The 57,671-nt window shown below is 67.4% G+C and carries 46 protein-coding genes and 3 tRNA genes (2 of these 49 cut by a window edge); 39 read left to right on the top strand and 10 right to left on the bottom strand.

All coding sequences use genetic code 11. From position 1 onward, the window contains the following. The 4 genes from GDJ97_RS06175 to ndk form a co-directional block, all read left to right on the top strand. Positions 1 to 139: the end of an argininosuccinate synthase gene (locus GDJ97_RS06175; protein ID WP_152070425.1), read on the top strand. 1,193 nt of this gene lie to the left of the window's left edge; only the last 139 of its 1,332 coding nucleotides appear in the window; its start codon lies off the left edge, out of view; the stop codon is at positions 137 to 139. Between the two features lie 75 nt (positions 140 to 214). Beyond that, positions 215 to 388 carry a hypothetical protein gene (locus GDJ97_RS09385; protein WP_193221337.1) on the top strand — a complete coding sequence of 58 codons (174 nt, stop codon included), beginning with the start codon at positions 215 to 217 and terminating at the stop codon, positions 386 to 388. Between the two features lie 74 nt (positions 389 to 462). Next, positions 463 to 1,884 carry an argininosuccinate lyase gene (argH, locus tag GDJ97_RS06180; protein WP_152070426.1) on the top strand — a complete coding sequence of 474 codons (1,422 nt, stop codon included), beginning with the start codon at positions 463 to 465 and terminating at the stop codon, positions 1,882 to 1,884. A gap of 254 nt (positions 1,885 to 2,138) precedes the next feature. Beyond that, complete coding sequence (ndk, locus tag GDJ97_RS06185) at positions 2,139 to 2,549, top strand: nucleoside-diphosphate kinase (RefSeq protein WP_152070427.1); 411 nt, start codon at positions 2,139 to 2,141, stop codon at positions 2,547 to 2,549. Positions 2,550 to 2,625: 76 nt separating this feature from the next. Here ndk and GDJ97_RS06190 read toward each other — a convergent pair whose 3' ends face one another. Further along, positions 2,626 to 3,363, bottom strand: a complete 738-nt coding sequence (locus tag GDJ97_RS06190) for an HAD family hydrolase (RefSeq protein ID WP_152070428.1) — start codon at positions 3,361 to 3,363, stop codon at positions 2,626 to 2,628. Between the two features lie 271 nt (positions 3,364 to 3,634). Here GDJ97_RS06190 and rpsA point away from each other — a divergent pair, with 271 nt between their 5' ends. The 4 genes from rpsA (at position 3,635) to GDJ97_RS06210 (ending at position 8,352) form a co-directional block, all read left to right on the top strand. Then, positions 3,635 to 4,810, top strand: coding sequence for a 30S ribosomal protein S1 (gene rpsA, locus GDJ97_RS06195; RefSeq protein WP_152070429.1), 1,176 nt, complete (start codon positions 3,635 to 3,637; stop codon positions 4,808 to 4,810). Positions 4,811 to 4,943: 133 nt separating this feature from the next. Next, complete coding sequence (locus GDJ97_RS06200; RefSeq protein ID WP_226808870.1) at positions 4,944 to 5,633, top strand: HAD hydrolase-like protein; 690 nt, start codon at positions 4,944 to 4,946, stop codon at positions 5,631 to 5,633. 30 nt (positions 5,634 to 5,663) lie between these two features. Next, the gene (locus GDJ97_RS06205; protein WP_152070431.1) at positions 5,664 to 7,094 is read left to right on the top strand and encodes a Sapep family Mn(2+)-dependent dipeptidase; all 1,431 of its coding nucleotides are present in this window, start codon (positions 5,664 to 5,666) and stop codon (positions 7,092 to 7,094) included. A 73-nt stretch (positions 7,095 to 7,167) separates the two neighbouring features. Beyond that, complete coding sequence (locus GDJ97_RS06210; protein ID WP_152070432.1) at positions 7,168 to 8,352, top strand: aldo/keto reductase; 1,185 nt, start codon at positions 7,168 to 7,170, stop codon at positions 8,350 to 8,352. Positions 8,353 to 8,370: 18 nt separating this feature from the next. On the opposite strand, the gene GDJ97_RS06215 is transcribed toward GDJ97_RS06210, so the two are convergent. After that, positions 8,371 to 9,348, bottom strand: coding sequence for an EamA family transporter (locus tag GDJ97_RS06215; RefSeq protein WP_226808871.1), 978 nt, complete (start codon positions 9,346 to 9,348; stop codon positions 8,371 to 8,373). Between the two features lie 260 nt (positions 9,349 to 9,608). Between GDJ97_RS06215 and GDJ97_RS06220 the strand changes: the two genes are divergently transcribed. Both GDJ97_RS06220 and GDJ97_RS06225 read left to right on the top strand, forming a co-directional pair. Continuing rightward, positions 9,609 to 9,687 (top strand) — tRNA-His (locus GDJ97_RS06220). Positions 9,688 to 9,712: 25 nt separating this feature from the next. Next, positions 9,713 to 9,789, top strand: a tRNA-Lys gene (locus tag GDJ97_RS06225). A 383-nt stretch (positions 9,790 to 10,172) separates the two neighbouring features. Here GDJ97_RS06225 and GDJ97_RS06230 read toward each other — a convergent pair. Beyond that, positions 10,173 to 11,597 carry a glutamate-cysteine ligase family protein gene (locus GDJ97_RS06230; protein WP_152070433.1) on the bottom strand — a complete coding sequence of 475 codons (1,425 nt, stop codon included), beginning with the start codon at positions 11,595 to 11,597 and terminating at the stop codon, positions 10,173 to 10,175. Between the two features lie 180 nt (positions 11,598 to 11,777). On the opposite strand from GDJ97_RS06230, the gene GDJ97_RS06235 reads away from it, so the two are divergent. Next, positions 11,778 to 13,100, top strand: coding sequence for a lysylphosphatidylglycerol synthase transmembrane domain-containing protein (locus tag GDJ97_RS06235; protein WP_152070434.1), 1,323 nt, complete (start codon positions 11,778 to 11,780; stop codon positions 13,098 to 13,100). A 139-nt stretch (positions 13,101 to 13,239) separates the two neighbouring features. Here the strand turns inward: GDJ97_RS06235 and GDJ97_RS06240 are convergent, their stop codons facing one another. The 3 genes from GDJ97_RS06240 to GDJ97_RS06250 are packed head-to-tail and all read right to left on the bottom strand — an operon-like array spanning position 13,240 to position 16,605. Then, complete coding sequence (locus GDJ97_RS06240; RefSeq protein WP_152070435.1) at positions 13,240 to 14,475, bottom strand: ABC transporter permease; 1,236 nt, start codon at positions 14,473 to 14,475, stop codon at positions 13,240 to 13,242. Then, the gene (locus tag GDJ97_RS06245) at positions 14,472 to 15,230 is read right to left on the bottom strand and encodes an ABC transporter ATP-binding protein (RefSeq protein ID WP_152070436.1); all 759 of its coding nucleotides are present in this window, start codon (positions 15,228 to 15,230) and stop codon (positions 14,472 to 14,474) included. Before GDJ97_RS06245 ends, GDJ97_RS06240 begins: the two co-directional genes overlap by 4 nt. Positions 15,231 to 15,234: 4 nt before the next feature. Next, positions 15,235 to 16,605: an efflux RND transporter periplasmic adaptor subunit gene (locus tag GDJ97_RS06250; protein ID WP_152070437.1), complete on the bottom strand. Its 1,371-nt coding sequence runs from the start codon at positions 16,603 to 16,605 to the stop codon at positions 15,235 to 15,237. A 528-nt stretch (positions 16,606 to 17,133) separates the two neighbouring features. Between GDJ97_RS06250 and GDJ97_RS06255 the strand changes: the two genes are divergently transcribed. The 8 genes from GDJ97_RS06255 to GDJ97_RS06290 all read left to right on the top strand — a co-directional run bounded on the left by GDJ97_RS06255 (position 17,134) and on the right by GDJ97_RS06290 (position 27,013). Beyond that, entirely contained in the window at positions 17,134 to 18,792 is a 1,659-nt protein-coding gene (locus tag GDJ97_RS06255) for an ABC transporter substrate-binding protein (protein ID WP_152070438.1), read from the top strand. 189 nt (positions 18,793 to 18,981) lie between these two features. Then, entirely contained in the window at positions 18,982 to 20,022 is a 1,041-nt protein-coding gene (locus GDJ97_RS06260; protein WP_152070439.1) for an ABC transporter permease, read from the top strand. Between the two features lie 15 nt (positions 20,023 to 20,037). After that, positions 20,038 to 20,994, top strand: coding sequence for an ABC transporter permease (locus tag GDJ97_RS06265; protein ID WP_152070440.1), 957 nt, complete (start codon positions 20,038 to 20,040; stop codon positions 20,992 to 20,994). Positions 20,995 to 20,998: 4 nt separating this feature from the next. Next, a complete protein-coding gene (locus GDJ97_RS06270; protein ID WP_152070441.1) occupies positions 20,999 to 22,129 on the top strand; it encodes an ABC transporter ATP-binding protein in 1,131 nt (376 codons plus the stop codon). A 1-nt stretch (position 22,130) separates the two neighbouring features. After that, positions 22,131 to 23,159, top strand: a complete 1,029-nt coding sequence (locus GDJ97_RS06275; RefSeq protein WP_152070442.1) for an ABC transporter ATP-binding protein — start codon at positions 22,131 to 22,133, stop codon at positions 23,157 to 23,159. 561 nt (positions 23,160 to 23,720) lie between these two features. Continuing rightward, positions 23,721 to 23,810, top strand: a tRNA-Leu gene (locus GDJ97_RS06280). Positions 23,811 to 23,903: 93 nt separating this feature from the next. Next, on the top strand, positions 23,904 to 26,264 hold the full coding sequence (locus GDJ97_RS06285; RefSeq protein WP_152070443.1) for a SpoIIE family protein phosphatase: 2,361 nt from the start codon (positions 23,904 to 23,906) through the stop codon (positions 26,262 to 26,264). Between the two features lie 29 nt (positions 26,265 to 26,293). Then, on the top strand, positions 26,294 to 27,013 hold the full coding sequence (locus GDJ97_RS06290) for an anti-sigma factor antagonist (protein WP_152070444.1): 720 nt from the start codon (positions 26,294 to 26,296) through the stop codon (positions 27,011 to 27,013). A 249-nt stretch (positions 27,014 to 27,262) separates the two neighbouring features. On the opposite strand, the gene GDJ97_RS06295 is transcribed toward GDJ97_RS06290, so the two are convergent. Further along, positions 27,263 to 28,522, bottom strand: a complete 1,260-nt coding sequence (locus GDJ97_RS06295; RefSeq protein WP_152070445.1) for a M20 family metallopeptidase — start codon at positions 28,520 to 28,522, stop codon at positions 27,263 to 27,265. A 211-nt stretch (positions 28,523 to 28,733) separates the two neighbouring features. Here GDJ97_RS06295 and GDJ97_RS06300 point away from each other — a divergent pair, with 211 nt between their 5' ends. The 6 genes from GDJ97_RS06300 (at position 28,734) to GDJ97_RS06325 (ending at position 36,408) form a co-directional block, all read left to right on the top strand. Next, on the top strand, positions 28,734 to 31,226 hold the full coding sequence (locus GDJ97_RS06300) for a U32 family peptidase (RefSeq protein ID WP_152070446.1): 2,493 nt from the start codon (positions 28,734 to 28,736) through the stop codon (positions 31,224 to 31,226). Then, positions 31,226 to 31,966, top strand: a complete 741-nt coding sequence (locus GDJ97_RS06305) for an RluA family pseudouridine synthase (RefSeq protein ID WP_152070447.1) — start codon at positions 31,226 to 31,228, stop codon at positions 31,964 to 31,966. The genes GDJ97_RS06300 and GDJ97_RS06305 overlap by 1 nt, the downstream gene beginning before the upstream one ends. 80 nt (positions 31,967 to 32,046) lie before the next feature. After that, positions 32,047 to 32,760 (top strand): DUF554 domain-containing protein, encoded by a 714-nt coding sequence (locus GDJ97_RS06310; RefSeq protein ID WP_152070448.1) that lies wholly within the window; start codon positions 32,047 to 32,049, stop codon positions 32,758 to 32,760. A gap of 42 nt (positions 32,761 to 32,802) precedes the next feature. Continuing rightward, positions 32,803 to 34,419: an FAD-binding oxidoreductase gene (locus GDJ97_RS06315; protein ID WP_193221338.1), complete on the top strand. Its 1,617-nt coding sequence runs from the start codon at positions 32,803 to 32,805 to the stop codon at positions 34,417 to 34,419. Continuing rightward, positions 34,412 to 35,218: an electron transfer flavoprotein subunit beta/FixA family protein gene (locus GDJ97_RS06320; protein WP_226808872.1), complete on the top strand. Its 807-nt coding sequence runs from the start codon at positions 34,412 to 34,414 to the stop codon at positions 35,216 to 35,218. Before GDJ97_RS06315 ends, GDJ97_RS06320 begins: the two co-directional genes overlap by 8 nt. Beyond that, a complete protein-coding gene (locus tag GDJ97_RS06325) occupies positions 35,215 to 36,408 on the top strand; it encodes an FAD-binding protein (RefSeq protein WP_152070450.1) in 1,194 nt (397 codons plus the stop codon). The genes GDJ97_RS06320 and GDJ97_RS06325 overlap by 4 nt, the downstream gene beginning before the upstream one ends. An 80-nt stretch (positions 36,409 to 36,488) precedes the next feature. Here GDJ97_RS06325 and GDJ97_RS06330 read toward each other — a convergent pair whose 3' ends face one another. Further along, positions 36,489 to 36,851, bottom strand: coding sequence for a branched-chain amino acid transporter permease (locus tag GDJ97_RS06330; protein WP_226808873.1), 363 nt, complete (start codon positions 36,849 to 36,851; stop codon positions 36,489 to 36,491). A gap of 158 nt (positions 36,852 to 37,009) precedes the next feature. Between GDJ97_RS06330 and GDJ97_RS06335 the strand changes: the two genes are divergently transcribed. Beyond that, positions 37,010 to 37,765 carry a cyclase family protein gene (locus tag GDJ97_RS06335; RefSeq protein ID WP_152070451.1) on the top strand — a complete coding sequence of 252 codons (756 nt, stop codon included), beginning with the start codon at positions 37,010 to 37,012 and terminating at the stop codon, positions 37,763 to 37,765. 30 nt (positions 37,766 to 37,795) lie between these two features. On the opposite strand, the gene GDJ97_RS06340 is transcribed toward GDJ97_RS06335, so the two are convergent. Continuing rightward, the gene (locus tag GDJ97_RS06340; RefSeq protein WP_152070452.1) at positions 37,796 to 38,725 is read right to left on the bottom strand and encodes an HD domain-containing protein; all 930 of its coding nucleotides are present in this window, start codon (positions 38,723 to 38,725) and stop codon (positions 37,796 to 37,798) included. A 148-nt stretch (positions 38,726 to 38,873) separates the two neighbouring features. On the opposite strand from GDJ97_RS06340, the gene GDJ97_RS06345 reads away from it, so the two are divergent. The 4 genes from GDJ97_RS06345 to GDJ97_RS06360 all read left to right on the top strand — a co-directional run bounded on the left by GDJ97_RS06345 (position 38,874) and on the right by GDJ97_RS06360 (position 44,975). Continuing rightward, positions 38,874 to 42,620, top strand: a complete 3,747-nt coding sequence (locus tag GDJ97_RS06345; RefSeq protein WP_152070453.1) for a phosphoribosylformylglycinamidine synthase — start codon at positions 38,874 to 38,876, stop codon at positions 42,618 to 42,620. A gap of 67 nt (positions 42,621 to 42,687) precedes the next feature. Continuing rightward, positions 42,688 to 43,308, top strand: coding sequence for a hypothetical protein (locus tag GDJ97_RS06350; protein WP_152070454.1), 621 nt, complete (start codon positions 42,688 to 42,690; stop codon positions 43,306 to 43,308). 204 nt (positions 43,309 to 43,512) lie between these two features. After that, a complete protein-coding gene (locus tag GDJ97_RS06355; RefSeq protein ID WP_152070455.1) occupies positions 43,513 to 44,136 on the top strand; it encodes a helix-turn-helix transcriptional regulator in 624 nt (207 codons plus the stop codon). A gap of 2 nt (positions 44,137 to 44,138) precedes the next feature. Then, complete coding sequence (locus GDJ97_RS06360) at positions 44,139 to 44,975, top strand: DUF4097 family beta strand repeat-containing protein (RefSeq protein ID WP_152070456.1); 837 nt, start codon at positions 44,139 to 44,141, stop codon at positions 44,973 to 44,975. A gap of 18 nt (positions 44,976 to 44,993) precedes the next feature. On the opposite strand, the gene GDJ97_RS06365 is transcribed toward GDJ97_RS06360, so the two are convergent. After that, a complete protein-coding gene (locus tag GDJ97_RS06365) occupies positions 44,994 to 45,215 on the bottom strand; it encodes a hypothetical protein (protein ID WP_152070457.1) in 222 nt (73 codons plus the stop codon). 131 nt (positions 45,216 to 45,346) lie between these two features. On the opposite strand from GDJ97_RS06365, the gene GDJ97_RS06370 reads away from it, so the two are divergent. The 9 genes from GDJ97_RS06370 to GDJ97_RS06410 all read left to right on the top strand — a co-directional run. Further along, positions 45,347 to 45,910 carry a pyridoxamine 5'-phosphate oxidase family protein gene (locus GDJ97_RS06370; protein ID WP_152070458.1) on the top strand — a complete coding sequence of 188 codons (564 nt, stop codon included), beginning with the start codon at positions 45,347 to 45,349 and terminating at the stop codon, positions 45,908 to 45,910. Positions 45,911 to 46,247: 337 nt separating this feature from the next. Continuing rightward, a complete protein-coding gene (locus GDJ97_RS06375; RefSeq protein WP_152070459.1) occupies positions 46,248 to 46,469 on the top strand; it encodes a helix-turn-helix domain-containing protein in 222 nt (73 codons plus the stop codon). Positions 46,470 to 46,595: 126 nt separating this feature from the next. Next, entirely contained in the window at positions 46,596 to 47,309 is a 714-nt protein-coding gene (locus GDJ97_RS06380; RefSeq protein WP_152070460.1) for a Bax inhibitor-1 family protein, read from the top strand. Between the two features lie 287 nt (positions 47,310 to 47,596). Continuing rightward, a complete protein-coding gene (gene gltB / locus GDJ97_RS06385; protein WP_152070461.1) occupies positions 47,597 to 52,174 on the top strand; it encodes a glutamate synthase large subunit in 4,578 nt (1,525 codons plus the stop codon). Between the two features lies 1 nt (position 52,175). Next, positions 52,176 to 53,678, top strand: a complete 1,503-nt coding sequence (locus GDJ97_RS06390) for a glutamate synthase subunit beta (protein ID WP_152070462.1) — start codon at positions 52,176 to 52,178, stop codon at positions 53,676 to 53,678. A gap of 373 nt (positions 53,679 to 54,051) precedes the next feature. After that, positions 54,052 to 54,762 carry a hypothetical protein gene (locus GDJ97_RS06395; protein ID WP_152070463.1) on the top strand — a complete coding sequence of 237 codons (711 nt, stop codon included), beginning with the start codon at positions 54,052 to 54,054 and terminating at the stop codon, positions 54,760 to 54,762. 183 nt (positions 54,763 to 54,945) lie between these two features. Then, positions 54,946 to 56,085 (top strand): tRNA guanosine(34) transglycosylase Tgt, encoded by a 1,140-nt coding sequence (gene tgt, locus GDJ97_RS06400; RefSeq protein WP_152070464.1) that lies wholly within the window; start codon positions 54,946 to 54,948, stop codon positions 56,083 to 56,085. A gap of 168 nt (positions 56,086 to 56,253) precedes the next feature. Beyond that, positions 56,254 to 56,661 carry a helix-turn-helix domain-containing protein gene (locus GDJ97_RS06405; RefSeq protein WP_226808874.1) on the top strand — a complete coding sequence of 136 codons (408 nt, stop codon included), beginning with the start codon at positions 56,254 to 56,256 and terminating at the stop codon, positions 56,659 to 56,661. Further along, positions 56,658 to 57,671: the 5' portion of a HipA domain-containing protein gene (locus GDJ97_RS06410; RefSeq protein WP_152070465.1), read on the top strand. It continues 282 nt past the right edge of the window; the window shows 1,014 of its 1,296 coding nt (coding positions 1–1,014); the start codon lies at positions 56,658 to 56,660; its stop codon lies beyond the right edge, outside the window. The genes GDJ97_RS06405 and GDJ97_RS06410 overlap by 4 nt, the downstream gene beginning before the upstream one ends.

A 57,671-nucleotide genomic window follows, 5' to 3' on the forward strand; every position in this document is an offset into this window, starting at 1 on the left:
CCAGGCGCTTTCGCTCAAGACCTGGGCGATGAAGAAGGCGGAGCTGCAGAAGGCTGCCGTGGCGGCGGCCTGCGCCTGCACGCCCCAGCCCGCGTACGCCCAGCTGGGCGGCACCGGCGCTGCCACCGGCACCAACTAGGTGATCGGGCGAACCAGACCGTTCCTTCATCCGTCAGCCGTCCCGGATCCATCGCTAACACCAAAGGAGATACCCATGTTCGCCACACCCATCGACACCAAGAAGATCACCCAGGTCTCCGCCACGATGAAGGAGTGGCACGACGCCACGGGCAAGGGCCCGAAGCAGCTGGTGTCCGAGCTCTCTGGCACGGTGTGCCCGCTCGGTTGCCGTGGTAAGCTGATGCAGCAGGGCTACTGCTGCGCATAACGCACCGTATTCCCTCCCGCGCAGGAACCAGAAGCGTTCCTGCGCGGGAGGGGGAGTGAGAAGGGATTTCGTCCATGGCACTTTGGGGAGGCCGGTTCGAGGTCGGCGTGGCAACCTCGACGCAGGAGTTCGGGGCATCGCTCCCGGTTGACAAGCATCTCTACCGCGAGGACATCGCCGGTTCCAAGGCGCACGCGGCCATGCTGGCGTGCCAGGGCATCATCAGCGATGCGGATGCCCTGGCCATTCGCGACGGCCTGGACGCCATCAAGGAGGATATCGAGGCCGGCGCGTTCACGTTCAGCGTGGACGATGAGGATATCCACATGGCCATCGAGAGCGAGCTCACCCGACGGATCGGCGAGGCGGGCAAGCGCCTCCATACCGGGCGCAGCCGTAACGACCAGGTGGCGACCGATACGCGGCTCGCTGCAAAGCACCTGGCCGGCCAGCTCATGGAGGCCACCCTCAAGCTCGGCCGCGTGCTGGTGGAGACGGCCGAGTCCCATTCAGGCGCGATCCTTCCCGGCTACACGCATCTGCAGCATGCGCAGCCGGTGCTGCTGGCGCATCATCTGCTCGCCTATTCGTGGATGTTCAAGCGCGATTTCGATCGCCAGAAGAACGCCTTCGACGCGGCCGATGCCTGTCCGCTGGGCGCCGCGGCCCTGGCCGGCACGAGCTATCCGCTCGACCGTCGCATGACCGCCTTCGAGCTCGGGTTCACAGGTGTCATCCCCAACTCGCTCGATGCGGTGTCCGACCGCGACTTCCTGCTCGACCTGCAGTACGCCTGCTCGGTATGCGCCATGCACCTCTCGCGCCTGGCCGAGGAGATCGTCTTGTGGTCGAGCTCGGAGTTCGGCTTCATCACGCTCTCCGATGCCTACTCAACGGGCTCCTCCATCATGCCGCAGAAGAAGAACCCCGACTTCGCCGAGCTCATCCGCGGTAAGACCGGCCGCGTGTACGGCAACCTGATGCAGCTTCTGGTGACGATGAAGGGCCTGCCGCTCGCCTACAACAAGGACCTGCAGGAGGACAAGGAGGGCATGCTGGATTCCACCCACACGCTGCTCCAGTGCCTCGACGTGATGGCGGGCATGATTTCTACCGCGACCTTCAACGAGGACGTGATGCGTCGGGCATGCGACCGCGGCTACCTGGCCGCCACGGACGTGGCCGACTACCTGGCCAAGCGCGGTATGCCCTTCCGCGAGGCCCACGCCGTGGTGGGGCATCTGGTGCTCGTCTGCGAGAAGCGCGGCTGCGACCTCGTGGATCTCACCTCCGAGGATTTCAAGCAGGCGAGCAATCTCTTCGGCGACGATATCGCCGGGGCGCTCGACATCGAGAGCATCGTGGCGGCGCGCACCACCGAGGGCGGCACCTCGCCCAAGGCGGTGGCGCAGCAGCTCAAGCTCTGCCGCACCGCGATCGTGGCCGCCGAGGCCATGCTGGAGCTGGTGCACACGCACGACGCGATGAACCGCTAGGGACTCACGCACGCGCCCGCATCGTGTTGAACGGTACGGGCGCGAATGTTTCTCCTGATAATGAAACGCTTCAAAACAGGTGAGATGGTGCGAGACTTGTTAATAGATTCGGCGGGTAGTTATTCCAATAGAGCATCTACGTGCAGAAATGATGATAAAATCCATACCGACCGCTAACCGATATACAATAAATGGAACGCTTCAATCTGTTAGCATCAGCTTCAGCGATACGCCAACCCGTGAAAGGACGTCCCATGGCAGCTATCGAGAAAACCTATTCCATGATCAAACCCGACGCCGTGCGCGACCGCAAGGTGGGCGAGATCATCTCCCGCATCGAGCGCAGCGGCCTCACCATCGAGCGCATGGAGCTTGCCTACGTGACGGTCGAGCAGGCTGACGAGAACTACAAGCACCTGAAGGACAAGCCCTTCTATCCCAACCTCATCGCGTTCATGACGGGCGGTCCCGTGGTGAAGATGGTCATCTCCGGTTTGGGCGCCGTGGCCAAGATGCGTTCCCTCATGGGTGCCACCAACCCGCTCGAGGCGGCGCCCGGCACCATTCGCGGCGACTTCGCCATCGACGTGAACTCCAACGTCATCCACGGCAGCGACTCCGTGGAGAACGCCGAGCGCGAGATCAAGCTCTTCTTCGGGGAGTAGGGCGAGCGCCAGCCGGTAGCAGGCGGGCATCACCGGGGTTTCCGGTGGCGCCCGCTTTCGTTTCGCAGGTTGCTTCCTACGCGGTCTGCCCCGCAAAGCCGGCTGCGATGTCGTCCAGCTGTGCGGCGAAGTCGCCCATCCTGCCGCACCAGATGGCGCGCGCGGGCCGGCCGGAGCCAACGTAGGCGGTGGCGAGCCCGATATCGGGCTTGGGGAAGTCGCGCTTGGGATCGTTACCGACCATGAGGGTCTCCTCCGGCGCCGCGCCCATCGCCGCGAGCGCCTCGCGGTAGTAGGCGGCGTCGGGCTTGCAGTGGTGGCTGTTCTCCATATAGGTGACGTGGGAGAAGGGAAGCGCGTCGATGCCGGCCCAGCGCATGCGGCACTCGATGCACGCTTTCGAGAAGCTGGGGTTCGTGAAGAGGCCCACGGCGAGTCCGCGGTCCAGGCACGCCTCCACGGCCTCGATGCCGCCGGGCATGGGGCCCGCCTGGATGACGCGGTCGTTTCTGCCCGGCAGCACCTCGCGCTCATAATAGGTGAGGACGTCGGCGATGACGGGATCCGAGAGCATCACGCCGCAGCGGCGCTCGATGCCCTCGTCGAAAATCTGGCGGTTGGTGCGCTCGCCGTCGCGCCCGCCCGCCTGCAGGTCGAGCATCCCGCGCAGGTACGCGGCGAACACGGTGAAGGGGTCGCGCCGGCCGATCTGGGCGAGCAGCGAGGACTCGTCGCGGGCGAGCACGGCGATGAACGCGGAGAGGTTGATCTGCAGCAGGGTCTCGTCCATATCGAAGACGACGGCTTTGAGCATGGACCCTCCTCATTTTCGCAGTTTGCCGGTACGGATGGGGCGCGCTGGGACATCGGGGGCTCCCGCGCGCATCGCCCCCCCATTGTACCCAGCGGGTACCGGTGCACGCGGGAACCTATGCCGCTCGCGTAAAACTTGGAGTTGAATCTTGAAATCCCGTGCAATTCCACGTAATCTTACGAATCGTGACTGTACGAGTGGTCACACCAAGTATCTGTCGGCCCCCGAGAGTATCGCAATCGGGGCCCCGTAGTTCGAAAGGGGTCCACCTTTGAGTGAGATTCAGAACTCGTCCATCTTCTCCCTTGACGATGTCAACGAGGAGGAGATGAACAACCTGATCGATGGCACCATCACCGATTTCGATGAAGGCGACCTGGTTGAAGGCAAGGTCGTTAACATCGGTCACGACGAGGTTCTCGTCGATGTCGGATACAAGTCCGAGGGTGTCATTCCTCTGCGCGAGCTCTCGATCCGCAAGGACGTCGATCCGTCCGATATCGTCAAGCTTGGCGATCCCATCGAGGTCATGGTCCTTCAGAAAGAGGACAAGGACGGCCGCCTGGTGCTCTCCAAGCGTCGCGCCGAGTACGAGAACGCCTGGAAGCGCATCGAGGAGAAGTTCCAGAAGGGCGAGAACGTCGAGGGCGAGGTCATCGAGGTCGTCAAGGGCGGCCTGATCCTCGACATCGGTCTGCGCGGCTTCCTGCCCGCCTCCCTCGTGGACCTTCGCCGTGTCAAGGACCTCACCTCCTATCTCGGCACCTCCATCGAGGCCCGCGTCATCGAGATGGACCGCAACCGCAACAACGTCGTGCTCTCCCGCCGCGTGGTGCTCGAGGAGTCCCGCAAGGCCGAGCGCTCCGAGGTCCTGCACAAGCTCAAGCCCGGTATGCGCCTCAAGGGCACCGTGTCCTCCATCGTGGACTTCGGCGCCTTCGTCAACCTGGGCGGCATCGACGGCCTCATCCACATCTCCGAGCTCTCCTGGAACCACGTCAACCATCCCTCCGAGGTCGTCAAGCTCGACCAGGAGGTCGAGGTCGAGGTGCTCGACGTGGACCTCAACCGCGAGCGCATCTCCCTGGGTCTCAAGCAGACCACCGAGGATCCGTGGCGCGCGCTGGTGAAGAAGTACCCCGTCGGCGCGATCGTCGAGGGCACCGTCACCAAGCTCGTCCCGTTCGGCGCGTTCGTCGACCTGGGCGATGGCATCGAGGGCCTGGTGCACATCTCCGAGATGGCCAAGCAGCATGTTGACCAGCCCAGCCAGGTCACTCACGTGGGCGACAAGGTGCAGGTCAAGGTCATGGAGATCGACCTCGATCGTCGTCGCATCTCCCTGTCCATGAAGGCCGCTGCCGAGACCCTCGGCATCGAGGTCGAGGTTGCCCCGCTGCCGTCCGAGAAGAAGGACGACGAGGCCGAGGCTGCCGACGCCGAGTAACCTTCGGTTCAAGCCCCTTCAAGAAACCCCGTGCCCCCGCAAGGGACGCGGGGTTTCTTCTTACCAGTTCGATTGCGCCGTCCGTTCGCCGACCAGCAGGCTGCGCTTGGCGGTGCAGATGAGAGGAATCGCCATGATGCAAGAGGGATGGGCGGAACGCCCCGTGGTGCTCTTTGACTTTGACGGCACCGTCGCCGATACCGCTCCCGGTGTGCTGCGCATCGCGCGCCTGGCGCTCGAGCGCGCCGGCAAGGCCGTACCGGACGAGCGAACGATGCTCCTGATGGTGGGCCCGCCGCTCGAGGAGGGCTTCAGGCTCGTCGGCGCGCGCGACGCCGCGGAAGCCGCCGCGCTCACCGCGGACTACCGCGTGCTCTTCGATGAGCTGCTCACCGTGGACGACTATCCGGTGTTTCCGGGCATGCGCGCGCTGCTTGCCGGCCTGCGCGCGCAGGGTCGCCGGCTCGCCATCGCCACCTCGCGCATGGAGGATACCGCCACGCGCATGGTGGGCGAGCTCGGCTTGCTCGACACCTTCGAGGCCGTGTGCGGACGGGTGCCGGGTGTGCGCTACTCCAAGGCCGAGTCCATCGCCGCAGCGCTCGGGGCGCTGGGAGCCGCGCCTTCCGAGGCCGTGATGGTGGGGGACCGCCATCATGATGTGGAAGGTGCCCGCGAACTCGGCATTCCCTGCATCGGTATCTACTCGGGCGGCGCCAGGGCGGGCGAGCACGAGGCCGCGGGCGCCGTGGCGGCGGCCCATGACGTAAGCGAGCTCGCTGCGCTCCTCGGTTGCCCGACGGACTCGGCTGCGGTACGGTGACGCGCGAGCATAACGGATAAGGAGGCTCTTATGGCTGAGAATCTGGAAACGGGCATCGACGCATACATCGACGAGGTGTGGGACGACGTGCTGGACGACATCGCCGCGCTCGTCGCCCATCCGTCCGTGGCGAATACGAGCCCGGTGGAGCCCGGTGCTCCCTATGGTCGCGATGTGCGCGCGGCGCTCGATTGCGCGCTGGGCATCGCGGCGCGGTTGGGCTACGAGGTCTCGGACGACGAGGGATACGTCGGCATCTGCGACATTCCCGGTGAGCGCGAGGAACAGGTTGCGACCATCGCCCACGTGGACGTGGTTCCCGCTGGTCCTGGCTGGGACGGCGACCCCTGGACCATGAGCCGCCGCGACGGCTGGCTCGTGGGCCGCGGTGTCATCGACGACAAAGGCCCTGCGGTGCTCGGTCTCTACGCGGGCGCGTACCTGCTGCGCCACGGCGTCACGCCGCGCTACACCGTCCGGGCGCTCTTGGGGTGCGACGAAGAGGTGGGCATGACGGACGTCCATCACTATCTGGAGGGACATCCCCAGCCGGCGTTCCTGTTCACGCCCGATGCGGAGTTCCCGGTCTGCAACGCGGAGAAGGGTTGCTTCGGTGCCACGTTCCTGAGCGCGCCCGTGTGCGACGGACGGATCGTCTCGTGGAGCGGGGCGGCGGCGACGAACGCCATCCCCGGTCAGTCCGAGCTGGTGCTCGCCGTCGACGCGTCCCGGTTGCCGGCGCCGCGCGCGCATGCCGACCGCATCTCGATCGAGGGCGGGGAGCCCGGGCGTGCCCGCGTCTTCGCCCAGGGCATCGGCGGCCATGCGTCGCTGCCTGCGGGCACGCTGAACGCCGTGGGGCTTCTGGTGGGCTATCTGACCGAGGCGACCGAGGCCGATCCCGAGCTGCTGGCGCCCGAGGAGCGGGAATTCCTCGGCCTGCTGACGCTGCTCCACGCTGATACCGCGGGAACCGCTGCGGGCATCGCGGCCGAGAGCGAGCATTTCAGCCCGCTCACCGTGAACGCGGGCACCATCGCCGTGCGCGCGGATGGTCGCCTGGAGCAGACCATCGACGTGCGCTTTCCCGACACGACGAGCGGCGAGGCCATCGAGGCGGCGCTGGCGCCCCTGGCGTCGGCGCATGGCGCCTCGATGGAGGTCACGCGCGTGAAGCCGCCGTTCCTCACCTCGGCCGACAGCCCCGCCGTGCAGACGCTGCTCTCGACCTACAATGAGGTGACCGGTGCCGATGCCCGCCCGTTCTCCATGGGTGGCGGGACGTACGCCCGCAACTTCGCGTGCGCGGTGTCGTTTGGCCCCGAGGTGCCCGGTACGGTGCTTCCCGCCTGGGGCGGCGCCATGCACGGCCCCAACGAGGTGGCGAACGAGGCTCAGCTCCGCGAGGCGCTGAAGATTTACATTCTGGCGATGCTGCGCCTGCAACAGGTCGAGCTGTAGGAATAGAGCGGCGGCGGGCAAGCGGGTTCTGCCTGTTGCCTCGCTGCCCCGTCGGCGCCAGGGGAGGGTGGACGTGCAGTATCGAGTGAATCCGAAGAACGGGGACCGTATCTCCGCCCTGGGTCTGGGTTGCATGCGGTTTCCCGGCTACGAACTGGGGCGGCCGAGCCAGCGCGCGGCGGAGGAGATCATTTCGCGCGCCGTCGAGCGGGGCGTGAACTATCTGGATACCGCGTATCTCTACCCCGGCAACGAGGCGTGCGTGGGCGAAGCGCTGCAGAAGCTGGGGCTGCGCGACCGCGTGCTCCTGGCGACCAAGCTGCCCCACGCGAGCTGCAAGAGGCCCGGGGATTTCGACCGTTTCTTCGAGGAGCAGCTCAAGCGCCTCAAGACCGATCGCGTCGACTACTATCTGATCCACAACGTGACGTCGCCGGCGCAGTGGGAGCGCCTCTGTCGTTTGGGCATCGAGGATTGGATTCGCCGGCAAAAGACCGCGGGACGCATTCGGCAGATCGGGTTCTCCTTCCATGGGAACGCGGGGGACTTTCCGGTCCTCTTGGATGCCTTCTCCTGGGATTTCTGTCAGATTCAGTACAACTACGCGAACGAGCGCTACCAGGCGGGAACGGCCGGGCTGCTGGCTGCCGCCGAGCGCGGCCTTGCGGTGTTCGTGATGGAGCCGCTGCTGGGCGGACGTCTTGCAGGCAGGTTGCCGAATGCTGCCAAGCGTGTGCTGCAAGATGCCGCCGATGCGCGGCTCAGGACGCCCGCCGACTGGGCGCTCGCCTGGGTCTGGAACCATCCGCAGGTGACGATGCTGCTTTCGGGTATGGGGTCTCCCGCCGAGGTGGATGCCAACGCCGCGCTGGCCGACGATGCGGTGCCGGGAAGCCTGAGCGCGGAACAGCTTGCCGCGATCTCGCGCGTGGTGGGGATCTTCCAGGCGGCGAACCGCGTTCCCTGCACGGGATGCGGCTACTGCATGCCGTGTCCGCGCGGCGTGCCGATCCCCAGTGCGTTTGCCGCGTACAACGCGAGCTACGCCCATGGCTGGATGACGGGCCTGCAGCAGTACTTCACCGCGAGCGCCGTGCGGACCGCGGAGCCGCGTCTGGTCTCCAACTGCACCAAGTGCGGCAAGTGCAAGCGTCATTGTCCGCAGGGCATCGACATCCCCGCTTGCTTGGACGACGTGCGCCACCGCTTTCAGCCCGGACCCGTCGATTGGGTGCTCACGCGCATGGCCCGCAGCTGAGAGGTTGCCTCTGAGAGCCTAGCTCCAGGCCGTCATCGCGAGCGTGCCCGCCACGATGAGGGCGAGGCCGATTGCCGCCATCTTGCTCAGGCGTTCGCCAAAGGCGAGGCGCGAGAACGCGATGGAGACGAGAATCGAGAGCTTGTCGATCTGCACGACCACGCTGACCTGCCCGATTTGCACCGCGTAGTAGTAGCACAGCCAGGATGCGCCGGTAGCGAGGCCGGAGACCACGAGGAAGCCGACCTCGTTCGCGGCGATGTGCCGCAGCCCCGCGAGCTTGCCGCGACAGGCGGCGATTCCCCATGCCAAGGCGAGGACCACGCAGGTGCGAAGCGCCGTTGCCAAGTTGGAGTCCACACCCTGGATGCCGACTTTCGCCAAGACGGAGGTCAGCGCAGCGAAGATGGCGGAGAGGACGGCGTAGACGAGCCAGGTACGCGATGTGGTCGCCGCAGCCGCGTCATCATGTCGCCGCTCGACCATGAGGAGCGTGCCGGCAAAGATGACCGCGATGCCCGCCAGTTTCACGCCCAGATAGCCCGTCTCGCCAAAGAGCGCGATGGCGAGGAGCGCCGAGAGCGCGCTGGAGCTCTTGTCGATGGGCACGATCTTGTTGACGTCGCCTTCGGCGAGCGCCTTGAAGTAGCAGATCCACGAGGCACCGGTCGCCGCCCCCGAGAGCGCGAGGAACAGATAGGACCGAGGGCTGATAGCCGCCAGCGCACTCGGCAGGTGGGGCACGGTGATCCCGGCCATGAGCCAGGCAAAGACGAGCACCACCGTGGTGCGCAGCGCCGTGGCCAGGTCCGAGTCAACGGTGCGCATGCCGCATTTGGCGAGAATCGATGTCAGGCCCGCGAAGAGCGCGGAGCCGGCCGCGGCGATGATCCAGATATCCAACGTCTCCTCCTCGGGACGGGGCACGGCTGGCCTCTCCGTCCGCGTGCCGTTGCCATGATAGTGCTCGGGCAGGCGGGTGGCGCCCAAGTTCATGTTGGGTTCATCTGGGGGCAAGCTGGCGTTTCGGTGCAGCCCGTATGGTGAGGGGCGTACGGTCGATCATCGAAAGGAACGCCCCATGGAAGCCGTCTTCCTCTCATTCATGGATCGGTTTGGGTACCTCGCCGTGGCAGGTAGGGGAAAACGGTGGCAGTCGCACCGCTGCGATGGCTCGGAAAAAAACTTGAAATTGGGGCTTGCGTCGCGTGAGACGAGAGTGCATAATAACCAAGCGCTGCGCGAGAGGCACACACGGTGGGTGTAGCTCAGTTGGCTAGAGCGACGGGTTGTGGTCCCGTAGGTCGAGGGTTCGAGTCCCTTTACCCACCCCCAGCAACTCTCAGCAGCAGACATAGTTGGACCGTTAGCTCAGCTGGCTAGAGCAGGGGACTCTTAATCCCAAGGTCCAGGGTTCGAATCCCTGACGGTCCACCACGAAATCCAAGGTAGCGGCTCTGAGAAAGGGCCGCTATTGTTGTTTAGCACGTTTGTTTGACGGGATCCGCTCCGCTCTATCACAAGGCGATCGAGAGGGCGCGATGGCTCAAGATACGGACAGTGGCTTCGAGACGGTTGAGTGGCTTATGGTCCATGACGATTCTGTGCTGACGAGTGCTGACCGTGCCGTTCCAGAGCGGCTGCGGTCCTCCGAGGATTACCGAGAATTCTCCGATGGGCTTGACCGGGAACTCGCAGAATTGATGGGAAGCCGGGTCCGCCTCGCCCACGAGAGACCGAGCAGCAGTCCGGGGAACGGCTCCATAGCTTTTCAAGGCCCTCCGAGGCTGCCCAGAACCGCTTCCGGGGCCCGTCCGACCTTACCAGTCATCGCGCGGCAAGCGGCGCTTCTTCCACATATCGCGCAGCAGCTCGATGCCCTCCAAGTCGAAGTCGTTCGCGGCGCCGGCGCCCTCGCGCACCACGGGCACGGTCACGCTCGCGGGGGCGTCCGAGCCCACGCCCGTGCAGCCATGGCCGCCGAAGACGTTCTCGAGCGCGATGTCTGCCAGCGCGTCCACGAAATCCGTGGCGAGCACGCCGTACACGCGGGCCGACCAGCCGCGCTCGTGCAGCGCCAGGCGCGCGGCCACGCAATCGTTCTCGTCCATGCCCGCAAAGCCCTGGGGCATCCAGGCGGAAAGCCGGTCCGCCAGCTTGGCCTCGAGGCACCGGTCGTAGAGCAGCGCGCCGGTAAAGCTCGTGCACGCGGCAGCAAGGCGCGGGGAGAGCGAGTCCATCTCGCGCAGCTCCACGAAACCCTTCAGGCGCACGTTGGGGAACACCATCGAGAGCAGGTGCTGCAGCTCTGACTTCTCAAGCGGCCGCTCGGACATGATGTCGCGCGTGTAGAGGTTGCCGGTCGAGGTGGTCGTGTGCGCGGCATCGGTGAAGAGGATGGGCTTCACGCTTGACACCCAGAGCACATAGTCCTCGAACGAGAGACCCTCGAGCGAACCCGGCACGATGCCGCAGCGGTCAACATCCACGTGGCGCCAGATGCGCGAGCGCGCCATGCCCCGGCCCTGCTCGCCGCGAAACACCGGCGAGTTGTCGAACAGGAAGGCGAAGAGCGGGCCCAGGTAGGTCGCCATGCGATAGATGCGCTGGCAATCCTCCTCGCTCTCGTAGTCGAGCGAGACCTGCGTGGACGCCGTGCAGCGCATCATGTCGCGCGCGTAGCGGCCGCGGCGGCTGAGGTAGGCGTCCATGTCCGCGTAGCGCTCCTTGGGGATGAGCATCAGCTCCTCCGGCGCGCTCACGGCCGGGTCGTAGCCGATAGCGACCAGGTGCGCGCCCGCGAGCCCCGCGGCGGGGAGCGTCGTCTCGATCCACTCGTCCACTGCGTGGACGGCGTCGTAGAGTGCCTTCACGGTATGTGCGGGACCAGCGGAAACCTCGAGCTGCGCGGCCGGTTCGAGCGAGATGGCCACCGTCACATCCTCGCCGTCGGTCGGCACGTCGAAGGTCATGCCGAGCAGGTGGCCGTCGATGTAGACGAGTTCGTCTTCCGCACGGTCCTCGGCGAGCTTCTCGAGCAGCGCGGAGACGCCATGCTCCCCGGCGAAGGGAACGGGCTCGCCCTCGGCGGTGAGCAGGATGCGCTCGAGCTCGAAACCGATGCGCTTGCCCGCCGGGTCTTTCTCGCCGCGGGCGAGGATGCCGACCATGGCGTCTAGGTTCTGGCGGAACGCCCCGGTAAAGGTGGGGATACGGGTCTGATCGCTGCGCGTTGACGCTGGCATGGGACCTCCTTGCGGATGGATATGCGGTCCGCTGCATCATACCCCGCCCGGGCGAGCTCATGCGGCCGCGCTCGCGCCTTCTGGGCATCGCCTGTGGCTTTGCGTCCGACGCCCGCGCGACCTTGCCGCCGCGGCTACAATAGACAGGTTGAGGCAACGAGTGACCGTAAGGGAAGCCCCATGGCCTATTCTCATTCCAAATCTGCGCCCAAGCCCCAGGTGGACGCCCAGCCCGCGGGCGACGACCGCAAGGGCGCCCGCCGCGGTGCCATCTTCATCGTGCTGGCGCTCGCCGCGTTCTGCGTCTACCTGGTGGTGACGGGCCAGGTGGCCCAGTTCATGGCCGCGCTCGCCACCGTGCAGGTGCCCTGGCTCCTCGTGGCGTGCCTGTGCATGCTCCTCTACCTGGTGTTCGGTATCATCGCCTACGCCATCGCTGTGTGGCTGGACCCGGTGTCGCCGGTGGGCATCCGCGACCTCGTCTCCGTTGAGGCGAGCGGCATCTTCTTCGGCAACCTGACGCCCATGATGATGGGGTCCACACCCGCCCAGATCTACCGGCTCACCAAGGCCGGGCAGGACGTGGGCGAGGCCGGCGCCACGCAGTTCACGCGCTTCATCGTGTACCAGTTCGGTCTGGTGGCATGGGGTGCCATCCTGCTCGCCGCGCGTCTGCCCTTCTTCGTTGACCGCTATCCGGATGTGCAGGCGCTCACCATCCTCTGCGTGTTCAGCTTTGGCGGGCACGTGTGCATCCTGCTCGGCATCTTCGCCGTGGCGCTGCTGCCGGGTCCCGTCTCCAAGCTCGCCCACTGGATCATCTCGCTGCTGGGCCGCCTGGGCTTCGCGCGCGACAAGGTGGAGGCTTGGCATGAGTTCGTGGACGGCGAGGTGCACTCCTTCTCCGAGAAGTTCCGCCTCTCGGCGGGGCACACCTCCTCCATGGCGCTCACCGTGGTGATCACCATGATGCAGCTCGCGTTCTTCTACCTGGTGCCGTACTTCCTCATGCTCGCGTTCGGCCACCACGACGTCGACTTCCTGTCCGTCATGGCGGCGAGCGCGTTCGTGCAGCTGCTCTCCTCGGCCGTGCCGCTGCCGGGCGGCACGGGTGGCGCCGAGGGCGGTTTCGCGCTGTTCCTGGGGCACTTCTACGGCAGCGCCGCCACGGCGGGCTACCTGCTCTGGCGCCTCATCAGCTTCATCGCTCCCACCATCCTGGCGGCTCCGCTCCTGGGTCTGCGCAGCGCGCACAACGAGAGTATCCACCAGCGCTGGGACCGCCTGATGGTTCGCCTGGGCCGTGAGCCCTCCCGTCCCGCGCCAACGGTTCAAGCGTCTCGTCCCCACGGGCAGCACCGCCATCATTCCACGCCCGTTCACCATGGCGATGTGGTGGTGGAACCCAAACCCGCGCGCGAGGCAAAGCCTAAGGCCCGCCCGCTCGTTCGCCAGACCGCGGACGGCATCACCGTGTCGCCCAAGGCGCTACGACGGAAGTAGCCGGCACGCCCGCGCGGCCCGCTCCCGTGGCTTGCGGCCCGCGCGGCCCGCTCCCAAAACAGGCCCGTACACGAAGACGGCCTGCTGGCATCGCAGCCAGCGGGCCGTCCGTTGTTTCGATTCCCTCGCGGTTGCGTGCCTACTGGTACCGCAGGCACTCCACCGGGTCGAGCCGCGACGCGCGCCGGGCAGGGTAGTAACCGAAGACAAGGCCGATGCCCACGGAGATGCCCACTGCCACGACCACGGTGACGAGCGAGATGCTCGGCGCCAGGCTCGTCTCGGTGCCGCCGGTGAGCGAGCCGATGAGCCCCAGCTGGCCCGCGGCGACGCAGAGGCCCCAGCTCGCCAGGTAGCCGAGCACGATCCCGATGACGCCGCCGGCAACGGTGAGCGCTGCGGACTCCGCCAGGAACTGCCGGGTGATGTCGCCGCGCGTGGCGCCGAGCGCCCGGCGCACGCCGATCTCGCGGATGCGCTCCGTCACGTTGGTGAGCATCATGTTCATGATGCCGATGCCGCCCACGAGCAGTGAGATGCCCGCCACCGAGCCGGCGATGAGCTGGAACGAGCCCATGTACTGGTTGAAGTTGTCGATCTGTGACTTCATGGTGTAGGTCCAGATCGTGTCGTCTACCTGGTCCTCGGGCACGCCCTTGATGCTCGCGAGCGCGTTCCTGATGGTGCCGGCGGCCTCGTCCACGTCCACGCCCTCGCGGACCAGGCCGAAGACCGGGCCCAGGTGCTCGTGTCCGCCGTTGAAGTCGTCCGTCACCGTCTGCGCGGGCATGAAGACGTTGACGTAGTCATCCGAGCCACCGCCGTACATGCCGTCCTCGGTCACGCCGATGATCTGGTAGCTCTTGCCGTTCAGCTCGAGGGACTTGCCCACGGCTTCCACGTCGGGGCTGCCGAAGAGTACCTTCAGCCCGGAGCGCGAGAGCACGGCCACGCGGGCGCCGGCATCCTCCTCCGCGGGCGTGAACAGGCGGCCTTGGATGAGGTCGATGGCGCCCGTCATCTCAAAATACCGCTTGGAGCCGCCCGTGAGGCCCACGTAGACGTTCTTGCCGTCGACTTTCATCTGCGTGCCGCCGGAGGTGCTGCCCTCGATCGCCTCGAGCCCGGGCACCATGGAGGCGAGCTTGTCCAGGTCCTTCTGCCTGAGCTCGCCTCCGCCGTAGCCGATGTTCACGAGCCGGGCGGCGTTCAGGCCGAGACTGCTCACCAGGCTTTGCTGCACGCCGCCGATGAGCGAGGTCATGGCGATCACGGCGGAGATGCCGATCACGATGCCCAGGATGGTGAGCGTGGAGCGGCCGCGGTTGGCCTCGAGGGCGCGCGCCGCCTCGCGGATCAGGTCGCGGATGCTCATGCGGAGACTCCCTTCGCGGGGGCGGGGGCGGGCGTAGAGACGGGCGCGACGGCCGGGGCCGACGTCGCCGCCTCTGCCGGGTGGTGCAGCCGCCCGTCCCGGATCTCGACCACGCGGTCGGCCGCGGCGGCCACGCTCGGGTCGTGGGTGATGAGCACGATGGTCTTGCCCGCGGCGTTCAGCCGATGGAAGGTCTCGAGCACCATGCGGCCGGTGGCGGTGTCCAGGTTGCCCGTGGGCTCGTCGGCGAGGATGATCGCCGGGTCGTTCACGAGCGCGCGGGCGATGGCCACGCGCTGCATCTGGCCGCCGGAGAGCTCGTTGGTGCGGTGGTCGTAGTGGTCCGCGGGCAGGCCCGCCGCCGCGAGGGCCGCCACGGCCCGCTGCTCGCGCTCGCGACGCGGGCAGTCGGTGTAGACGAGCGGGAGCTCCACGTTGTCGAGCACGCTCATGCGCGGGAGCAGGTTGAAGCTCTGGAACACGAAGCCGATTCGCTCGGCGCGGACCTCGGCGAGCTCGTCGTCGTCGAGCTCGGCCACGTTCAGTCCCTCGAGCAGGTAGGTTCCCGAGGTCGGTGTGTCCAGGCACCCCAGGATGTTCATGAGGGTGGACTTGCCGGAACCGGAGGGGCCGGTGATGGCCAGGAACTCGCCGGCGGCCACGGTGAGCGAGATATCGTGCAGCACGTGCGCGAGACCGGCTTCCGTCTCGAAGATGCGGTGCACGTGCCGGATGTCGATGATGGGGGCTGCCACGGCGCTACTCCGCGTTCGCGCTGGCGGGCCTGTCGGTGCTAGCGACGACCTCGCCGCCCGCCGCGGCGGCGCCCGTGGAACCGGAGCCGTCGTCCGCGCTCATGCCGCCCGAGATGACGAGCACGTCGCCCTCGTCCACGGAGCCGGGCTCCACCACGGCGAGGTCGTCGTTCCTGGTCTTCACCGTCACGTCGCGCTGCTCGTAGGCATGCGTAGACGCGTCAGTCTCGACGTTCACGTAGTAGTGCTCGCCGTCATCGCTCTGGAGCGCCATCACGGGCACCATCAGGGCGTCGTCGATCTTCTCGATAGTGAGCGAGACCTGCGCCGTCATGCCGGACTTCAGGCGCGGGTCGGGCTGGGGGATCAGCACGTCCACGGCGTAGGTGACGCCGGAGCCGCCGCCGTCGTAGGAGCCGGCGTCCGTGGCCGTGGACGAGATGGAGGCGATGTTCGTCACCGTGCCCGCGAGCGAGACCCCCTCGAGCGCGGGGAAGGTGATCGTGGCCGCCTGGTCGCGCGCCACCTTCTCGATGCTCTTCTCGTCTACCTGGATACGGACCTTCATCTGCGAGAGGTCGGCCACCTGCACGAGCGGGTCGGTGCCCGTCTGGGCGCGCGGGCCCACCATGGCGCCCACCTTGGCGTTCATGGTGATAACGGTGCCGTCGGACTGCGCGCGCACCTGGCGCTTGGCGTCGGCGTCGGCCACCACCTGGTTGTAGTCCTCCTGGGCCTGGGCCACGGCGCTGTCCGCGGCGGAGAGCGTGGACTTGTCGGGGAGGGACGCCATGCCGGAATCGTCCGCGTTGTAGGCGTCGACCTGCTGGTTGTAGGCGTTATAGGCATCCTTCTGGCTCGCCTTGGCGCTGTTCAGAGCCTTCGCCGCCGCGTCCACCGACTGGTCCACAGCATCGCTCTTCACGGTGAAGAGCACGTCGCCCTTCTTGACCGCCTGGCCCTCGGCCACGCGCACCTCGGCGATGGTCCCGTCCACCTCGGAGGTCGCCACGGTGGAGGAGAGCGGCTGGAGGGAGCCCTTGGCGTCCACCTCGGTGGTGAAGGTGCCGCGCGTGACCGCATCGGTCACCGGCTCCATGTTCTGCTCGGGCTGGCGGGAGAGGAGCATGGTGGCGCCCACCGCCAGGAGCACCACGGCGAGGACGACGACGCCGGCGATCACGCGCCGGCGGATCTTCTTCCGCCGGCGCTCGGCGCGACGCTCCTTCAGTTTGGCGTAGGCCTCGTCGGCCGTGGGGTCGGCACCGGCGGCGCTCACCGCCCCGATGACGTCGAGCGCGTTCGTGCTCGACGCCCCAAGCTGCTTGTCCGCGCTGGGTTCGAGCTCGTTGTTCCCGTTGGTCTGGTCCGTCATGGGCTGCTCCTCAGGTTAGGGGGTGGCGGGAAGATGGTTCGGGCCCGGGCGGGTGCGGACCGCGACCGGTCGCGATGAACGCGTATCTCCTCCATGCTACCGTATTCAGGGGCGGCGGCCTCTGCCTTTCGACAGATGACAAAACCGTAAGATTGAACGTAAAATCCCATAAGCCTGCGCGGCGCAACGGCCTCCGGGCACCGGTCCCGCGGACACTCTGGTATGTGGAACCAAGGCCACGGGGAAATGATTCTGTAACGAACATGCATGAGATTGCGGTGATGGTGCATAATACCCAGCAAATACTGCAGCTAGATAAAGTGCCAAAGGAAGACTTGCCGAAATAAAGCTGACGTGATTCTTTTTTACGCTAAAGTATGACAAACGTATACGCCGTGTAAGCTCCCAGAACAGCCAGGGTACACGGCGATGCGCATCGACGCGCCAGGCATAGTGCAGGCGGAGGCGGGGAAGGGCCCACGCCACCGTCAGGCGCCTCGGGAAGGCATTCATCTTAAGGAGGATGGCATGGCTGAAACCAAGATCACCCGTCGTGCGTTCGTGGGCGGCTCCCTCGCCGCGAGCGCGCTGGCCGCGCTTGCCGCGTGCGGCCAGAAGAAGGCCGCTACCACCGGTTCCGGTAGCGCCGCTGCCGACAACCCCACCGCCACCGGCAACACCCTGGTGTTCTACATCAACGACCCTGTTGCCATCGACCCCTACAACCTGCAGGAGTCCGAGGGCGCCCAGGTCGGCCAGATCCTCTTCGACTCCCTGGTCGACTGGGACTTCGAGAAGAACGAGTGGGCCTACGCCGCGGCCGAGAGCCACACGGTTTCCGAGGACGGTCTGACCTACACCTTCACCCTGAAGGACGCCACCTTCCACAACGGTGACAAGGTCGACGCCGCTTCCTTCAAGCGCGGCTGGGAGCGCCTGCTCGATTCCAAGATGAAGACCCCGGGCGAGATCGGCTACCACCTGGCCCCCGTCGCCGGCTACCAGGACATGGTCGACGGCAAGGCCACGGAGCTCTCCGGCGTGAAGGCTGTGGACGAGAAGACCCTCGAGGTCACCCTCTCCGCCCCGATGGGCGACTTCATGGCTGTGCTCTGCCACCCGGGTCTGGCCCCGGTGCCCAAGGCCGCCGTGGACGACCCCGACAGCTTCCTGCTCGCCCCGATCGGCAACGGCCCCTTCAAGATGGACGGCAAGTGGGAGTCCGGCCAGTACATCGACGTCGTGAAGTTCGACGACTACTACGGCGACGCGCCCAAGATCGACGGCGTGCACTTCTCCATCCAGAAGGACCCGGACACCGCGTTCCGTGAGTTCGAGGCTGGCAACATCGACTTCTGCCAGATTCCGACCGGCCGCCTGAAGGAGAATGCCAAGAAGTACGGCGAGGCCGAGGACGGCTACACCGTCACCCCGAAGCACCAGGCGCTCTTCGGTTCCGAGATGTCCACCTACTACCTGGCCTGCAACCTTAAGGACGAGACGATCGCCAACAAGGACCTGCGTCATGCCATCTCCCTGGCCATCAACCGCCAGAACATCGTGGACACCCTCTTCGAGGGCAAGCGCACCCCGGCCACCTGCATCTTCCCGCCGCTGATCGACTCCGATTCCTCCAACGCCTGGAAGTATTGCCCCGCCGAGCCCGATGTGGAGCAGGCCAAGAAGATCATCGCCGACGCCGGCCTCGAAGGCACCGAGGTCACCCTCAACTACAACTCCGGCGGCGGCCACGAGGATATCATGTCCATCGTGCAGTCCGACCTGGAGGCCGTGGGCCTGAAAGTCACCCAGTCCGCGCAGGAGTGGGCCGCCTACCTGGACAGTCTGACCAACGGTAACTTCCAGCTGGGCCGTCTGGGCTGGATCGCCGACTATCCCACCATGGATAACTTCATCTACCCCAACTTCTTCTCCACGGCCGACAACAACTACTCCAAGTACAACAACCCGGAGCTGGACGCCGCCACGGAAGCGGCCCGTCAGATTCAGGACGAGACCGAGCGCAAGGCCAAGTACCGCGAGATCAACCAGATGGCCGGCGAGGACCTGCCCATCATCCCCATCATGTGGTACTCGCACGTGCACATCGGCTCCGAGCGCGTCAAGACCCTGTTCTACGATCCGCAGGGCAAGGCCGACCTCGACAAGGCCGAGCTGAACGCCTAATATTTCTCCGCTGTTGAAAAGCCGCTAGGCACTTTTTCGCGGGACGTCGGCCTGAACAACCGACGTCCCGCTTGGCGGTTTCTCACGCCGGCTGCGTCATCATCGCCTCTCCCCTGAGGTCCACCTGGCCCGAGGAGATGCGACGATGACGTAGCGTGCGGACCTATTGGACACGACAGAGGGGTGCAGATGCTCAAGTACATCCTCAAACGAGTTCTCCAGTTCATACCGGTTTTCCTCGGTGTGACGATCATCCTCTTCGCCATGGAGAACATCGTCCCGGGCGATCCGATTAAGCTCATGGCGGGCGAGAAGAAACTCGACCCCCAGACCGAGATCAACCTCCGTGCCTCCTTCCACCTCATTCAGACGGACGCGGACGGCAACCCGATCTACGACGAGAACGGCGACACCATCGAGACGCCCATGTGGGAGCGCTGCGCGCTCTACGTGAACGGCCTGCTCCACGGCGACCTGGGCATCTCGTACCAGCGTAAGGGTCAGGCGGTGGCCGACATCCTGGGTGCCAAGTACCCCTACACCTTCAAGCTCGCCGTGGTGGCCATCGTGCTCGAGGCCGTGGTGGGCATCGGTGCCGGCCTGGTCTCCGCCATCAAGCGCTACAGCTTCTGGGACGTGTTCGTCACGCTGACCACGTCCATCCTGGTGGCCATGCCCGCGTTCTGGTTAGGCATGTTGCTCCAGCTCTTCTTCGGCGTGTATTTGAAAGACTGGACGGGCGGTGCCTTCTACCTTCCCATCTCCGCTGACTTTAGCCCGAGCGCGGTCTTCGATGAGGGCATGTACTACATCCTGCCCGCCATCACCCTGGCCTCCGTTTCCACCGCGTACGCCGCGCGTATCATGCGCAGCCAGCTGCTCGAGGTCATGAACCAGGACTACATCCGCACCGCGCGCGCCAAGGGCCTTTCCGGTCGCCAGGTGATCTGGCGCCATGCGTTGAAGAACGCCATGATTCCCGTCGTCACCTACATTGGCAACGACTTCGGTGCCATGATGGCCGGCGCCATCCTCACCGAGACGGTGTTCAACTGGCCGGGCGTGGGTTACGAGACCTACCGCGCCATCAACCAGCGCGACTGGCCCATCGTGCTCGGCTCCGTGACGGTGATCGTCATCCTGGTGATGGTCATCAACCTGCTCGTCGATATCAGCTACGCCTTCCTTGATCCGCGCATTCGCTACGGCGCGCCCAAGGACGAGGCCTAAGAAGGGAGGCAGCAGATGACTGAACAGAAGAGCCCTCTTCAGAGCAACGGGGCCGCTCAGGTGGATGCGTCCGCCGACGCCAAGGCCGGCGCCGTGCCCCAGAAGTCCCGCACCCTGTGGGGCGACGCGTGGAAGCGCCTGCGCCGCAACAAGCTCGCCATGATCGGTCTGATCTGGATCATCATCATGGTCGTGATCGCGCTCTCCGCCGACCTGTGGGTCCCGCACGTGCTCGGTAACCCCACGCAGGCGGACTCCTCGACCATGCTCGCCAACTCGCGCCTGGCGCCCTCGCTCGAGCACCCGTTCGGCACCGATACCCTCGGTCGCGACGTGCTCTCCCGCGTGATCTACGGCGCGCGCGTGTCGTTGGCCGTCGGCGTGCTCGCCACGGCCATCTCCACGGCCATCGGCCTCGTGCTCGGTGCCCTCGCTGCGTTCTACGGCGGTATCTGGGACACCATCATCATGCGCTGTGCCGACATCTTCATGGCGTTCCCGTACACGCTCTTCGTGATCGCCATGATCGCGGTGCTCGGCAACGGCATCCAGAACGTGTTCATCGCCATCGGCATCCTGGGCTGGCCCTCCATCGCCCGCGTGTTCCGCTCCGCCATCCTCACGGTGAAGGAGAATGACTACGTGGACGCGGCACGCGCCATGGGCGCTTCCGATGCGCGCATCATCGCTCGTCACATCTTCCCCAACTCTGTGGCTTCCATCGTGGTGTACGCCACCATGAACGTGGGCGGTGCCATCCTCACCGAGAGCGCGCTCTCGTTCCTGGGCATGGGCGTTGTCCCGCCCGATCCCTCCTGGGGCAACCTGATCGAGGACGGCCAGAAGTACCTGGCCACGCAGCCCTGGCTCATGCTGATGCCGGGTCTGGCGATTCTCACCACGGTGCTCGCCTTCACCCTGCTGGGCGACGGCCTGCGCGATGCCCTGGACGTCAAGATGAAGGATGCGTAAGCCTATGTTTGGTAAATCCAAGACGGTCGACACCTCCCAGGACCTCAAGAACCAGCCGGTTCCCGAGGGGCATCATCTGCTGGAGGTCGATGACCTCAAGATGTACTTCCACACCGAGGACGGCGTGGTGCGCGCGGTCGACGGCGTGTCCTACACGCTGGACCGCGGCGAGACCCTCGGCGTGGTGGGCGAGTCCGGTTCGGGCAAGTCCGTCACCCATATGACCATGATGGGCCTCATCCCCATGCCTCCGGGAAAGATTGAGGGCGGGTCTGTGTTCTACCGCGGGCACGACCTGCTCAACATGCCCGAGGCGCAGATGCAGCACGTGCGCGGCAACGACATCGCCATGATCTTCCAGGACCCCATGACCAGCCTGAACCCGGTCTACAAGATCGGCAAGCAGGTGGGGGAGGGCCTGCGCCTGCATCGAGGCTACTCCAAGGAGCAGGCGCTGAAGCGCGCCGTTGAGCTTCTTGACGCCGTGGGCATCCCCGAGCCCGAGAAGCGCGTGAACGAGTATCCGCACCAGTTCTCAGGCGGTATGCGTCAGCGCGTGATGATTGCCATGGCGCTCGCCTGCGACCCCGACATCCTCATCGCCGACGAGCCGACCACGGCGCTCGACGTGACGATCCAGGCACAGATCATCGAGCTCATGCAGGAGATGCAGGAGAAGAACGGCAACGCCATCGTCATGATCACGCACGACCTGGGCGTGGTGGCCGACATCGCGGACAAGATCATGGTCATGTACGCCGGCCGCCCGGTGGAGTTCGGCACCGCTGACGAGATCTTCTACGAGAGCCGCCATCCCTACACCTGGGGCCTCATCCGCAGCATCCCCGAGCAGGCGACGGACGAGAAGAAGCCGCTCACGCCGATTCACGGCAATCCGCCGGCGCTCTCCAACCTGCCCAAGGGCTGCGTGTTCAGCCCGCGCTGCCCGTACGCCACGGACAAGTGCCGCGCTGAGCGCCCCGAGCGCTTCGAGACCGGCACCGGCCACTACGCCGCGTGCCATTACGCGGGCGATGCCGACTTCATCAAGAAGAACGCGCCCGATACCTCGCGCTCCCGTAAGGTGAGCGTGGCCATGCTCGATCAGGAAGAGACGAAGGGAGGCGAGGCGTAAGATGGCATTCGATACCTCTCAGGGTCCCTTGCTGAAGGTCGAGCACCTCACCAAGGAGTTCCCCGCCGGTTCCGGCGTCTTCGGCGGCCGCTTCTCCAAGTCCGTGGTCTCTGCCGTGAACGACGTCTCGTTCGAGATCTACCCCGGCGAGACCTTCGGTCTGGTGGGCGAGTCCGGCTGCGGTAAGTCCACCACCGGTCGCACCATCATGCGCCTCAACCGCCCCACCTCGGGCAAGGTGTTCTTCCAGGGTCGCGACGTGGCCGCCATGAACCATCGCGAGCTCAAGGCTATGCGTCGCGACATGCAGTTCATCTTCCAGGACCCCTACGCGAGCCTGAACCCCCGCATGACCATCGGCGAGATCATCTCAGAGCCGATGACCATCCACGGTGTGGGCACCATGGAAGAGCGCATGGAGACCGTGCGCGAGCTGCTCGACGTGGTCGGCCTGAACCCCGAGCATATCAACCGCTATCCGCATGAGTTCTCGGGCGGTCAGCGCCAGCGCGTGGGCATCGCCCGCGCCTTCGCCCTCAAGCCCAAGCTGATTATCTGCGACGAGCCGGTCTCCGCCCTCGACGTGTCCATTCAGGCCCAGGTGCTCAACCTGCTGAAGGACCTGCAGGACCGTTACGGCACGGCCTACCTGTTCATCGCGCACGACCTCTCGGTTGTGCAGCACATCTCCGACCGCGTGGCCGTGATGTACCTAGGCAAGATGGTGGAGGTCTCCGACTGGAAGACGCTCTACACCGAGCCGCATCACCCCTACACGCAATCGCTGCTCTCTGCGGTGCCGGTGCCCGATCCGGACATCCAGAAGACGCGCAAGCGCATCATCCTAGCCGGTGACCCGCCCTCGCCGATCGATCCGCCGACGGGATGCCGCTTCCACACGCGCTGTCCGATCGCTCAGGCCAAGTGCTCGCAGGAGCAGCCCGAGTGGCGCGAGGTGGCGCCGGGTCATTTCTGCGCGTGCCACTTTGCGTCGCCGTTCCCCATCAAAGAGTCGCACATCGACCTGTAACGCTTGTCCGGTGACGCCCCATCCTCCGCTCAACCTCGCTGCTGAGGTCGCGAAGGACGGGGCGTCATCCGATGCTTTCACGGTTGCGTGCTTTGGAAAGTAATAATCTTGTTGCGCGTCTGGCTTTGTCGGACGCGCTTCTTGTATAGGTCGTATTCGAAACAGGCATGCAAGCGCATCGTGCGTGCGAGTACATGGAGTGAATTCACTTGGGGTATCGCCTTTCCCGACCTTGCATGGAGGGGACACATGATCTGCAGGGATTTTCAGAGCCTGAAGCTATTGGCGTTGGGGCTTGGCTGCATGCGCCTGCCCAAGAGCGGGCCGGCGGACGAGGATATCGACGTGGCGGCGACCCCGGGATTGCATCGGCTGCGGCGCCTGCGCGTCCGTCTTCCCGCGGGGTATCGACATTCCCGGTATCATGACCGACTTCGCGGAGCGCCTGGCGGGCTGCTTCGAGCAGGTAGATGGGGGTTCGTGGGCGCGAGGCAAAAAAGTTCAAAAAAGTCCTTGCGCCATCGAGATGCCTTAGGCTACTATATCCCTTGCTGAAACCACGTCGGAGTGGCGGAATTGGCAGACGCGCTAGCTTGAGGTGCTAGTGACCAAATTGCGGTCATGCGGGTTCAAGTCCCGCCTCCGACACCATCGCATTCAAGGAGCCTCTTCGGAGGCTCTCTTTGTATCTGTATCGGGCGGCGTGGGCGCACCGACCGTGGCCGCCGGTAGGGGAGGCGGCCCATGGAATCCATCTCCGAACGCGAGCTCGCGCAGGTTGCGCGCCTGGTTGAGATCACGAGCGACGCCGTTGCCCTCTGCTCGCTCGATGGCGACATCAAACACGTGAACGAGCAGTTCCTGGCGCTCATGAACGAGGGCCGGTCCCGTGTGGCGGGAACGGATATCAAAGATCTGGTCTTCTCCGAGCGCTTCGAGCGCGCCGAGGGCCACAAGCTGCCCTTCACGCTCGACGGGTCCGATAACACGAACATGCTGAAGCTCGCCGACGGTTCGTTCATCCCCGTGCGCGTGCGCGCCATGGAGATCGTGCCGCGCAGCCTGCTCGGCGGCGCGCGCCGGCGGAACCAGCGGGTGCTGGTGGCGGTGCGCAGCCTGGAGGAGCAGTACGCCCACGACCGCCAGACGCAGCGCCTGCTCTCGCAGCTGCGCTCCGCCAACAAGCGGCTCCAGGGCACGCTCTCCATCATCATGTCCACCGTGGGCGCCGACAACATGCCCAAGCTCCTGGGCGAGGTCCTGAATCGCCTGGTGAACACCTTGGACGCGGACGGCTCCACCATCTACTTTGCCGAGAGCGGCGGCTTCAAGCTGCGGGGCACCTCGCGCTCGCTCATCGAGGGACATGCCTACGTGCCGGACTTCGTGCCCTTTGGCGCCGGCACCTCCACCTACGTGCTGCGCGCGGGCCATGCCTGCCGCTTCTCCATCGTTCCGCCCGACGGGCGCGGTTGCTCCTGCACGTTCTACGATCTGGACACGCGGGTCTCCACGCCCCTTCGCCTGGCGGACACCCCGCCCTTCAAGACGATGCTCGCGGCCCCGGTGTTCTTTGGCACGAAGGTGCTCGGCATCCTGGAGCTCGGGTGGCACCGGCCCACCAAGCCCCGTCCGAGCGACCTGCGCGTTCTCGAGGTCATCTGCGACTACCTCTCCATCGAGCTCGTGGGGCTCGTGAGCAACTTGCGCGCCCAGCGCACGGCCGAGCTCACGCGCGCTCTCAACCGGCTGCGCGATGCCATGTTCTCGGCCGAGGGGGACCGTGCCGTCGTGTGGCGCCAGATGGAGGAGGAAGTCGGCCGGACGCTCGCCTGCCATGTGTGCCCCGTCGTCCGCGACCGCAGGCACGAGGTGTACGTGGTGGACTTTGAGGGCGGTAGCCGCGTGGTGCTGCCGGGCGGCATCGAGGAGACGTTCTTCTCCACGGTGGCGCCCGCGTCGCGCGCCGGCGCCGTCCTGCGCGACACCGTGCCGGGACCCGCCGACCTGGTGGGGGAGAGCCATCCCCTCGCCCACGTGCGGCTCACGCGCGTGGACCGCATCTCGCGAACCGGCCATTGGCTCGAGGACCACGGGCTGCCCTGCCAGGGTGTGTTCATGGACCTGGGCCCCGACGCCCTGGACACCGAGGACGAGGAGCCGGCGGGCGAGGCGGCGCCGGCCGCGCTCGCCGTGCGCGGCCGGGGCGTTCCGCACCGCTTCCTCCTCTTCCTGCGCGATGCCAGCCAGGAGCCCATCGACGACATGGAATACGACTTCCTCGAGCGCCTGGCGCACGACTACGAGCTCATGGATTCCGGCGAGCGCGGGCGCGAGTCCGACCGGCGCATCGCCCAGGCGCTGCAGGTGGGCATGCGGAACGACCTGGGACGCGTGCCCGGTATCCGGAGCGATGCGCTCTACTCCTCGGCGACCAAGCAGGCGCTCGTGGGCGGTGACTTCTACACGCTCATACGGCTCCCCGACGAGCGCGCCGTCATGATCTTGGGCGACGTCTCCGGCAAGGGCGTGGAGGCTGCCTCCATGTCCGCGATGGCCAAGACGGCACTCTCCGCCTACGCCTGGGAGGGAATGTCCCCCGTCTCCATGGTGCGCGCGCTCAACCGCATGCTCTCGAGCTTCTCGCGCGTGGAGACCTTCGTGACGGTCTTCGTGGCCAAGATCGACCTGCGCGCGAAGATCGCCACCTACTGCTCGGCGGGGCACCCGCCCACTATGCTCGTGCGGCCGGGGCGCGAGGTGGAGCTCCTCACGATCCAGTCGGGCGTGGTGGGCGCCTTCGACACCATGCGCTACGAGGGCGGTTCCTTTACCTTCCAGACGGGCGACATCCTGTTCATGTACACGGACGGTGCGATCGAGGCGCGCGATGCCGCGGGCGCCTTCTTTGGCGAGCAGCGCCTGCGCGACCTGGTGCTCCAGGCGAGCGCGCACGGGGTGGACGGCCTCTGCGAGACGGTGCTGGACGCGCTCGACACCTTCACAGAGTCCGCGCTCGACGACGACGTGGCCCTGGTGGCGCTCGAGCTCGACGAGCCGGAGGCATCGAGCGGTCCGAGCGCGTCCCCGGCGATGGGCGATTAGGTCTCGAGCGGGTGGGGAACCATAGGCACATGAACGAGTGGAACGACATAGCGGTCCTGGCACCCACGGGCGATATCGACCTCGCCACGGTTCCCCTGTTGCGGGAGCAACTGGACGCGCTCATCCGCTCGCGCGTCCTGCGCGTGCTCGTGAGCTGCCAGAACGTGAGCTTCATCGATTCCTCGGGGCAGGCGCTCCTGCTCTCGCGCGCGCGGCGCCTCCAGCAGATGGGCGGCATGCTCTCGCTCGTGAACGCATCCGCCCAGGTGGCGCGCTTTCTGCAGATCGCCTGCCTGATCGACGTGCTGCACGTGAGCTCGGCCAACCGGCCGCCCGTTCCCGTGTTGGCGCCCGGCGCCATGCCCCTGTGGAGCCGTACGGTCCGCGTCAAGGACGGCGTGGAGCACCTGGGCGAGTACCGGCACCGGGTCTCCGCTGAACTCGAGGCGCTCGACATGCCCGAGGAGGCGCGCTTCGACGTGGCCCTGGCGGCGGGTGAGGCCCTCTCCAACGCCTACGACCACGGCGGCGGCTGCTGCGTCATGACCATGTGCGCGTACCCCGACCGCGTGGTCATCGAGGTGGGCGACGAGGGCACGGGGTTCCAGATCGCGCCTGATGAGGAAGTCACGCCCACGGAGGAGCGCGGGCGCGGCATCCGCCTAATGCGCATGCTCGTGGACGGCGTTGAGGTCCGGCGCCGCGAGGGCGGTCCCGGCACGGTGGTCCGCCTGATCAAGCTCCGCTAGTCGGGGGGATGCCGAGGCCGCGAGCGCCCGCGAGGCCGGCGGTGCGCGCGGCGCGGAGGACGCGCGGGGCGGCCGCGAGGAAGATGGCGAGGCAGGCGACGAACATGGCGCGCGGCGTCACCGTCACGAGTTCCTGGGCCGACCACAGCTCAAGAAACGCGAGAACCCCCAGAAAGAGGAGGTTCCAGAGCACGGTGGGAAGGTTCTCCCGCCCGTATCGGCGCACCTCGGCGATGTGGAAGGCAGCGCCTACTCCGCCAGGAAGTCCAGGGCGTAGCGGGCGGCCACCATGGAACCCTTGGCAAGCACGGACTCGTCCACCTTGTAGTAGCAGCTGTGCTGCGCAAAGGTGGCGCCGATGGCGGGGTTGCGCGTGCCCACGAAGGCGAGGACGCCGGGGACCTCGCGCAGGTACCAGCTGAAGTCCTCGCCGGACATCGTGCCCTGGTAGCGGCCAACGCCCTCTTCGCCGAGCACCTTCACCACCGATGCCCGGCAGCGGGCAGCCGCCTCCGGCTGGTTCTCCACCTTGTAGTTCGCCACGGTGTAGTCGGTGAGCTTGGCCTCGGCGCCGAGCGCGGCCGCGGTGTGTACCACGATGCGCTCGATGAGGCCGGGCATGAGCTCGTGCGTGTTGTCGCTGTAGGTGCGCACGGTGCCCGCGAGGTACGCGGAGCCGGCGATGACGTTGCGCGCCGTGCCGCCGTGGATCTCGCCGATGGTGACCACCGCGGGCTCGTAGGGGGAGAGGTCGCGGCTCACGATGGTCTGCAGCGCGGTGACGATGGCGGAGACCGCCATGACGGCGTCCGCGCCCTTCTGCGGCATGGCGCCGTGGCAGCTCGTGCCCGTGACGTCGATGCGGAACCAGTCGGTGTTCGCCATGCGCGGGCCCGGCTCGCACGAGATGGTGCCGGCCTCCACCTCGCTCCAGATATGCATGGCGAAGACGCCGTCCACGCCCTTGGTGACGCCCGCGTCCATCATCATCTTGCCGCCCTGGCCGTTCTCCTCGGAGGGCTGGAAGACGATGCGGATCTCGCCGCGGATGTCATCGGTCATGTGGCGGAGGATCTGGCAGGCGCCGAGCATCATGGCGATGTGGCAGTCGTGGCCGCAGGCGTGCATGTAGCCCTCGTTCTCGCTGGCGAAGGGTTCGTTCGTCTGCTCGGTGACGGGCAGGGCGTCGATGTCGGCGCGCAGCAAGATGCGGCGGCGCGGCGTGCCGTCGGCCTTGTAGGCGTCCGGCGCGGTGCCGCGGAGCGTGGCGACGAGCCCGGTCTTCAACGGCTGCTCGTAGGGGATGTTCATGGCATCCAGCTGGTTGGCGATGTCCTGCGTGGTGCGGACCTCGTGGAGGCTCGGCTCCGGGTGGCGGTGGAAGTGCCGGCGCTGCTTGATGATGTAGGGCTCGAACTCGTGGGCGATGTCCTGGATGGCGCGGGTGACCTCGGCGTCCTCGCGCGCCTGGTGCGCGTCCATGATGTGCTGGGCGATGGTCTTGGCCATGGGGTGCCTGCCTTTCGCGGGGCGGTGCGTTTTCTCGGCACCATTATAGGCGGCGCGCCGGAGAGCGTGCGGCGCGCTGCGCATCTTGGATGTTGATGGGGACGCGCCTCGGCCCCGAACCGGGTGGATACGGTGCCGTATAATCTGGCGCCGAAGGAAACATGGTCGGGAACCAGCCGCGGTACCTTGCCGCGCGGGAGAAGGGGAGCACATGACGCAGGTCGCATCAACGGGGCAACGGGTGCGCACGCCGGAGCTGCTGGCGCCCGCCGGGAGCCCGGAGGCGTTCGCCGCGGCGCTCGCCGGCGGCGCGGATGCGATCTACCTCGGTCGTGGCGATTTCAACGCCCGCCGCAAGGCCCGCAACTTCTCGGACGACGAGTTCCGCGACGCGTGCCGGGCGGCCCATCTGGCGGGCGCACGCGTGTACGTGACGGTGAACATCGTCATCAAGGAGTCCGAGATGCCCGCCGCCCTGGAGCTCGTGCGCCACTGCACCGAGCTGGGGGCGGACGCGTTCATCATCCAGGACTGGGGGCTCCACGCCCTCGTGCGGCGGCTCATGCCCCAGGTGGAGACCCATATCTCCACGCAGGCGAACATCCACGACGCGCGGGGCGCCGCCTGGTGCCGCGCGGCGGGCGCCGAGCGCGTGACGCTCTCGCGCGAGCTCACGGTGGCCGAGATCGGCGAGATCTCCCGCGCATGCCCCGACCTCGACCTGGAGGTCTTCGCGCACGGGGCGATCTGCTTCAGCTACTCCGGCGTGTGCCTGCTCTCGAGCTTCTGCTGCGCAGGCCGTTCGGCCAACCGCGGCATGTGCGCGCAGCCGTGTCGCCTTCCCTACGAGCTGCTGGACGAGCAGGGCAGAACCATCAGCGCACCGGGACGCGAGCGCGCACTCTGCCCGCGCGACAACAACACGGTCGACCTGCTCCCCGACCTGCTCGAGGCCGGCGCGCACGCCCTCAAGCTCGAGGGCCGCATGAAGGCGCCCGACTACGTGCTCTCCGTGGTGGACGCCTACCGCCACCAGCTGGATGACATCCTGGCGGGGCGTGCGGTCGCGGCGGACGAGCGCGACCTGCGCGCGCGCCAGCTCAAGCGCGCCTTCAACCGCGACTTCACGAGCGCCTACCAGCACGGGCGCTCGGGCGACGAGATGATGAGCTATGAGCGCTCCAACAACCGCGGCCAGGTGGTGGGCGAGGTTCTGGGCTCCAAGACCGTGGGCTCCGGTCCCACGCGCTGCCCGGAGGACCGGCGGAACCGCGTGGCGATCGCGCGCATCCGGCTGTGGGAGCCCGTGGGCAAGGGCGACCTGGTGGAGATTCGCCATGACGATGAGTTCGACCGCTTCCTCACCTACACGGCGACGGAGGACGCACGGGCGGGCGAGGTCGTGGAGGCCCGGATCCCCCGCGCCATGCCTGCGGGGAGCCGCGTGCGGGTGATCCGCAGCGCCGAGGCCCTGAAGGCGGCCGCCGCCGTGGCCAAGCGCCCGGTGATGCGCAAGCGGGCGGTGCACGTGCGCGTGGTCGCTCGGATCGGCGAGCCGTTCGCGGTTGAGCTCGCCTGTGCGGACGATGCCTCGCTTGCCGCCCGCGCCGAAGGCGCCCCGGTGGAGTCGGCGCGGACGCGCGCCGTCTCCCAAGAGGACCTGGTGGAGCACGTGGGCCGCATGGGGTCGAGCCCCTTCGAGGCGGTCGGGTTTACCGTCGAGCTCGATTCCGGCGTCGGCCTGGGGTTCTCGGGCGTGCACGCGGTGCGCGCCGCGGCGTGCGAGGCGCTCGAGCGCCTGATTCTGAACCGGTGCCGGGTGGAGGTGCCCCGTCAGCTGGACCTCTCCGTGCTGGACGCGGACGCCGCCACCCAGATGGCGGGCGGGCGCGTGCCCGAGGTGTGCGCGATCGTTGCCTCGGTGGAGCTCGCCGAGGTGGCGCGGGCTGCGGGCGCCGCGCGCGTCTACGTGGGCACCGACGCCCTCGAGGAGGCGGGCGTCACCCCTGCGGAGGCCGCTCGCGACGGACTCGTCCCCGTGCTCGACGAGGTGTGCCGCGCGTCTGACCACGCCCGGTTGGACCCGTGGGTGCGCGCGGACGGCACCGTGGCCGTGGGCAACATCTCCGAGCTGGCGCTCGCCGCTGAGCGCGGGACGGTGGCCGAGGTCCGGAGCTGCATCCCCGTGCACAACGCGGCCTGCGCCCGCGCACTCGAGGCCGCCGGCGCCCGGGGCTTCTGGCTCTCGCCCGAGATCTCGCTCGACGAGTTGGAGGAGCTCGTGCCGCGGATCGGTGCGCCTGCGGGCGTGGTCGTCATGGGACGCCCCCGCGTGATGACGAGCGAGCACTGCATCCTGCAGGTGGCGAACCGCTGCATCCACGACTGCGCGCGCTGCGGGCTCCGGCACCGCCGGCTCTCGCTGAGAAACATCGACGGCAAGGAGCTTCCCGTGCGCACGGATATCCACGGGCGCTCGCACCTCTACGATTCCTTTCCGCTCGACCTCACGCCGCAGATGGGGCGCATGGCGGCCGCGGGCGTTACCCGCTTTGCCGTGGACGGCACCCTCATGGACGCCGCCGAGCTCGAGCGCGCGGTGGCCCGCGTGGTCCGGGCGGCGGACGCGGTGCGCGCGGGCAGGAAGCCGGCCAAGCGCCTGGCGGGCCACACGTCGGGCTGCCTCTACGTGGGAATCTCCTGATGGCGCGGGAGGGGTCCGCGCGGGCCTCGGCGCCCGAGTCCGTGCCTGAAGGTCTCATCGTCTACCGGGACGAGACACTGCTCGCGGCGGATAAGCCCGCCGGTATGATCGTGCACGGCGACGGCACGGGCACGCGCGCGCTCACGGATGCCGTGGCCGGCGCGCTCGGGGGTGACCCGGCCTCGACAGGCGAGCTCCAGGCGGTGAACCGCCTGGACCGGGATACCACGGGACTCGTGCTCTTCTCGCGCGCGAAGGCGGTGCAGCCCGCGCTCGACCGCCTGGTGGCCGAGCGCGCCGTGGAGAAGACCTACCTGGCCGCGGTGGCCGGTTCGGTCCCCTGGGAGCGCCGGACGTTCGAGCAGCCCATCGGCCGCGACCGCCACGACGCCCGGCGCATGCGCGTGAGCCGGACGGGCAAGCCGGCGCGGACCGATGCCCGCGTCCTCGCACGCCGCGCGTCCGGTTCCGACGGGCCCGCCGCAACGTTCCTGCTCGTGCGCCTGCACACGGGCCGCAAGCACCAGATCCGCGTGCACCTCGCCCATGCCGGCTTTCCGATCCTGGGCGATGCGCTCTACGGCGGCGCCGGCCGGTGGCACGGCGGCCTCATGCTCCATGCCTGGCGGCTCTCCCTCGCGCACCCCGTCACGGGTGAGCGCCTGAATCTGGAGGCACCCGAACCCGACCGGTTCCGTCGCCTGTTTCCCCATGCGGAGCTGCCGGCTCGGTCTCGGTAGCCCGGCCCGGTGTCCGGACCTCGGCCGCGGTGTGGCAGTGCTATCATCGACCGGTCGGGCATCGGGTGACAAGGACGGGTATGGTCGGTCTCGGAACACTCATCAACATGGGCCTCATCGTGGTCGGCGGCCTCGTCGGCATGGTGGGCGGTCGCTTCATCACCCCGCGCATCCAAGACGGCCTCATGAAGGCCGCTGCCGTCTGCGTCATGTTCGTGGGCCTCGCCGGCGCCATGCAGCAGATGCTCGCCGTCTCGGGCGCGGGCCTTACCAGCGGCGGGACCATGCGCATGCTCATCTCGCTCGCCGGGGGCACCGTCATCGGCGAGGCGGCGGATCTGGAGCGCTGGATGGAGCATTTCGGCGAGTGGCTCAAGGCCAAGACCGGCAACGCGCGCGACGGCGGCTTCGTGAATGCCTTCGTCACCTGCTCGCTCACCGTGTGCATCGGCGCCATGGCGGTGGTGGGCGCCATCCAGGACGGCGTGGCGGGCGACTGGTCCATGCTCGCCCTCAAGGGGGCACTCGACTGCGTGATCGTCTGCGTGATGAGCGCGAGCCTGGGGCGCGGCGCCATCTTCTCCGCCATTCCCGTGGGCATCTTCCAAGGTGCGATCACCCTCGCCGCTCACGCGCTCGAGGGCGTCATGACCACCGCCGCCGTGAACGGCCTCTCCATGGTGGGCGCCATTCTCATCTTCTGCGTGGGCGTGAACCTCATCTGGCCGAAGACGTTCCGTGTAGCCAATATGCTACCGAGTGTGTTCATCGCCGCGCTTCTTGCATTTGTGTAGAATGACGCAGATTACTTTACCTTGCTAAAGAGAGAAGCAAGCATGATCGATATCCATCCGCTGACCGCGGACTTCGAGGATTATCTGCGCGACGAGTCCCGCACGGTAGGGTCTGCGCAGAGCATCTCGTTCCCTGAATCGGAGGCCGAGGTCCGCGAGATCCTCGCTCGCACGGCGCCCTCGCCCGTGACCCTCCAGGGTGCCCGCACCGGCCTTGCCGCCGGCGCCGTGCCGGAGGGCGGGCACGTCATGAACCTGTCGCGCATGAACCGCTATCGGGGGCTGCACGTGGACGGGGAGACGGGTCGCTTCCACCTGTGCGTGGAACCCGGCGTGATTCTCTCGGAGCTGCGAAAGCGCCTGGCCAAGCGCGAGATTCCCGCCGCGGACTGGGACGAGGCGTCCCTCGCCGCGCTCGCTCGCTTCGAGCAGGCTCCCGCGCAGTTCTTCCCCACGGACCCCACCGAGGCCTCGGCCGAGCTGGGCGGCATGGCCGCCTGCAACGCGAGCGGGGCGCGCAGCTACCGCTACGGCGCCATGCGCGCGCACGTGAGCGCCGTGCGCGTGGTGCTGGCGACGGGCGACGTCCTGGCGCTGCGCCGCGGCGAGGCGCGGGCCCGCGGGCGCCGCCTGGACCTTACGTGCGAGGACGGGCGCTCCCTCTCGCTCGACCTGCCCACCTACGTCATGCCCGCGGTGAAGAACGCATCGGGCTACTACGTGGCCGACGACATGGACGCCGTGGATCTCTTCGTGGGCTCGGACGGCACGCTCGGCATCATCACCGAGCTGGAGCTCGAGCTCCTGCCCGTGCCGGCGGTGACCTGGGGCGTGAGCTGCTTCTTTGAGGACGAGTCCCAGGCGCTCGACTTCACGATCGCCGCGCGCCCGGTGCTCGGGGGCAGGGCGGCCGCGTTCGAGTACTTCGACGGGGCCGCGCTCTCCATCCTGCGCCGTCAGAAGTCCGCGAGCGCCGCGTTCTCCGGCCTGCCCCAGGTGCCCGAGCGCTATCGGGCCTGCGTCTTCGTGGAGCTGGAGTGCGATGACGAGGACCAGGCCCTGGAGAGCCTAGACGCCATCGGGCGCGCCATGGGCGAGGTGGGCGCGGACGAGCGCGACACCTGGGTCGCCCGCACGGACGTGGACCGCGAGTGCCAGCGGTTCTTCCGCCACGCGGTGCCCGAGAGCGTCAACATGCTCATCGACGAGCGCCGCCGCACCGATCCCGTCATCACCAAGCTGGGCAGCGACATGTCCGTGCCGGACGACCGCCTGCACGACGTGGTGGCCCTCTACCGTCGCACCCTTGCCGAGGCGGGCCTGGAGAGCGCGGCGTGGGGGCATATCGGTAACAACCACCTGCACGTGAACGTGCTCCCGCGCGACGCCGCGGACTACGCCGCCGGCAAGGAGCTCTTCAAGCGCTGGGCCGCGGAGGTCACCGCCATGGGCGGCGCGGTCTCGGCCGAGCACGGCGTGGGCAAGATGAAGCGCGACTTCCTGCTGACCATGTACGGGCCGGAGCACATCGCCGAGATGGCGCGGCTCAAGCGCCGGTTCGACCCCGAGGTGCGGCTGAACCGCGGCAACCTGTTCGCGGCGAGCGAGGCGGAGGGCCAGCCGGTTCCGGCGGCTTTTGCCGCGAAAGGGGATGAGTAGCATGCGGATCCTGGTCTGCGTGAAGGCCGTGCCCGGCTCCACCGAGGTGAAGATGGATCCCAAGACCAACACCATCGTGCGCGACGGCGGCTCGGCGGTCCTGAACCCGTTCGACGCCTCGGCGCTCGAGGTGGCGCTCGCGCTGAAGGACGCGGCCGCGGCCGGCGACCCCGTGCGCGTGACGGTGCTCTCCATGGGCATCCCCGCCACGGCGAAGATCCTCCGCGACTGCATCGCCCGCGGCGCGGACGATGCCATCCTGCTCTCGGACCGTGCCTTCGCCGGCGCCGACACGCTCGCGACCACCTACGCGCTCTCGTTGGGCGCCGCAGCGATGGGCGAGGCCCCCGACCTGGTACTCTGCGGCAAGATGGCCGTGGACGGCGATACCGCGCAGATCGGTCCCGAGCTGGCGGGCGCCCTCGGCATCCCCTGCGTGGCCGACGTGGCCGAGCTCGTCTCGCTCGCGGACGGCGCCCTCACCGTGCGCCATGCCACGGACGCGGGCGTGGCCACCGTGGAGCTCGCGCTGCCGGCCCTGCTCACGGTGGCGAAGGATATCGCCCAGCTGCGCATGCCGAGCATCGCGGGCGTGCGCGCCGCCGAGGACGCCCCCGTGCGTGTGCTCTCCGCCGCGGACGCCGGCGCCGATTCCGCACGGTGCGGACTCGCGGGTTCGCCCACGCAGGTGGTCCGCTCGTTCGTGCCGGAGCGCTCGGGCGCGGCGGAGCGCGTGGAGGGAACGGCGGCCGGGCAGGCCGCCAAGCTGGTCGATCTGCTGGGAGGCATGGGACTATGAGCGGACTCGTCGTCGATAGCGAACGGTGCATCGGGTGCGGCCGGTGCGTGCGCGCGTGCGGCTGCACGGGCATCGTGGTCGAGGGGCCGCGCGGGCGTCGGCTGGCCCGGCCCACGGATGCGTGCATCCTCTGCGCCTCCTGCGTGGACGCGTGCCCGGTTGACGCCATCTCCGTCGAGCGCGAGGAGGCCGGCGCGGCCGACCTGGCGAGCTACAGCGGGTACTGGGTCTTCTGCCAGACGGACGCGTCGGGTGCTCCGCTGCCGGTGGCGTTCGAGCTCATCGGCCGCGCGCGCGAGCTGGCGGACGCCCGCGGCTGCCGGCTGACGGCGCTCCTGCCGGCAGCCGCGAACGGGGCGGCCCCGCTCATCGCGGCGGGCGCGGACGAGGTGCTCTGCTGCGCCGACCCGCGGCTCGCGGACGATGACGTGGAGGTGTTCACCTCTTGGATCTGCCATCTGGCGGAGGAGCGCCGGCCCGAGGCCATCCTCTACGGCGCCACGGTCTTCGGTCGCGTGCTCGCGCCCGCCGTGGCGCAGCGCCTGCAGACCGGCCTTACCGCCGACTGCACCGTGCTCGACGTGGACGCGCAGGCAGGACTCCTCCAGCAGACGCGCCCGGCCTTCGGCGGCAACCTGATGGCGACGATCGTCTGCCCCGCGCACCGGCCCCAGATGGCGACCGTGCGCCCCGGCGTGTTCTCGGCCCCCGCGCCGGATGCGTCGCGCACCGGTTCGGTGGAGGAGGTCGCGCTCGGCGACGTGCCCGACGCGCGCGTGCGCAGCCTGGGCGTCGAGACCGCGGCCGCGCAAGACACCCTCACCGACGCCGACGTGCTCGTGGTGGTGGGCCGCGGCATCGGCTCCAAGAAGAACATCCCCCTCATGCAGCACCTAACCGACCTGCTGGGCGGCAAGCTCGGCTGCACGCGCCCGGTGGTGGAGACCGGCTGGCTCGAGTACTGGCACCAGGTGGGGCAGACCGGCGTCTCGGTGGCGCCCAAGGTGCTGCTGAGCGTGGGCGTCTCGGGCGCCGTGCAGCACCTGGCGGGCATCGGCGGCGCGGAGACGGTCATCGCCATCAACGAGGACCCCTCGGCCCCCATCTTCAATGCTGCGCACTACCGCGTGGAAGGCGACTGCATCGAGGTCGTGCGCGAGCTGGTGGCCCGGCTGGAGGCGCGCTCCTAGCCGTTTTCGGCCAGACGCTCCGAGGCTCTTGCTTGTGCGCGGGTCCCGCCGCCTGTGCGCGGACCCGCGCCTTTTTCGTCTTACACGAAAATCAGGTTCACGAGCACCATGTAGAGGGCCGTGGCGGTGAAGATGGAGAGCAGCATGTTGCGGCGCCAGAGGTAGGTGCCGCCCGCCACGAGGACGCCCGCCGCCTCGGGCACGCCGTGCGCGCCGGAAAGCCAGGCCACGTCTTTCAAGCAATAGACCACCAAGAAGGCGAAGACCACCACCGACATGAGGGCGGACGCCCACCAGGGGAATCCGAGCGAGACGACAAAGATGCCGCAGGTCATGCCTGTGAACAGAAAGCTCGCCAGAATGGGGATGGTGATGGGGAGGGCTGCGCGCAGTGCGTGCGCCACCGTGCCCTTCTCGCGCGTCTCGTCGTTCGCCTGCTCCATCGCGGCCCCTTTCTCCGGTCATTTCGCAGCCGCCCAGCATAGCAGATGGCAAATATCCGGTAATCCTACTGCAATAGTCTGTTATATGCCAACGATTGCGTACAAGGATGCGCTACCATAGGGGCGTCGCACGTAACTTCACTTGAAAGGAGCGCGCCATGAGCCTGTGGCACGAACTCGAGACGCTGAAGAAGGGCACCTGGGTGGAGCTCTCGCACCCGCTGACGAACGAGAGCCCGTACTGGGGCGGCATGCCGGACGGCGTGGTCGACCTCTGCAACACCGTGTTCGACTACGACTCCGAGATCCTTTCCTGCCGTATCCAGACCTACAAGTTCCCCGGCCAGTTCGGCACGCACGTGGACTTCCCGAGCCACTTCACGGCCGGCAAGGTGGGTTCCGAGGCGTTCGGCGGCGCGCAGATGGTGCTGCCGCTCTGCGTGATCGACCTCACGGGCAAGGTTGCCGCCGAGGGTCCGGACACCGCGGTGACCGTTGAGGACATCAAGGCCTGGGAGGCCGAGCACGGCCGCGTCCCGGAGGGCGCCTTCGTGGCCCTGCGCACCGACTGGTCCAAGCGCTGGCCCGATAACGACGCGCTCAACAACTTCGACGCCGAGGGCGGCGAGCACTGCCCCGGTTGGTCGCTGCCGGCGCTCCAGTTCCTCTACGAGGAGCGCGGCATCGCCATGAACGGCCACGAGACCTTCGACACCGACGCGTCCTACCTGGCCGTGGAGGCGGACGACCTGGCCTGCGAGCGCTGGGTGCTCGACAACGGCCACCTGCAGGTGGAGGTCATGGCCAACCTGGACCAGGTGCCCGCCACGGGCGCCATCGTCTTCGTGTTCTGGCCGCGCATCGAGGAGGCCACGGGCCTGCCGGCGCGCGTGGTGGCCGTCTTCGACGAATAGCCCGAACGCCTGAAAACCCGAGCGCCCTCCCTAGTGGGAGGCGAGCCAGCGGCGCATCTCGGCGGTGAGTTCCGCCCAGGTGCGCCGCGTTGTCTCGAGCACGAACGGCCGGGTGATGCCGAAGGGGCGCTCGAGACCGCGCAGCAGGTAGCCCTGCTCCCGGGCGATGCACAGGCTTTCGGGGTACACGAGCTCGAAGGCGAGCGCGATGGTGCCCACGTGCATGTCGAGCGGGGTCTCGCGCTCGTTGCGGGCGAGGCAGCGGTGCTCCAGGAACGCGCGGCGGGCCGGCTCGCTCACGTAGCTCGCCAGGAACTCGTCCTCGCTCACGCCGAGCACCGTCTGGGTGGTGTTCTCGAACCCGCTCGTGCGGAAGATGTCCACCTTGTCCGCGTCGCGCACGATCTGGCAGAAGCATCGCGCGCGCTCGTCCAGGGAATCCGGCAGCCGAAAATCGCTGTGGAGGCCCACGGCGGTGCGGATGAGGTCGTCTTGGGCCCGGTCGTCCAGGAAGGACTCGATGCGTCCGCTGCCGGGCTCGTCCGCCTGCGCGGGGTGCGACACGGGAACCGGGTGCGCGAGCTCGGGGGCGTTGATGCGCAGGGCGGGGGTGGAACCCGTTCTGGCGCCCTCGCCGGCGGCCGCGTTGCCCTCGCCCGCGCCGTAGTCGCCGAAGAGCACCTCCACGCCGATGGCCGGATGGCTTGCGGATCGGGCGTCCGAGAACGTGTCCCAGCGGCGGAGCTGCTCAAAGCGGCCGATATCGTGCAGCAGGCAGCAGAGCCAGGCGAGGTCGAGCTCGTCGCCGGCAAGGCCCAGGGACCGGGCGATGCGCTCGCCCGCCGCGGCCACGCGGTAGGTGTGCCCCACCTTGAGGGCGATGCGCGGGTTCTTGATGTCGTAGGGGGCAACGTAGGCGGAAAACGCCCGCCGCGCCCGATCGCGGTCGATGAGTGCCATAGGCTCCACCCTTCCTGCAGCTGTGGGATTTGATGATACGCCCCCGCTGCGCGCCCGTTCGCGGCGGGCTATGCCGTATCATGGACAGGTCACATTCCATCCGGGGGCAACCCATCCCCGGTTTCGCGCCGACAGGAAGGCAGGCACCATGGTCTCGCGCATCTACGTGGAGAAGAGGACCGGTTTCGACGTGGAGGCGCGGCAGCTCGCCGCAGAGCTCCGCGACACCCTGGGCATCTCCGGCCTCCAAGGCCTGCGCATCCTCAACCGCTACGACGTGGAGGGCATCGACGCCGAGCTCTTCGAGCGCTGCGTGCCGGTGGTGTTCTCCGAACCGCAGGTGGACGTCACCTACCGCGAACTGCCTGCCTTCGAGGGCCCGCTCTTTGCCGTGGAGGCGCTGCCCGGCCAGTTCGACCAGCGCGCCGACTCCGCCGCCGAGTGCGTGCAGCTCATCTCGCAGGGCGACCGCCCTGCCGTGCGCTGCGCCAAGGTGTACCTGCTTTCGGGCGAGCTTTCTGAGGCGGACGCGGCCGCCATCGAGCGCTACGTGGTGAACCCCGTGGAGGCGCGCCTGGCCTCGCTCGACCCGGTGGCGACGCTTACCGCCGAGGTTCCCGAGCCGCGTCCCGTCGAGGTTCTCACCGGCTTCACCGAGCTTTCCGCCGAGGGTCTGGCCGACGTCATCCGCGCGCGCGGCCTCGCCATGGACCAGGCGGACATCGAGTTCTGCCAGGAGTGCTTCCGCGGCGAGCACCGCGACCCCACCATCACCGAGATCCGCGTGATCGACACCTACTGGTCCGACCACTGCCGCCACACCACCTTCGGCACCGAGCTCACGAACGTGCAGATCGACGACACCGCCGTGCAGGAGGCCTTCGACCGCTACCTGGCCATGCGCGCCGAGCTCGGCCGCGAGCACAAGCCCGTCTGCCTCATGGACATGGGCACCATCGGCGCCAAGTACCTGAAGGCCAAGGGTATCCTCAAGAACCTGGACGAGTCCGAGGAAATCAACGCCTGCACCGTGCGCACCACGGTGGACGTGGACGGCGAGGACCAGGAGTGGCTCTTCCTCTTCAAGAACGAGACGCACAACCACCCCACCGAGATCGAGCCCTTCGGCGGCGCGGCCACCTGCATCGGCGGCGCCATCCGCGATCCGCTGTCCGGTCGCAGCTACGTGTACCAGGCCATGCGCGTGACGGGCGCCGGCGACCCGACGGTCCCCGTGGCCGAGACGCTGCCCGGCAAGCTCCCGCAGCGCAAGCTCGTGACCACGGCGGCCGCGGGCTACTCCAGCTACGGCAACCAGATCGGGCTGGCCACCGGCCAGGTGAACGAGCTCTACCACCCGGGCTACGTGGCCAAGCGCATGGAGGTGGGCGCCGTGGTGGGCGCCACGCCCGCCAGCCACGTGCGCCGCGAGTGCCCGGAGCCCGGCGACAAGATCATCCTGCTTGGCGGACGCACCGGCCGCGACGGCATCGGCGGCGCCACGGGCAGCTCCAAGACGCAGAACACCGAGAGCGTGGAGACCTCCGGCGCCGAGGTGCAGAAGGGCAACGCACCCGTGGAGCGCAAACTCCAGCGCCTGTTCCGCCGCGGCGACGCCTGCCGCCTCATCAAGCGCTGCAACGACTTCGGCGCGGGCGGCGTGTCCGTTGCCGTGGGCGAGCTGGCCGACGGCCTCTACATCGACCTCGACATGGTCACCAAGAAGTACGACGGCCTGGACGGCACGGAGCTCGCCATCTCCGAGTCCCAGGAGCGCATGGCCGTGGCCGTGGCCGAGGACGATGTCGAGGAGTTCATGGAGCTCGCCCGCGAGGAGAACCTCGAGGCCACGGTGATCGCCGAGGTCACCCACGAGGCACGCGTGCGCATGGCATGGGACGGCGACGTGATCGTGGACCTCTCCCGCGAGTTCCTGGCCAGCAACGGCGCGCCCAAGGCGCAGGACGCCCACGCGGCGGCGCGCCAGGTATGGCAGCCCAGCTGGGCGGGCGAGACCCTGGCCGAGCGCCTGCGCTCCGTGGTGGGCGACCTCAACGTTGCCTCCAACAAGGGCCTCTCCGAGCGTTTCGACTCCACCATCGGCGCGGCCACGGTGCTCATGCCCTTCGGCGGCAAGACGCAGCTCACGCCCGCCGAGGCCATGATCGCCAAGTTCCCCGTGGACGGCGAGACCACCACGACCTCCGGCATGGCGTGGGGCTTCAACCCCTACCTCATGAGCGCCGACCAGTTCGCGGGCGCCTACCTCTCTGTGGTGGAGAGCGTCTCCAAGCTGGTGGCCGCGGGCTTTGAGCACGAGCGCGCCTACCTCTCCTTCCAGGAGTACTTCGAGCGCCTGCGGAACGTGCCCGAGCGCTGGGGCAAGCCCATGCAGGCTGTGCTCGGCGCCCTCATGGCCCAGGTTGACCTGTGTATCGGCGCCATCGGCGGCAAGGACTCTATGAGCGGTTCCTTCGAGCGCGAGGACACGGGCGACGAGCTGAACGTCCCGCCCACGCTGGTGAGCTTCGCCGTGGCCGTGGGCAACGTGGCCCGCGCCACCTCGCCGGAGTTCAAGGGCGCCGGCCACCGCGTGGTCGTGGTGGAGCCGGCTGTGTACGGCGCGGACCATCGCCCTGCGGTTGACGGGCTTCTCGAGGGCTTCTCGTACGTGGAGCGGCTCATCGGCAGCGGGGCCGCGCTGGCGGTCTCCACGCCCGGTTACGGCTGCGGTGCCGAGGCGCTCTTCAAGATGTGCGTGGGCAACCTGATCGGTCTTTCGCTCGACGCGAAGGTGCCGGTGGACCATCTGTTCCAGCCGTACTACGGTGCGTTCTTCGTGGAGCTCGCCGAGGGCGCGGAGCTGCCTGCGCACACGGACGCGCTCGCGGTGCATGAGGTGGGCGCCACGACCGCGGCCTATGAGTTTGCGGACACGGGCGAGGTCGTCGACCTGGCCGAGCTGCAGGAGGCCTGGGAGCGCGGCTCCGGGCTCGAGGGCGTGTTCCCGTACCGCACGAAGGGCGATGCTCCCGCGGTGGAGCCCGTCTCCTTCCACGCCGAGGCACCGCACGTGTACGGCGGTGCCAAGTTCGCCCGTCCGCGCGTGATCATCCCGGTGTTTCCCGGTAACAACTGCGAGTACGACTCCGCGCGCGCCTTCCGCGCCGCCGGTGCCGAGGCCGACGTGTTCGTCATCAACAACCTCACGCCCGAGGCCGTGGCCGAGAGTACCGCGGAGCTCGCCCGCCGCATCCGCGAGAGCCAGATCGTCATGATCCCCGGCGGCTTCTCCGGCGGCGACGAGCCGGACGGTTCGGCTAAGTTCATCACCGCGTTCTTCCGCGCGCCCGAGGTCACCGAGGCGGTGCGCGACCTGCTCCAGGCTCGCGACGGACTCATGCTCGGCATCTGCAACGGCTTCCAGGCGCTCGTGAAGCTGGGGCTGGTGCCCTACGGCGACATCGTAGACGCCACGCCTGCGGCGCCGACGCTCACGTTCAACACCATCGGCCGGCACCAGAGCCGCCTCGTGCGCACGCGCGTGGCGAGCGACCTCTCGCCGTGGTTCTCCGCCTGCGAACCGGGCGTGGACTACACCGTGGCGATCAGCCATGGCGAGGGTCGCTTCGTGGCGAGCGACGAGGTGCTGGGCCAGCTCGCGGCCGCGGGTCAGGTGGCCACGCAGTACGTGGGACTCGACGGTGCTCCCTCCATGGACCTCGCGGTGAATCCCAACGGCTCCGTGGCGGCGATCGAGGGCATCACGAGCCTCGACGGCCGCGTGCTTGGCAAGATGGGCCATGTGGAGCGTCGCGGTGCGGGGCTCTACCGGAACGTGCCGGGCGAGAAGTGGATGCCGATCTTCGAGAGCGGCGTGGCGTACTTCGCGTAAGCTGCTCGCGAGGCTGTGCGGTGCCGGAACGGGGCTGCGCGGTCGCATCGCCGGAGGTGATGGCCGCATGAGAGACGGGCGTTCGCTTGGCGACGTCGTTCGGGGCCTGGGGGCGTCTCCCCATGCCCCCGCTTGTCTCTGGGTCGCGGGGCTTGTGTGCGGGCTTGGCTCGACGCCCGCGGGGCTCGGGCTTCTCTACCTGCGGGTGCCACCGCTCGTGCTGGGGCCGCTCGCCATCGCCGATCCCTGGTATGTGGTCGTGCTGGTGCTGGCGGCGCTCGGCGTGGCCTTGCTGACCCTTGCGCGGCGCGTGCGCCGGGAGGCCGAGGTCGCGGGGGTGCGGTCCGCTCGTTCTCGCGCACGGGTGGTCGTCGTCACGGCGGTCTCCGTGCTCGCCGTCGCGCTCGGTGTGGCCGCCGGGGCGCTCTCAACGTTGCTCGCCCTTGTGGATACCTCGTACCTGCTCGATCCGGCGAGTCCGGGCGGCGCACGCGTGCTCGTGGTGCAGCACTCGTTCCTGCTGATCGGAGCCGGGGACGTCTATCTCGTCGAACCGGGGAATCCCGTGCCGCGAGCGATTCGCTCCTACCAGACGGACGATGGCTACGACCCCATCGCGGCGGGCGACTATGTGCTCTCCTGGCAGGGCGAGACGCCCAACCTGAGCATCGGCGGCACGCTCGGGTAGCCGGCTCCCGGTGGTCTTGTCTCTTGTTTTGAGATAACAATTCCCTGGTACCATGGGCCGCAACCGATAGTTTCTCATTTGATTACCAGAGTAGGTGGCATGGCTACCGGGCCATCCCGTACCTTGATGGCAACGGATCCGGTACGCGAAGGAACGAGCATGGCCCCGCCGGTCGGGGGCTTTCCAAGGAGTCAGGAGTCAGATATGAACGTGGAGATCGCCCAGCGCCTCGCCGAGCTTCGCCGGGCGCGTGGCTACAGCCAGGAAACCCTGGCGCGGGAACTCGGTCTCTCGCGGCAGGCCGTGAGTAAATGGGAGCGGGCGGAGAGCTCGCCCGACACGGACAACCTCATCCAGCTCGCCAAGCTCTATGGCGTGAGCCTAGACGAGCTCTTGAACGTGGACGCGGACGTGGCCGAGGACATCGCCTACGAGAACGCCGACAAGGCGGCCGGGGTGGCGGGTTCAAACGCGCAGGCGCAGGAGGATGCCGCCCGGCTTTCCCAGGCGGTCGATGCAGCGGTGTCCGCCAGCAAGGCAGCCGCCCAGGCGGCCGAGGCGGCCGGGAGGTCTGCGGCGATCCATGCCGGGGTCGCCGGTACCGCGCCCCAGGAAAAGAAGCGCAAGGGGCCGTGGCGCTCCTTCCCCTACGCCGTCGCCATGGTCATCCTCTTCTTCCTGCTGGTCTTCTTGGGCTACGCCGAGCTCTCCTGGCTCGTGTTCCTCACCATCCCCATCTACAACTGGATGGCGAACATCCTGGACGAGGCCCGCGAGCGCGAGGATGCTCCCGTGGCGTCCACCGACGCCGCGAAGGGGGACGAGTAGCCATGGCGAAGCTGACGAAATCGGAGAAGATCAAGGTCGGCGTGGCGATCGCGCTCATCGTTCTGATCATCGGCTGCGCGTTCGGCGTGTCGATCACGCCTCGCGGACTCAGTCTCTTCCAGGTCAACTTGGGTGGCTGGGGCGACGGCGACACCTGGGGCGGCTCGTGGCAGACGGTCGGCACGTGGAAGGAGAGCGCGGACGGCATCTCCGTCATCGAGGCGCAGGCGGATGCCGCGGACATCGTGCTCAAGCGGGGCGCGGGCGAGCAGGTGGTCGTGCACGAGCAGGCTATGCTGCGCGACGGTGCTAAGAAGCCGGCAACGACAACGGACGCGACGGTCTCCGATGGCACGCTGACCGTTCGCGAGCAGGGGCTGGGCGTAATCAACGGGGGTTCCCGGCGCATCGTCATCGAGGTGCCGAGTGCTCTCGAGGGCACCTTGAAGACGGTCGGTCTCTCCGCGAGCGCGGGGGATGTGGTGGCCGACGGCATTGCTGTGGGCGCAGTTGCCCTGGACTCCTCAGCGGGCGACGTCTCCGTGCGCGATGTGGATGCGGATTCCCTCGCGGCCTCGTCCAGCGCGGGCGACATCTCCGCCACGTTCGCGCGGCAGCTGCCCCGTGCGCTCTCGCTCGCCGCAGGCGCGGGGGATATCGAGTTCACCGCGCCTCGGAAGAGCGGGTTCACCCTCGACCTCTCGCAGGGCGTCGGGGACTTCGATCACGACGACGTCGAGCTCGGCACGGAGGGAGGCTCCCTCTACCGCTACGGTGACGGCTCGGCCAAGGTGACTTTGCAGACATCCGTCGGCGACGTGGAGCTTGCCGTCCGGTAGCGCGTGCCGCCGCCCCCGCTAACCCAGCCGCTCGTAGCGCCGCGCCGCAATACGCATGTTGATCTCGCTGATCTCTTCCAGGCCTTCGATATAGGGGCCGTAGACCTTGTAGGGATCGCCCGCGCCCAGGCTGCACGACCCGCAGTTCTCGCAGCTGCCCTCACCGCAGCCCGAGAGCGACCGGCGGATGATCTCTTCGCGCTGCTCGCGCGTGGTGTCCTTGATGAGCGTGCTCTGCATGGCAAACCGCCTCCCGCGGATGATGACGAGCGTTCTCAGGCGGCAGTCTAGCACCGCTCACGGCACCCGGTTCTCCCGTTTCCGTTGTGCTACCATGGAGGCATCATGCGAACCCAAGGTGAGGAGCGTATATGCACCATCCCATGAAGCAGCTACCCGAGCGTGCCATTAGCGAAGACGAGGCGCGCGAGATCCTGGACCTCGGCGAGTACTGCGTCGTCGCGACCACCGACGAGGACGGCCATCCCTACTGCACGCCGCTTTCCTACGTGATGGACGGGGACACCCTGTACATCCACACGGGTGCCGCCGGCGGTCAGAAGACCGAGGATTGGGCGCGCGACCCGCGCGTCTGCGTGACCGTTGCCATGGATATGCAGCCAAGCTACTTCCAGACGGCCAACAACCCCGGATTCTTCACCACGGGCTATGCGAGCGTCATTGCCACCGGTGCGGCGCATCGCGTGGAGGATGTCGCCACCATTCGCCGCGTGCTCGCGAACCTATGCCTCAAGTACTCCCCGGAGTTCAAGCGCGAGATCGGCGGGGCCATCCAGCGCGAGCTTTCGGTCACCGCGGTGTGGGCCATCGAGCTCGACCACATCTCTGGCAAGGCTGGACGCCGCGTTCGCAACGGCAAGGGCGCCGTTTCGCATCCTGCCGAGGCTGACAAGGCCGATGCGGGCCAAAAGTAGGGCCTACTTTATCGGTTTTGGCATTGCGAGCTAGAACCAGGTCGATACTTTATCGGTTTGAGTGGGAGCTTCTGGGTAGGCTGCCGGGAACAGTTCGGGGAACTGCAGGTAAAACGTCTGTAGCTCGCTTCTCGTTTCGTCGCCTACTCTGAAGAGTCCCGAAAACCGATAAAGTATCGGCCTGGTTTTTTCCAGAAGGATCACAACCAATAAACTATGCGCCACTTTTGCCCTCCCCGAGGTCCGAGCGTCGTCTTGGCAAGAGCGGAATCGGGTTTTTCCTCAGATGTAATCCACGGATTACATCTGGCGACCGGTTACGGGCAAAGCTGCCCGTATGGAAACTACGCTTTACATCGACGTATGCCAGCGCCTGGGAAACACGGTGCGCTGCTGGCGTGTGGACAACGGTTTCAACAAAATAGATTTCTGCCTGATGGCGCGTATCAGCCGGCCCCTGCTCGACAAGATCGAGTCCGGCCAGGCCAACGTCACGATCTCCACGCTCGCCCGTCTTGCCGAGGCCATGGACATGGACGTTCCCGATTTGTTCTTGTAGCTGCTGCGGGCCCGCGCTGCCTGCGCGTTGTAAGAGCTCTGCAACGTTTGGGCCGCTCGTCTGAACGAGAAGGCAACGGGTATAGTATCCAAAGCAAATTTGCCCTTAAAGGAACGGGAGGTTCCCATGGCATATCGCAACGGTCCCTTCGGCGCGAGCGAGGAGCAGGCCATCAGTCCCTTCGACCCTGCTCGCGACCATAGCTCCAAGCTCACGCGCGGATCCTACAACCTGCTGATGGGCGGGCTCGTCGCGGCGGGCTTTGTCGTCATCGCGCTCTGCGGGCTGCTCTGCTCCAATGCGTCGTTCCTCATGAGCATCCTGCAGAACTACGTGTTCTACGCGATCGGCTCGCTGGCGGTGAGTATTGGCGGCTTCGTCGTCATCATGCGCGGCATGCGCCGCGAGGGCTTCGGCATGGCGCTCGCCGGCTACGCGATGGTGGTCGTCTCTATGGGCTTTACCACAGGGCTCATCCTGCCGTTCTACGACCTGCCGAGCATCGCGAACGCCTTCGTGGGCACGGCGATCATCGCCGCGGTGTTCACCCTCGCGGGTGGGTTGTGGCCGCAGTTCTTCGCGCGTATCCAGGGCGTGCTCACGGTGTCGCTCCTCGCGCTGATCGTCGTCTCGATCGTCGGCCTGTTCATGGGCGCGGACATGGGTTGGCTCGATTACGCCGTCGTGCTGGTGTTCTGCGGCTTCATCGGTTGGGACACCTACCGCGCGCAGCAGTGCGAGCCCACGGTGAAGATGGCGATCTTCAACGCCGTGAACATCTGGCTCGACCTGGTGAACGTGTTCATCCGCATCCTCTCGATCGTGGGCAGGAGGGACTAGTCCCGCTCCCCGGCAACCTGCCTGCTTCGGCGCCCGGCCCCGTGCCGGGCGCTTTTTCTTCTCGCGGCGGGGCGGCTCCACGGCAACGCGGTCCCACGGCAACGCGGCAACGCCGGCCCGCCACGGCCCCATGTGTCGTGGACCCGTCATGAAGCCGTTGCAGTCTTGTTTCGAAACACGCCCGCAACAACCCCACGGCTCCTCACCTCGTACCATACTCCGCCGGGGCCTTGCGCTCCCGTGGCTTGTCCACGTGCGTATGAGTACAAGAGTAGGGGAGATGCGTGATGGGACTCTATCGCCCTGAGTTCGAGCACGACGCCTGCGGTATCGGCGCCTTGGCCGACCTGCACGGCGTCCGCCGTCACCAGATACTGGACGACGCCCTTTCCGTCCTGGTCAACCTTGAGCACCGCGGCGGAACCGGCTTGGAGAAGAACACCGGCGACGGCGCCGGCATCCTGTTCCAGGTGCCGCACCACTTTTTCCGCAAGGTCGCGCAGCGCTGTGGCCATATCCTGCCCGATGAGGGCGATTACGGCGTGGCGATGCTCTTCTTCCCGCAGGACGAGCACGGCGTGACGGACGCCCGTCGCGTCTTCGAGGAGGGCTGCGCCGAGGCCGGCGTGCCCGTGCTCTTCTGGCGCGAGGTTCCCGTGGACCCGCATGACCTGGGCGAGACCGCCCGCGCCTGCATGCCCACCATCCTGCAGTGCTTCCTCGGCCGTCCGGACGACGTGGAGCGCGGCGACGCCTTTGAGCGCCGTCTGTACGTGTGCCGTCGCACCATCGAGAAGCGCGCCGCCGCCGAGCACGCGCTCTCCGGCAAGATCTTCTACGTGTGCTCCATGTCCAGCCGCACCATCGTGTACAAGGGCATGCTCGTGGCCACGCAGATGCGCCGCTTCTTCATCGACCTGAACGACGCCTCGGTGAAGACCGCCGTGGCGCTCGTGCACTCCCGCTACTCCACGAACACCACGCCCTCCTGGGAGCGCGCGCACCCCAACCGCTTCATCATCCACAACGGCGAGATCAACACGCTCAAGGGCAACGTCAACTGGATCCGCGCCCGCGAGCCGAACCTCTACAGCCCCATCCTCCAGCATGACCTGGAGCGCGTGCTGCCGATCATCAACCGCGAGGGCTCGGACTCCGCCATCCTGGACAACGTGCTCGAGTTCCTGGTGATGAACGGTCGCCCGCTGGATCGCGCCGTCTCGCTGCTTATGCCCGAGCCGTGGGACCACAACCCCGCGCTCTCCGAGGAGCGCCGCGCCTACGACGCCTACCAGTCCATGCTTATGGAGCCCTGGGACGGCCCCGCGGCCATTGCCTTCACGGACGGCCGCGGCCTTGGCGCCGCGCTCGACCGCAACGGCTTGCGCCCCGCCCGCTACTACGTGACGCGCGACGACCGCCTGCTGCTTGCCTCCGAGGTGGGCGCCATCGAGGTCGATCCCGCCAACGTGGTGACGCTCGGCTGCCTGGGCCCGGGCGAGATGCTCAAGGTGGACTTCGAGCAGGGCCGCGTGATCTACAACGACGAGATCCGCCGCGCGCTCGCCAAGCAGAAGCCCTACCGCGACTGGATCGCCGAGGAGACGATCGACGTCGAGGACCTTGAGCTTCCGGCGGCCCCGGCCCCGGCGGAGGTCCAGCCCGAGGCGGACGCCCAGGTGCCCTTCACCGTGCGCCAGGCCAAGCTCGGCTACCACTGGGATGACGTGGACGAGGTCGTGCGCCCCATGGCCACGAGCGCCAAGGCGCCCATCGCCTCCATGGGCATCGACGCGCCGCTCGCCTGCCTCTCCAAGAAGGATCGTTCCTTCTTCGACTACTTCTACCAGCTGTTCGCCCAGGTGACGAACCCGCCCATCGACGCCCTGCGCGAGAGCTTCGTCACCTCCACCGTGACCTACTTGGGCAACCACGGCAACCTGCTCGAGGACTCGCGCCAGGCCTGCCGCCTGGTGCGCCTGGAGCGCCCGCTCATCACCCGCGAGGAGTTCGAGCGCATCCGCGCCATCGACCAGGTGGGCTTCCACGCCCGCACCTTCCGCGCCGTGTACGCGCGCGACGCCGGTGAGGGCGCGCTCGAGGCGGCGCTCGCCAACCTGGCCTCCGAGGTCGAGAAGGCCGTGCGCGGCGGCGTGAACATCGTGGTGCTCTCCGACCGCGCCGGCGAGGGCGAGGTGCCCGTGCCGAGCCTGCTCGCCGTGGGTGCCGTGCACAACCACCTCATCCGCGCGGGGCTCCGCACCTTCGCCGACCTGGTGGTGGAGGCGGGCGATACCGTCTCTCCGCACGACTTCGCCGCGCTCGTGAGCTACTCCGCGAGCGGCATCTACCCCTACCTCGCGCATGAGACCATCGCGCGCATGGCTGAGTCCGGCGACCTGCCCGTCTCGGCGAGCAAGGGCATCGACAACTACAACCGCGCCGCGGTGGCGGGCATCGTCTCCATCATGTCCAAGATGGGCATCTCCACGGTGCAGAGCTACCACTCCGCGCAGATCTTCGAGGCCGTGGGCCTGTCCTCCACCTTCGTGGACCGCTACTTCACCGGCACCGTGAGCCGTGTGGAGGGTCTCGACGCGGCGGACGTGGAGAACGAGCTGAACCGCCGCTTCGATGACGCGCAGGCTATCCTGCGCTCGCCCGCGCCGAACCAGCTGCCGAGCCTGGGCCTCACCAAGTGGCGCCCGCTGGGCGGCGAGGAGCACCTGCTGAACCCGCAGGTCATCTACACGCTGCAGCGCGCGTGCCGCGAGGGCGACTACGAGCTTTTCCGCAGCTACAGCGAACTGCTGCATCCGAGCGGCCGGGCCATTCGTCTGCGCGACCTGCTCGACTTCCAGACGGCCGGGCGCGCGCCCATCCCGCTGGACGAGGTGGAGAGCGTGGACTCGATCGTCACGCGCTTCAACACCGGCGCCATGAGCTACGGCTCCATCAGCCAGGAGGCCCACGAGTGCATGGCCATCGCCATGAACCGCCTGCACGGGCGCTCCAACTCCGGTGAGGGTGGCGAGGATCCGCGTCGCGAGACCCCGCTTCCCAACGGCGATTCCATGAACTCCGCCATCAAGCAGGTGGCGTCGGCGCGCTTTGGCGTGACGAGCCGCTACCTGTGCTCGGCGTTCGAGATCCAGATCAAGATGGCCCAGGGCGCCAAGCCCGGCGAGGGCGGTCACCTGCCCGGCAAGAAGGTGTACCCCTGGATCGCCGAGGTGCGCCAGTCCACGCCGGGCATCGGCCTCATCTCGCCGCCGCCCCACCACGACATCTACTCCATCGAGGATCTGGCCGAGCTCATCTTCGACCTCAAGAACGCCAATCCCGGCGCGCGCGTCTCGGTGAAGCTCGTGTCCGAGGCGGGCGTGGGCACCATCGCCACGGGCGTGGCCAAGGGCGCCGCGGACAAGATCCTCATCTCGGGCCACAACGGCGGCTCCGGCGCGGCCCCGCGCGACTCCATCTGGCACGCCGGTCTGCCGCTCGAGCTCGGCCTCGCCGAGGCGCAGCAGACGCTGCTGCAGAACGGCCTCCGCTCCCGCGTGGTGCTCGAGGCCGACGGCAAGCTCATGGACGGCCTGGACGTGGCCGTGGCCTGCCTGCTCGGTGCCGAGGAGTTCGGCTTCGCCACCATGCCGCTCGTGGCCATGGGCTGCCTCATGCAGCGCGATTGCCAGCAGGACACCTGCCCGGCGGGCATCGCTACGCAGAACTGCCGCCTGCGCCACGGCTTTGCCGGCAAGCCCGAGCACGTGGAGAACTTCATGCGTTTCGTGGCCACGCAGCTGCGCGAGGTCATGGCCGAGCTGGGCTTTGCCACCGTGGATGACATGGTGGGGCATCCCGAGTGCCTGCGCCAGGTGGAGGTGCCGGGCGCTGCCAAGGCCAACCTGCTCGACCTCTCCCCGGTGCTGGAGCCGGGCGAGTGCCGCTTCGGCGCGCACATCGAGGGCGCCGACGGCCGCCACTTCCTGCGCGAGATGGCCGCTGACTCCGGACTCTCCGAGACGCTCGACGCCACGCTCTTCATCCCGCACACGGCGAGCGCCCGCGAGCACCTGGAGCCCATCCGTTTCCGCGCGGACATCGCCAACGTCAACCGCTGCGTGGGCACCATGCTCGGCAGCGCGGTGACCAAGGCGCACCCGGGCGGCCTGCCCGATGGCTCCATTATCATCGACTGCGATGGCTCGGCCGGCCAGAGCTTCGGCGCCTGGCTGCCCGCCGGCGTGACGCTCAACGTCCATGGCGACGCCAACGACTACTTCGGAAAGGGGCTCTCGGGCGGCATCGTCTCCGTGTGCCCGCCCGCGGCGGCCACCTACAAGTTCGATGAGAACGTGATCGTGGGCAACGTGGCTTTCTTCGGCGCCACCGGCGGTCGCGGCTTCGTGAACGGCCTTGCCGGCCAGCGCTTCGGCGTGCGCAACTCCGGCGCCACCGTGGTGGTGGAGGGCGTGGGCAACCACGGCTGCGAGTACATGACGGGTGGTCTGGCGCTCATCCTTGGCGAGGTGGGCCAAAACTTCGCCGCCGGCATGACGGGCGGCGTGGCCTACGTGTACGACGAGCTCGGCACCCTCGAGCGCCGGCTCAATCCCGGCTCCGTGGCGCTGCGCCAGCCGAGCGAGGAAGAGCTCGGCAAGATCCGCTCGCTCATCGAGGAGCACGTGCGCTACACGCAGAGCCCGCGCGGCATCAAGCTGCTGTATCGCTTTGAGGCGCTCAAGCGCCACTTCGTGAAGGTCATACCGGTGGAGTACGAGCGCGTGCTCGCCGAGCAGGCTGCGGCCGGGGCGCCCGCTGGCGCCGCCGTGCCCGCCGTTGCTGGAAAGGAGGCGCGCTAGCATGGGAAAGCCCGGAGCATTCCTCGAGGTGGACCGCAAGGCCCACACCCTGCGCCCGGTAGACAAGCGCGTGCAGGACTTCGATCCCCTCTACGTGGAGCTTGACGACGAGGCGCGCCGCGCCCAGGCGAGCCGCTGCATGATGTGCGGCGTGGCGTTCTGCCAGACGGGTGCCTCGTTTGGCCATGCCCGTCCGAGCGGCTGCCCGCTGCACAACCTCATCCCCGAGTGGAACGAGCTCGTGTACCGCGGACGCTGGGAGGACGCCGCCGAGCGCCTGGCGCTCACGAGCCCGCTGCCCGAGTTCACGAGCCGCGTATGCCCCGCGCTCTGCGAGGCCGCGTGCAACTTGGCCCGCGTGGACGGCGAGCCCACGACCATCCATGACAACGAGCGCGCCATCTCCGACCACGAGTGGGCGGCGGGCGGCCCTGCGGGGTTCGAGCCCGCGGCCGCAGACGCGCCCAAGGTGGCCGTGATCGGCTCCGGCCCCGCCGGCCTGGCGGCTGCCTGGGAGCTGGCGCGCCGTGGCGCCGCCGTGACCGTGGTGGAGCGCGACGACCGTCCCGGCGGCCTCCTCATGTACGGCATCCCCAACATGAAGCTCGAGAAGTCCGTGGTCACGCGCCGTACCGACCTGATGCAACAACTCGGTATCTCCTTCCGGTTGGGGGAGGACGCTTCCAGCCGCAAGGTCGCGCGCAGCCTCTCGCGCGACTTTGACGCCGTGGTGATCGCCGCCGGCGCCCGTCAGGCGCGCGGTCTTGCCGCCCAGAACGTCGAGGGCGAGGGGGTCGCCTTCGCCGTGGACTACCTGACCGCCTCCACGCGCTCGGTGCTCGAGGGCGGCGCTCCCGCCATCTCGGCTGAGGGTTTGGACGTGGTGGTGATCGGCGGCGGCGATACGGGTAACGACTGCGTGGGCACCGCGGTACGCCAGGGTGCGCGCTCCGTGCGCCAGCTGGAGTTCATGCCCGCGGCCCCCGACACGCGCGCCGCCGGCAACCCCTGGCCCGAATGGCCGAACGTCAAGAAGACGGACTACGGCCAGGAGGAGGCTATCGCCACCGAGGGCGGCGAGATGCGCTCCTGGGCGGTCGATACCCTCGAGGTGCTGCGCGACGAGGCGGGCGCGGTACGCGGCCTGCGCGTGGTCGACCTGGACTGGAGCCACGGCAAGCCGGAGCGTTTGCCCCAGACCGAGCGCGAGCTGCCGGCGCAGCTGGTGCTCCTCGCCTGCGGCTTCACCGGGCCGGAGGCCGGCGTGTTCGGCGCGTTCGACGTGCCCATCGCCGAGCACGGGCGTCCGCTGCCCACCATGGCCGAGCCGGGTGGCCACCGCTGTGCGCGGGGCGGGGCCGCGGCGAGCGCCGAGTTCCAGGGCCGCGACGTGGTGCCCGTGTACGCGGCGGGCGACGCCCGCAACGGTTCCTCTCTTGTGGTGAGCGCCATGGCCGACGCACTGAAGTGCGCGGCAGAGGTCGCGGAGGATCTGGGGCTCTAACCTTCAGGGCGAACGATTTCATAGATTTGCTTGACGAGCGGGGTCGCGATGCGGCTCCGCTCGTTTTCTGTTCGCAACCGTTTGCCGATGCATACTTGTCCGGTTTAGGCCCCTCTGCTTGTTGGGCCCTTCTCCACAGGTCAACAGTGGTTCTTTGATGGAGGGGGAGGCTGCCCGCTCTCGTTGGTGCTTGTGGTGCAACCTCGCTGCCTGCGCATTTCAGAATGTTCCGGCATGCAGGTGAGACTTTTGCTAGATTCCGCATAGATATCTGTCAGGCCGCGTTCTGGAAAACCAGAATCACCGCAGGTCAGACCTATCGTCCCCCTACGCTGGTGGTGCAGCTTTCAGGCGATGGGGCGGGAGGTCTCACATGAACGAGGGCATGGTGCTCGAACGCGATGCGGCGCGGGACTTAGCGGAGCTCGAGCACGACATCGAGGTGTTCGCGTGCTATTGGGAGCGCCGGAAGGAGCGCTTTCTGGATGAGGTGTGGGAGGAATTCTCCCTCCGGGTGCAGCCGCGCGCGATCTGCGATGCGGGGTCCCTTCCGCACGACATCGCGTTCATGAACGTGGCGATGACGGAATGGTTCCTGTTCGAGCGCGCCTACCAAGACGGCCTGACGCCGCTCGAGTTCTATGTGGAGCACGGCCTTGAGGGGATCGCCGGCGATACGGCCGATCGCTTGCGTCAGGTTGCGCGCACGCAGCTCTTCTCGCGCTTTGCCATCTGCGAGAAGGATGTGGCATCGGGGCGCGTGGTGCTCGAGGACACGCGAAGCCGTCGGCGCTACGACGTCTACGACCCCCGGCTCTGCGAGGTGCCGAGCTGGCTGAAGGGCGTCATCGCGGAGCGCATCGCGCTCGTGGACGGCGGCTGGCAGATGGTCGGGCACGTGCGGCTCTACGACCGCGCGGCGCCTCGCCCCGTGACGTCGGAGACGCCCGGCGAGGTACACGAGGGCGATGTGGCGCAGATGGCGTTTCTTGCGCATATGGGTTTCTACCTGCGGTTGCTCCGAGACACCATTGGGATGCACGGGTGGTATCGCGGTGAGACGCGCGTGGTAGGGAAGTGCTGAGGCGGCCGGGGTGGCCGCTCGCGCCGCCGTTCGCGCGGGAGCCGGCGGCCTTGCCCGCCCCGGACCACCGCAGGGGGATTTCTTCAGGGGATGGGGCGATCGCCGCCAAGCGCCCGTGCACTTATGCCAAACTGGATGCGTTGTACTTGCGAGAAACGCGCCCTAGGACGGCCGGGAGGATTCATGGACCAGAGCCTGTTCACCTACGATATCATCGCCGAGGACCCCAAGACGCATGCGCGCGCGGGCGTGCTCCATACCCCGCACGGCGACGTGCCCACGCCGATCTTCATGCCGGTGGGCACCAAAGCCAACGTCAAGGGCATCCCCACCGAGACGGTGCGGGACCTGGGTGCCAAGATCGTGCTCGCCAACACGTACCACCTGGCTATGCGTCCCAGCGCGGACACCATCGCCGAGCTGGGCGGCCTGCACACGTTCATGAACTGGCACGGGCCCATCCTCACGGATTCAGGCGGCTTTCAGGTGTTCTCGCATCAGGACGCCGTGAAGCTCACGGACGACGGCGTGCGCTTCATCGCCACGGATTACGACGGCAGCCACGTGTTCTGGACGCCTGAGGACAACATGGCGATCGCGCAGAAGCTCGGGAGCGATATCTGCATGCAGTTGGACCAGTGCCCGGGCTACCCTGCGGAGCGGAGCTTCGTGGCGCGCGCCGTGGAACTCTCCAGCATGTGGGCCGAGCGGTGCTACGCGGCGCACACGCGCCCGGACCAGGCGCTCTTCGGCATCGTGCAGGGCGGTATGCACCTGGATCTGCGCCTGCGCTCGCTCAAGCACCTGGAGGAGTGCGGCGACTTTCCGGGCTATGGCATCGGCGGGTACTCCGTGGGCGAGGATCACGAGACCATGTTCGAGACGCTGGAGCCGCTCGTGTCCGAGTACATGCCCAGGGGCAAGCCGCGCTACCTGATGGGCGTGGGCAATCCCACCACGCTGGTGCGCGCCGTGGCGGCGGGCGTGGACATGTTCGACTGCGTGCTGCCCACGCGCACGGGCCGCATGGGCACGGCGTTCTCGCACGAGGGACGGCTCAACTTCAAGAACGCGCGGTTCGCGAAGGACCCCGGACCGGTGGACGAGCAGTGCACGTGCCCGGTGTGCACGGGCGGCTATTCGCGCTCGCTCATCCGGCACATGGTGACGCAGAAGGAGATGCTCGGTGGCATTCTGCTCTCCATGCACAACATCTACTTCCTGCTGGATCTGATGGCGCGGGCACGAGAGGCGATCATCGAGGGTCGCTATGCGGAGTTCCGCGACGAGTGGATGGCGAGCGAGGCTGCGGCGGATTACTAGACGTGGCGCGGTCTCGCGTTACGCGGGCGATAACGGCTTCGGCTTCGGTTGTTGCTGTGGTTGATTAAAACCTTCACGAACGGGAAGATTCTGGTCTCAGGGCCCGGAATCTTCCCGTTCGGGATAATTGATCCCCCACACCCTGTACTATCCCCTTTCGGGAATACTATGAGCTTGAGTGGTGTAATCTTCCCGCACGTGAAGATTACAGGTATCATCCTTATCATATTCACGAACGTGAAGATTATGATTGGGATGATTGAGATGACGCGCAATTTCGAAGGAATGAGCAGGGCAAACGTTCCTCGTGGCAGGGGATTGCGACTGCACGAGCAGGAGACGCCCTTGGTGCAGAGGACCGTTTTCGACACCGCCGAGCTCGGTCGCGCACTCAAACTCCGTCGGCGTGAACTTGGCTATACCCAAGAGGTTGCGGCTCAGCTTTGCATGCGCAGCACGCGTGTCATCGGTGATATCGAGCGTGGGAGGAGCACGGTCGAGATCGGAATCGTCCTGGAGTATGCCGCGCTACTGAGCGTTGACGTGGTGCTGGAGACAAGGGGGCGCGCATCATGAGACTGACTGTTTTTATCGAGCGGATGGGTGCGTATGAGCGAGTCGGAGTGCTCGAGGGTGTGCGTGAGTCCGTGGCGTTCTCGTATGATGAGGATTACCTGCATCACAAGGGGGCGCAGGCGATCTCTCCGGCACTTGCTTTACAGGCTGGTCCGTTCGACCCGTTCGTGACCCGCTGCTATTTCGACGGCTTGGTTCCCGAGGGTTCGCTGCGGCACGATATCGAATCTGCCAAGAGGATCGCCCGCGGCGATTACCTCGCCCTGCTCGATGTGGTGAGGGACGAGCCGATCGGCGCGCTGCTTTTCTCAGAGGCGGAATCGTTTGATGGGCTCAATCGGTCGTATACGCCCTTGGAGTTTTCGCATATAGAGCGCTTGGCGAGCCTTCCCGCCCAAACGGCCCTCGATTTGACGCTCGAAAGCCGCATCTCGCTTGCCGGGGCGCAGTCGAAAGTGGGCCTCTACCATGTGGGGGACGCTCCGGATGCGGGTTGGTTCCTGCCGCGTGGCACGGCTCCCTCCACGCACATTCTCAAGGCGTGCGGCAGCGCATACCGGGACGAAACCGTCTGCGAGGCGCTCTGCATGCGTGCGGCGGCATACTTCGACCTTCCGGCCGAGCGCTGCTTTCTCGTCCCCGTTGACGAGGGAGAACCCTTACTTGCGGTGGAGCGGTACGATCGCCTGCTTCCAGAAGGTGAGGACGTCGAACGGGTGGATGGCTTGGTCGTTCCGCGCAGGCTACATCAGATGGATATGTGCCAGGCGAGCGGGTCTGTTCCCTCAACTTTGAAGTACGAGCCGACGGGTTCGAACTACCTCAACCTTATGGCGGACATCCTGCATCGCTTTTCTGCCGACCAGATGGGCGACCGCATCTTGCTCGGATACTACCAGCTCTTCGACTATGCCGTCGGTAACTGCGACAACCATCTGAAGAACTGGTCTCTGCTCTGGAGCGAAGACTGGTCTTCGATGGGGCTAGCGCCGCTCTACGACGTTGTCTGC

This window comes from Collinsella sp. AK_207A (assembly GCF_902501965.1).
Taxonomy (GTDB): Bacteria; Actinomycetota; Coriobacteriia; order Coriobacteriales; family Coriobacteriaceae; genus Collinsella.

Coding starts and splice junctions, on each gene's coding strand:
- GDJ97_RS06355 (WP_152070455.1), top strand. CDS start 43,513: ATGAACGTGGAGATCGCCCAGCGCCTCGCCGAGCTTCGCCGGGCGCGT.
- GDJ97_RS06370 (WP_152070458.1), top strand. CDS start 45,347: ATGCACCATCCCATGAAGCAGCTACCCGAGCGTGCCATTAGCGAAGAC.
- GDJ97_RS06300 (WP_152070446.1), top strand. CDS start 28,734: ATGACGCAGGTCGCATCAACGGGGCAACGGGTGCGCACGCCGGAGCTG.
- GDJ97_RS06380 (WP_152070460.1), top strand. CDS start 46,596: ATGGCATATCGCAACGGTCCCTTCGGCGCGAGCGAGGAGCAGGCCATC.
- GDJ97_RS06255 (WP_152070438.1), top strand. CDS start 17,134: ATGGCTGAAACCAAGATCACCCGTCGTGCGTTCGTGGGCGGCTCCCTC.
- GDJ97_RS09385 (WP_193221337.1), top strand. CDS start 215: ATGTTCGCCACACCCATCGACACCAAGAAGATCACCCAGGTCTCCGCC.
- ndk (WP_152070427.1), top strand. CDS start 2,139: ATGGCAGCTATCGAGAAAACCTATTCCATGATCAAACCCGACGCCGTG.
- GDJ97_RS06250 (WP_152070437.1), bottom strand. CDS start 16,605: ATGACGGACCAGACCAACGGGAACAACGAGCTCGAACCCAGCGCGGAC.
- GDJ97_RS06375 (WP_152070459.1), top strand. CDS start 46,248: ATGGAAACTACGCTTTACATCGACGTATGCCAGCGCCTGGGAAACACG.
- GDJ97_RS06285 (WP_152070443.1), top strand. CDS start 23,904: ATGGAATCCATCTCCGAACGCGAGCTCGCGCAGGTTGCGCGCCTGGTT.
- GDJ97_RS06215 (WP_226808871.1), bottom strand. CDS start 9,348: ATGAACTTGGGCGCCACCCGCCTGCCCGAGCACTATCATGGCAACGGC.
- GDJ97_RS06330 (WP_226808873.1), bottom strand. CDS start 36,851: ATGGAGCAGGCGAACGACGAGACGCGCGAGAAGGGCACGGTGGCGCAC.
- GDJ97_RS06340 (WP_152070452.1), bottom strand. CDS start 38,725: ATGGCACTCATCGACCGCGATCGGGCGCGGCGGGCGTTTTCCGCCTAC.
- GDJ97_RS06235 (WP_152070434.1), top strand. CDS start 11,778: ATGGCCTATTCTCATTCCAAATCTGCGCCCAAGCCCCAGGTGGACGCC.
- GDJ97_RS06290 (WP_152070444.1), top strand. CDS start 26,294: ATGAACGAGTGGAACGACATAGCGGTCCTGGCACCCACGGGCGATATC.
- GDJ97_RS06260 (WP_152070439.1), top strand. CDS start 18,982: ATGCTCAAGTACATCCTCAAACGAGTTCTCCAGTTCATACCGGTTTTC.
- GDJ97_RS06265 (WP_152070440.1), top strand. CDS start 20,038: ATGACTGAACAGAAGAGCCCTCTTCAGAGCAACGGGGCCGCTCAGGTG.
- GDJ97_RS06320 (WP_226808872.1), top strand. CDS start 34,412: ATGAGTAGCATGCGGATCCTGGTCTGCGTGAAGGCCGTGCCCGGCTCC.
- GDJ97_RS06345 (WP_152070453.1), top strand. CDS start 38,874: ATGGTCTCGCGCATCTACGTGGAGAAGAGGACCGGTTTCGACGTGGAG.
- GDJ97_RS06365 (WP_152070457.1), bottom strand. CDS start 45,215: ATGCAGAGCACGCTCATCAAGGACACCACGCGCGAGCAGCGCGAAGAG.
- GDJ97_RS06270 (WP_152070441.1), top strand. CDS start 20,999: ATGTTTGGTAAATCCAAGACGGTCGACACCTCCCAGGACCTCAAGAAC.
- GDJ97_RS06230 (WP_152070433.1), bottom strand. CDS start 11,597: ATGCCAGCGTCAACGCGCAGCGATCAGACCCGTATCCCCACCTTTACC.
- gltB (WP_152070461.1), top strand. CDS start 47,597: ATGGGACTCTATCGCCCTGAGTTCGAGCACGACGCCTGCGGTATCGGC.
- GDJ97_RS06205 (WP_152070431.1), top strand. CDS start 5,664: ATGGCTGAGAATCTGGAAACGGGCATCGACGCATACATCGACGAGGTG.
- GDJ97_RS06390 (WP_152070462.1), top strand. CDS start 52,176: ATGGGAAAGCCCGGAGCATTCCTCGAGGTGGACCGCAAGGCCCACACC.
- GDJ97_RS06360 (WP_152070456.1), top strand. CDS start 44,139: ATGGCGAAGCTGACGAAATCGGAGAAGATCAAGGTCGGCGTGGCGATC.
- GDJ97_RS06295 (WP_152070445.1), bottom strand. CDS start 28,522: ATGGCCAAGACCATCGCCCAGCACATCATGGACGCGCACCAGGCGCGC.
- GDJ97_RS06395 (WP_152070463.1), top strand. CDS start 54,052: ATGAACGAGGGCATGGTGCTCGAACGCGATGCGGCGCGGGACTTAGCG.
- GDJ97_RS06275 (WP_152070442.1), top strand. CDS start 22,131: ATGGCATTCGATACCTCTCAGGGTCCCTTGCTGAAGGTCGAGCACCTC.
- GDJ97_RS06350 (WP_152070454.1), top strand. CDS start 42,688: ATGAGAGACGGGCGTTCGCTTGGCGACGTCGTTCGGGGCCTGGGGGCG.
- GDJ97_RS06405 (WP_226808874.1), top strand. CDS start 56,254: ATGAGCTTGAGTGGTGTAATCTTCCCGCACGTGAAGATTACAGGTATC.
- GDJ97_RS06325 (WP_152070450.1), top strand. CDS start 35,215: ATGAGCGGACTCGTCGTCGATAGCGAACGGTGCATCGGGTGCGGCCGG.
- GDJ97_RS06240 (WP_152070435.1), bottom strand. CDS start 14,475: ATGAGCATCCGCGACCTGATCCGCGAGGCGGCGCGCGCCCTCGAGGCC.
- GDJ97_RS06315 (WP_193221338.1), top strand. CDS start 32,803: ATGATCGATATCCATCCGCTGACCGCGGACTTCGAGGATTATCTGCGC.
- GDJ97_RS06310 (WP_152070448.1), top strand. CDS start 32,047: ATGGTCGGTCTCGGAACACTCATCAACATGGGCCTCATCGTGGTCGGC.
- tgt (WP_152070464.1), top strand. CDS start 54,946: ATGGACCAGAGCCTGTTCACCTACGATATCATCGCCGAGGACCCCAAG.
- GDJ97_RS06305 (WP_152070447.1), top strand. CDS start 31,226: ATGGCGCGGGAGGGGTCCGCGCGGGCCTCGGCGCCCGAGTCCGTGCCT.
- GDJ97_RS06200 (WP_226808870.1), top strand. CDS start 4,944: ATGATGCAAGAGGGATGGGCGGAACGCCCCGTGGTGCTCTTTGACTTT.
- GDJ97_RS06335 (WP_152070451.1), top strand. CDS start 37,010: ATGAGCCTGTGGCACGAACTCGAGACGCTGAAGAAGGGCACCTGGGTG.
- GDJ97_RS06190 (WP_152070428.1), bottom strand. CDS start 3,363: ATGCTCAAAGCCGTCGTCTTCGATATGGACGAGACCCTGCTGCAGATC.
- argH (WP_152070426.1), top strand. CDS start 463: ATGGCACTTTGGGGAGGCCGGTTCGAGGTCGGCGTGGCAACCTCGACG.